We start from the raw sequence: 57,671 nt of genomic DNA on the forward strand, positions 1-57,671 counted from the left end.
AATGCAAATACCTGGTAACGCGGGGTGGAGCAGCCCGGTAGCTCGTCAGGCTCATAACCTGAAGGCCGCAGGTTCAAATCCTGCCCCCGCAACCACCGAAACTTGAATCTGCTGCCATTCAAGTCGCTTCCTTGAAAGCTCCTCAGCGTAAGCCGCGAGGAGCTTTTGCTTTTTGTCCTCCGTGTCGAGTTCACCGGACAGCTGACGTGCCAGCACATCCTGATCCACCATTGCCTTGAATTTTGCTTCCATCAGCTGTGCCGTCTCCATAGCTGCCAGGATCGACGCAATACGACCATGCACCTCGAGCGCCGGCGGTTGACGGCCCGGCGTGTTGGCAATGACCACTTTCTGAACGAGCTGGCGGATGATGCCGATCAGTGGCTGCTTGGTCTGGGCATCAGCATGATCGCGCATCATGTAGAGGATGGCGTGGATCACCGTGCGAACTGTGTCCTCGTTGATCTCCGCGCGCAGAGCTGCGAGGCGCTCTGCATCGCTGACGGGCTGATCCGCGGATGGAGCGCTTGCCAGCTGCCGCTCCAGCTCTTCTCGTTCTTCGTCGAGCCTGTCGAGCTGGTCGTCGAAGGCCGCGATAGGCCGTCGGCCTTCGGCGGCACGTTGTGACATCTGGGCGATGATGCCCTCTTGCTCGCGTTTATTGCGCTGGAGAGCGGCTTCGATATCCTTGGCCTGATGGGCAGCAGTCTTCTGCTCCGCGAGTTCGCTTTGCAGAACTTTCTCCACTGTCCGCCTGAAGACATCCATGTGCACCAAGGCTGCAGGGATGGATGTCAGGATACGGTCCTCGAGTTCCTTGCGAAGTACCGTCTTGTGATTACTGCAACAGGCTCCGCCAAGAACATCCAGGGGGATCTTCTTTTTATGGTTGGTGCAGCCATACCGACCTTTTGCCATGACGGCATAAGGTCCGCCGCACTCGGCGCATTCAAGCAGACCGCTGAGGAGATAGCTTGGACGGTGAGACCTGTTCAATTGATTAGACGCCGTCCGCGCGAACTCGTTGCGCACGCATGCCTGCTGGCGTTTGACCGATGACCAGAGCTTGTCGGGGATAATGCGCAGTTCCGGGCGTTCGTCCACGACCCAATCGTCGCTATCGTTATGGCGGGCGATCCTGCGTTCCGTGTCCGGATTCTTGCGATACTCGCGCCTATTCCAAACGACTCGACCGACATAAAGTTCGTTGTTGAGAATGCCTGTGCCGCGGTCGACGTGGCCACGGATTGCAGTGTCGCGCCACCTGATACCACGCGGGCCAGGGATGCCTTTCTTATTGAGCCCGACCGCGATGGCACTCGGAGATACACCGTCGGCATATAACCTGAAAATCTCCTGGACGATCTCGGCTTGTACAGGATCGACTTCGCGGAGGCCCGGGATGCGCTCTCCATGCGCATCGTATTCGAGTTTGATCCGGTAGCCATATGCAAGACAAGTTGTGGCCTTGCCTCGGCGGACCGCGGTCTTCATTCCCTCCCTCGTCCGGAAGCGGATCTGCTCGACGAGTTCCTGGCTGAGCGTGACGCGAAGGCTCATCTCGATATCTGTGACCGACGACCCGCCGTGCACCGTCCATAGTTCCGTGGAGTTGTAGCGGAGGCGCTTGAGGAAGCCATTGCCGTGCTCGGCGTCGCGTGAAATACGGTCGACGGTTACACACAGAACGACGTCCACTTTGCCATTCTTGATACGTTCCAACACGCGCTGGATGCCCGGGCGCGTCATATAGTTGGAGCCGCTGACCGCTCTGTCGGAATAGGTGTCGGCCAGCTGCCAGCCACGGTCTGTGATGAAGTTTTGACACAGTTCGACCTGGGTCTCGATGGACACATCTGTCTGTCGATCCGTCGAGTAGCGCGCATAGATTATGGCGGTTTTGGCGTTTTTTGCGGTCATTGCGGCCCCCAGTGATCCTCGCCAGTTAGTGAATGGTACCTATTGCCACAAGGGGCCCGCTTCCCACGGTTATGGTGCAAACGGCGTTTTATGGAGTAATGGGGGGAGAGAAGATTTAGATTGCAGACGCCGTTTGCGATGCGCCAGCTGCCTGCCGCATTGCTTTTTGGCGGCATATGATCCCGTCATTCGTGCGTGTCAGTACCGGTTAAATGCACCTTTCGCCGGAAATCCCATTTGCCGTCAACGTATCTGTCAATCAGGTCGCCGAGTGCCTCGTCGGACTTATTCCGGTCGAAGCCCTGCTCGACCAGAGCCTCCAAAATATCGGTCTCGACCTTGTTCATCCGCGCGGGATTGCCTTCCCGCTCGGCGAGTTTGGCAGTCCCGAGGATGAGCCAGCGAAGCGCGACGCGGGCGATGTCGTCGCGCCCCGGTCGCCGGAGCCGTCGCTGCTCATCCCGGTAGGCCTGCTGGCGCTCGCGTTGGTCTCGCAGGCGCTGAGTGCGTGATCTCGCCATCTTAGCTACCTCCCGCAAACGGCGTTTGTCCGGGAATCGGTGGTGTCGAACATGGAATCGGAGATAGCGCTGGCAGCAACCGTGGTCGACAGGCGGTAGCTCGCGAACGGAAATCGCGGACCCGGCGATCCCACTCGGCGGCCTGACGTTTTGAAGGGATTGTAGATTGTGCGTCGTGCATCTCAGTCACCTAGCCCTTGCATGTAGACGACATTGTCGACCTTACCGCGAATAAGATCGCTGCTGATTGAACAGGCTTCGAGCTCTGAGAATCGTGACGGATCATAGTCCTTGAAAACGGATGGCCGAAAACGGTCGGGTCTAAAGGGCAACCACAGAAAGCCTTGGATACGGACAGGTTCCGCGTCGTCGAGAATGTTCGCCCGGATCATTGCTGAGGTCCAATCCTGGGTCAGTCTGTCCGTCTCCTCGACACATCTGATTGACGTGACCAAGCGTGGGACATGTCCGCAGTCCTCTTCGAAAATCTGCTCTTGATATGGTCGCTCGAAGAGGAGTTGCCCCCGATCAAGGAGCAGGATGCGATGGATGTCGATGAAGCTCGGCAGCTCTGGACTCAGTTGCACCAAACTACCGTCCAGCCTGACGCACTCGCCGCCGTATCGTGTCGTCAGTTTGGTATAGGCTCGATGCAGTTCCGACGCGTAGATATCGCAAATGCGCTCTAACCGTCTCTGATCGCCGATGACGGAATCGGTAGCCCCTTGGATCATTCCCTGACTTAGTTCAATCGCGATTGCTTTGCCGTGAAAGACCGGTTGGCTGACGTAGAGGCTACCGAGTTCGACAGACGGGTTAAACTCGGCGAAGGACGTGTAGATTGCAGGCGTCAGGATGTTGGCCGCTGATTGTCCGACCTCTGTCTTCACGGACGGGGTCTGTGCGCGATTATTGAGGATTTGACGCTTGGCGAGTGGGCGAGAGGGGGGCGCATCCACCTTAGTTTGTGTGGTTGTCGGATTATCTATGGTCATAAATTTTGGTTACTGCGTTGCACCTGAATCTAGGCTCAGGCGGATTTTTGTCGGCGTCAATGACCGAGTGGATCTGATGGCGGTATCTCTGGCACAGCGTTTGCCATAAGCGCCGGACCTCAAGCCCGCGATCGCCAGCCAAAAGAGGATGCGGTCCACGAATGCATAGGGGCATCTAGCCCCCACAATCGTGAAGACGCCGTTCGAATCTGAATCGGCTGAGCCGCAGTCTGAATCGATGGTATCAAACCCTGAATCGGTAATGTGCAATGTATGCTAAGGCAGTTTACCGGCCTTACGATCTGTCCTGGTGGTATACCGATTTGCCAGCATATCGAGATGCACTGATCCGCATCGTTGAGGATGTGAAACGCCGCAAGATGCCGCCCGGACGAGTTTTGACATGCGCCCGGGTGGCCGCTAACGGCGTTTATCCTGATCTGCCCGGATCCAGCGCGAGGATCTCTCGTACCTCGGCACCATCGAGATAGCGCCGGTGGTCCAGCTCCCGGGCCAGGCGGAGCAGTGCGTCTTGATGACGACCGAGGATAGCCGTCGCCATGGCGAGCGCAAGTTCGAGCCTTTTGTTGACACGTGCTGCCAGATCGCGGTCGTACCGCAGATCATGCTGCGGGCGGTCACTCGGGATGTAGAGGAGAGGCAGATCCTGAGAGCATCCGAGCACGGTCTCAAGCCGAACCGCGTTCGTCGTTGCAATCTCAAGATCACTACCTTCGGTGCCACCATGCCCGATCAAGCTCTCACCAAAGATCAAAGTCTCGGCTGCGCGGCCTGCGAGATAGCAGGCGATCACCTGCATCACGCCATTCTCGGTCTGGGGCATCACCTCAGGCCATCGTACCGATGTGGCACCGCCATCGCCACGTCCAGTGGATACCGACTGGACCTCCGCGATGCCCAATGCGGCGAATACAAGTGCGTGACCCGCTTCGTGTACTGAGATTTGCCATCTCACATCCGGTGGCACTGACCCAATCTGCCGGTCCAGCACCTCCAAGATATCGTGATAACGGAGTTTGCGTTTTGCGCGACGGGCGATGCCGCGTGCGTCGCGGATCAGACGAGCGATATCAGCGCCGGTCATGCCTTGTGCGGCAAGAGCAAGATGTTTCAGGGCCGCCTGCCGATCTTTGCGCGGAGAGGAGCGTTTGTTGTTCGCTGGTCGGTCAACGTGTAGCATGGGCTGCTCCTTCGGAATTCTTACTCCGTCCGGAAACAGACTGGTTTGCGCTTGCGAGCACGCTCCTAAAATCTCCCCCAAGGTGATGGCGGATGATGCCTTCCAGGGCATCGATGTCGGGAAGCGGGATCTCGATATGTCGCTCCAGTCGGCCGGACCGTCGGATTGCCGGATCAATGACCCCGGGCCGATTGGTTGCGCCGACGACAATGAGGCCTTCGGATTTTGCTGTCCCGTCGAGAAGTTCGAGGAGCCGATTAACTACGGAGATCCAGTAGTCGTCATATGTCCGTCCGGCTCCACCGTCGCGTCGCCCGATCCCGTCGACCTCGTCAATGAAAAGGATCGCCGGTCCATGCTCTTTGGCCACCTCAAAAACGGCCGTCATACGTTTGAGCACGTCCCCCAGGTATCCCGGCTCCAGCCATTGCCCAACAGACGTCGCGAGCAGCGGGATCTGCAAGGAATTACATAGCGCGCGTGCAAAAGTTGTTTTGCCGGTCCCAGGCGGGCCACTCAGCAGTAGCTTGGTGCTCATGTCTGCCCAGTAGACCTCCTTACTCCCCCAAAGTACTAGATCAGTCTTGAGGTCGAGTGCCCATTGGCGAGCATCGCCATAGCCCGTAAGTTGCTCGACACGGAGATGCTGTGCAGCTCGTTTCCCGTTTGTTATTGCTGGGAGTTGTGCTGGTTGGATTATGTCCATCGACAGCGTTTTGTCGACACGGCGGCTGCGTTCTGAACCGCTCGAGGTACGGCCTCGCTCCCCGTTAGCAACAGTCTGCTTAGTGGACCCGGCTCCTTCGTCGTCGCGTTGGACGTCAGCATCCTCTTGCGCAAAGCTTTCCAGTCGGCTGAGGACGTTGCTAATCGTGCGTCCGGGCTTGATCGCCAGTGCGAAATCACCGAGACCGAGACGCCCCAGCTCGATCGTGTATTCCCGGGACGTCTCTTCAACCTCGGCGCGTGAGTGCCCTGTCGTGATCTCGATTGCTTGGCCGAGCAGCTGCCAATCGATTTTTGGCGCATCAAGGATCAGGTCCGCGCTTGATGTCATGCGATCAGGCCAGGGCTCTTCATCCTCAGCAGCTACGAGGACTGGTCTCCCGGTGGAGAGTGCCTTGGCCAACAGTTGGCGTCGGGTCTCAGTACTCTGATTTGTAATCTCTCCGGCCCGGAACGTAATCAGCGTGTTCTGATCGTGTGGTTCCTGACCAGAATGTATTCGTCTACTGAGTGAGTATCCGCCTCCGCCGTCCCGCAGGCGCATGGCACGTCCGATGATGCCGTGCTCGATCATCAACCCAACAGTTTGTTCAAATCCTCGGATGGGTAACCGCAGAAGCACCACGGGAGCAGGTCTGGAAAGGACCTCAAGGACCTGGGCGGCTGTCAGATGTGACCGCCTAATTGCCTCAACAATGCTGAGGACAATGACCGTCTCTGTGATGGGTGGCGGATGAGCGACTGCTTGCAGGAGCTTGGCGAGCTTCACTAGGTATTGGCTATGATCTCCACTACCCTCGCGAAGCTGCGGCCGTTCTACTGCTTCGGCCGGCGTCGCCTCGGTCTCAGCGCCTGTCCCAGACGCGTCGATGTCACCGACGGTATCTTCAATGACCAGGTCGATATCATGTCTGCGGACTGTCACCGGTGGCAAGACAGGCAGCAATGCATCCCTTGAAATAGACCGCAATAGAGTGCGTCGGTCTGCGGTGGTAGCTCCGGTCAATGTCACAGCCCTTGCCCCAGGCGTATATATGGTCACCGGATGCATCCCGATGGTCCGCTGGTGCGCGCGCAAGATATCGGCCGCGACTGCCGCCCGATATGCGATCCGCAGCGATCGGCGGTTGAGGCGGCCAAGCAAGTAGCGCTCTAGACGATCAACGGTCATGGCGGATCTCCTCTTCCAGCAGCGATTGCAGCTGTGACAGACGACGACGGTCAAGTTCCGCGAGGCGGCTGCTGTGCAGCCTCCAGAATCGGTGATGGCGATAGATGGGGCGCTCGGTTTTTGACCCAAATTGCAGCTGTTTGCGCCATGTATCTGGTTGTCGCGCCGCCTCCATCACTGCCGCGTCGGTGTCCTGCTCGCGATCGACCCAAGCAAAAAGCAGCCGTGCAGTGGGATCGCCTTGGGCGACTTGATCGCAGAGGGCGTCGCGCAATGCGCCCGGTAGTGTGCTGAGCGCGCGCCCGCGCCGCCTCGCTATCCTGAGCACGAGTGCCGTGACGAGCGCGGCGGTGTCGCTAGGTATCGCTGTGTCTTTCTGGGAAACGGTCGAAAGCTGCATGGCATCGGTTGTACTGGTGACGCCAATTCTCATTGCCCCGTATCTGTGGCGCAACCTGTAAATCTGAAAATCAATGATGTGCTGGTTCAAGGCAAAAGCCCTCCGTGGCCGGATCGCGTCCGGCAAATTTGATAGGATGAAAAGTGATGTGCGCCGCTTAGTGCGGTCGCAGTCCGGGCCCAAGGAGGCCGACCTGGATTGACGGTCGAGCCTTGGGGGGACGGCCGCGTCGGCGCGGCGCGATCTCTTTTGTTTGTGGCTGGGAAAGATGCGCCTCAGCGGCAACTGTTTCTGCAGCAGCTCGTTGGCCTTTTACAGCAGCTGCGATTGCCGTTTGCCACTCCTTGCGAATCCCGTCGCGAAAGGCCTCCATGCTCTCGATAGCCAGCCGCGCAGCACCCTCGATTTGCAAAAGCTCATCCAGACGAGACAGCGGCCACACCCCATCGGAAACATCAGTCGATGTCTTGGATCCGTCGATTATGGCTGTGCCGACGGTTTCGACAGCCAGTCTTTGATGGTCGCGCCACAGCAGGTCTGGCAGTATAAGTCCAGATGCCGTCATCCGTTGTTGAAGCTCAAGGAGCTTGCTACCGCCCAAATACCCGGAAAGGCTTCGTTTTACATCTATGATAAGCGCGTAACGACCGCGGGGGTCGGCGATGACGAGATCAGGGTGATAAGTCGCTCCAGTCTGCGGAGGGGCCTCTAAGCTGATGCCCTGATACAAAGTTCTGCGGTTGCGCTTGATAACCTCAATCGCGGCCGGGAGTACTGCGAGGCGAAGATCGGTCAGTGCCAACCTTGCCGGATGCGTCGAGGCAAGGGCGATGATGACAGCCTCCAAGAGATGTCCTTCCTGGACAGCGATTGCTCGCCCGAACGATGCCAAAGCTCCAGCATCACCTTCGACCGCAGAACGCGCTATCTCGGGTGTAACTGTTGCAGCAATGGCCTGCTTGATCAGCTTAGCGACTGCTTCGGGCGCTATCTTCAGGACATGCGAAGGCGTGTCGGCCGATGGGCCGAAATTAATGTTTTCCATAATGTATGTCCTGTCTGATCAGCGGTGACAGAAAACGACAAGGCCGCCTTCAGGCGGAGAGGCGGTCATGCCAAGGCTTAATCGATCAGCAGGAGATTTTGGACGAGGCTTGCCCGTCAACACAATTTGGATATTACACATGTTAGCCCAAGGCCTTTCACGAGAAGGTTGAGGGTTAGGCTCTCACCGGTGTTACCAGCACTGGTGAGAGCTGCTTTTGCGGGGCGTCTGCGTCACGCCGGGTACCTATAGATCAGGAGGAGTAACGATGGCAATCGCTAGCCGATCTGCTTTTGAAAACATGGTTAACTGAAGGTTCAGCTGCCTGACTTTATCCAGTTCAGGCTTCTTTTTGAGATGATCGGACCGATGAAGGTCCGATCGGTTCAGCCCTTAGTTGCTATTCAGCTGTCAGCAAAGCGGTCATAGCAGCGAGAGCTGTTGTCCCTCCGATGGAAGCGCTTGATGGGTGCTAAACGTATTCATCGCATCCAGCAGAAAACGAATGCACCGCTCGTCCGTAAGGTCATCCGATGTCGTGCCGCCTACTGTCCTCGGCGTCTCGGAGTAGACCCGTGGCGGGCAGTCCGCACTGGGTAGCAAGATGACAGTCAGCAGCCCGCTGTTGTGCAGCAGGCTCCACTGCTGTCCCTTGAGGCGTCCTGATCCAAGATGGTGCTCAGCCCCTGAATCAAGATCGGTAATGTCGAAATCCTGGATCTGCTCCAGGAGGTCGAGGCATTCCAAGCTCAGATCATAGTCGGCGAAGTCGTTGCACTTCGGCAGGCCGACTTGCTCGTTGTACACCCACAACCATGAGAGCACATAGGCACCGTTGCGAGTTCGCTCTACGGGAGCGCCGTCATGCACATGCAGGTAGTCGCTCCACCCGACAGCAAACTTCTGGAACAGCGTTGCGTCCCGGTGCGGGGCCGCTTGAAGCTTCTTCAAGACCGAGGCCGGTACAGTGTCATGTGATAAGTGAGCTACTTCCGTTTCGTCTAAATCAATCCACATCGTGGTAGTCCGCGTTAATCCTGCTCTTAGGCTCAATGCAAAATCCGTCGGCGGCAATAGCTTCGACCGGCCTGCGATCGCAAAAAACTCAAGACTTCAGCGATTGCTTCCGGCGGTGAGTGTCCGGACATGGCCTTGCTCGTGCAAATTGAGAACAACCGGATCCATCGATATCTCCTCGTCATACTATCGCTCGCTGTCGGCTATTGACGCCGATCAAAATCTCCACGGACAATTGAAAGAAGGTCAATCAAACAGCGGCATCGCGCCGTAAAGGAATGAAAAGCATGCAAGAAACAAATTCGAAATCGGGGCTAGCCTCAGATGCAATCAAGTTCGTATCGCAGGTCGCAAATCTTTTGACGACAGAGGAGTACGCACAGGTACTGATCGACGAAGAAGAGGTAGATGAAATCGATGCCATCAATCTCGCGTATCGCAACTATGATGGCATGGAGACTGTAGAGCACCTAATCCGTGTTGCGCGGCATATTTGGGACAAGCATGATTCAACGAATTCCTGAAAGGCAGGATCCTGGATCGTTAATCTGACATCGTTGGCAAGTGAGCGGCAGCGCTAACCATCAATGGAGCTGCGGGTGTAAGTGCCGAGCGGAGGCTGTTTCCTCAGCTCGGTTGCCTCTTCCAATTCTGTCCCCCAATAGGTGCATCACCTATTGGGGGCGGAAACATCTTGTATTCTGGGGCTACGGATCCACAACGGATCTGAGACGCATGCCGAGCACGGATTGGCTTGCAGTGGGCATGTGCCCGTTATCAAGACAACTGCTACGAGACACTCCCTTCTGGCGCTCAGACAGGCTTCAACTCATCGAACGTCCATTCCTTCCCTTCCGCGCAAACGTACAGCAATTTCCCGTCGCGCTCAGCCGTCTCTTGGCTATTCCAATGGATATCGGTGCCACCATCGTATTCTGGCTCGCCCGTATCCGGATCAATCCACGAGATCCGGGCCGTTGCGAGCAGGATCTCGGCGGTCCCGATGATGTGGCTACCATTCGGCGAGACGAAGCCTATATCGTATGTGCTGTCAGAGTAATATTATTCTTCCATTTTCGTATGCTCTATATGTCGCAATTCGACGATGAATATATTATACCTCAGTATTTTTGTCGGCGGAAATAAAAAAAGTGAATTTTTATATGTGGCGGCTGATAAGAGGTACTTGTCGGAGGTTAGACACCAAACCCGCAAGCATGCGAAGTGAAGAACTCTAACTTTCATATAGAGTTCGTTTAATAAATCGTTTACCATGATTTCAATGGCTTACGATCTCACGAAAATCAGCATGACAGCCCTGATGCGGCCGGCTTTCGACGCTGGCATCGCGTTGACGCGTCTCGACGAGCGCATCGCCCGTTCACCGGTCGGGCACGGCTGGATCGAGCGGTCCCACTTCGCCGACGCCTGCGCCTCGCTGTGGATCGACGGCGAACTCGTGCATCTCGAAGACCTCGTCCTCCATGACGCCACTCGCGATATCCGCACACCCACCCATGAGCTGACAATCGCCCGCGACGTGCTGCGCACCCGTCGGCGCCTCGCCGGCCAATCCCCGGACTGGGCGCTCTCTGCCGACGGCATCCGCTCGCTGCGGAAAACGTCAGAGATCGGGTCGGGCGGCGCCAACGAGGCTACGACGACCGGAGTTATTCGGCCGGCGATCGCGATCGACGCGGAAGGGGAGGGGGATGACGCCGACGACACCCAAGATCTCCCCGGCGTCGACTATGCGGCTATCGATGCGCTGCTCGCGCGATCTGACGCTGCAATCGAACGAGTCAAAAAGCCTGGCCGCGCTCCGGCCGATCCGCTGATCTATGATCTCGACTGGGACGAGGATGCCCGGCTTGATGAATGGCGTAGCGTCTTGCGCCAGGCCGAAAATCTGCCGGCGGTGCTGCAGGCCATCGTCGCCCTCGATGCCTGGAACGAGCTTGCCGTCCTGCAGCATGCACCCTGGCTCGGCCGGCTATTTGCCGCCTCGATCCTGCGTCAGGCCGGTGTCACCACCGGCGCGCACCTGGCCGCCATCAATCTTGGCCTCAAGACCATTCCGGTCGACCGGCGCCGGCATCGCGATCGCGAAACCCGGTTGCTCGCCATTGCTCACGGATTCTTGGCGGCCGCCGAGATCGGCTTGAAAGAGCATGACCGGCTGACTCTGGCGAAAACGATGATGGACCGAAAACTGGAGGGACGGCGGACGTCGTCGAAACTGCCGGAGCTGGTTGAGCTGGTGATGGCAAAGCCATTGGTGTCGGCCGGCATGGTCGCAAAGACGCTTGAGGTGACGCCGCAGGCGGCGCGGCGGATCGTGCAGGAACTCGGATTGAGGGAGATGACGGGGAGGGGGAGGTTTCGGGCCTGGGGTGTTGTATGAAGACGACTCAGTTTGAGCAGTGAGGCGCTATGACTGACAAAAACATTGCCAACGTATCGGCAGCATCGGCGCGGCTTTTCCGTGCATACTATGGCCACTGCACGGCTCCTGATCTTGATACCCTGTTTCAACTTCTTGGATCGATACACAGCCTTAATGATAGGGTTACGAAAGGGCTGCACTTTAATTTTCTCAACGTACCCGAGGTTCTTGCGCTGAAATGGTTAAGGAATTTTTTCCACCACCACGACGAACTGAAGCATACCGTTCGATTGATTCCGATCACTAACCTGCCAATCGTATCGGATCTGGTTTACATGTGTTTGACCCCAGGCGAATTGGTGGAAGAGGCTATTAAGCAAACTGCGCCGCGCCATGAGGTACAGACACGGGCAGCCTGCCAACAAACTTTTCATTGGTACGGGACGGCCGTGAACATCAATCCGTGTCTGTTCAACTTCGTCGTCCGCGCGTACGAGCGTTTGGCCGCGGCCGGAATACAGATCACGGGTGGCGAGGCCGAAGAATTTAGACGAAGTTACGAATTCGAGAGCGAGATGGGGCATTCCCATTACGTAGACGGTCGCCTTTCCACCCCCGTTGGCAACGTCAATGATCTTCTTTCCGAAATTATGGACTGTTCAGGGTAGGCATTCAGACGTTGCTGCAATCGAGATAGCGTCGCCGATGGCGCTCAGAAGGATCGAAGCATTCAGGCCGCGAACTGATGGACAACGGAAGCTCTCCGGTGGCTATAATTCAGTTTAGACCTTTATCTTTGGTCTGCTTCTTTGCTCCTCTGCGTAGTAGAGTCCTAGCGCGAATCAACTGTTGAATAGACTACTGCTTGAATTCGCATTTACCCCTGTCTTCGTGCCTTGCTCCCATTCATTTATTTTTGGGCAAATAGCCAGAGGTTTTTTTGCGATCCCCCCGATGAAGGTGGAGCAGGTCCGCAGTCCGTGGCTAAGGTGTGAGTATGCAGCAGGTTCTTTATCATCCGCCACATGTGACGGCGGCTCTCGATCAACTTGACGGCTTGTCCGATGCAGAGCTTCGCAAGTTTATAGCGGCAGGTTGCACGCCTGATGGCTTGAAAATGTCAGGTGAGGTTCTCGTCCGTTTAATCCGCCGCGCACGGATAGACGGAGAACGATTGACCGAGCATGCTGCCTGGAAGCGCCTCTTGGCTGATCTCAAGGTCTGGGCGCGGAAGGCCTACTCGACGCTGGCCGAGGAGGATCGTGAGCAGATCGTGGGCGCCTTGCTTGAGAAGATTGCAAGCGATGTGCAAAAGTCAAGGACGATAGACTTCTGGGAGATTACCTTTGCCAGAAAACGTGACCGTGCAGCGGCTGACCAATACCAAGAGTATTACGCTGATCGCTACCGGAATGGCCACGTCGAATACGACACTGATGTTCACGGACGAAGCGATGACGGGTCAGAGGTGCGGGACCTGATGGAAACTACCCTGATCGAGGGTTTCGCTTCATCCGTGCTTTCGCAGGAAGAGATGCGATATTTTCAACCGCTGATGCTTTCGGACATTCCGCTATGCAGCCCGGAGGCAAGCATCGATCTTGTCCGTGCACTCGGAAAGCCGGAAGGGACACTGCGTGAAATCAAAACGAAAATTAAGGCAAAGCTCAAGAGAGCGCTGGAGCGAACGACATGAGTAACGACCTCAGACAGAGGGCGATTGCAGCTGCAGATGAAGTCTTCGAAAACGGATCTCGCACGGACGATATTCGCGCTGCGCTCGCTCAAATTGGAGATGGAAGGAAAACATTCTTTGATCGGCTTGCCGTCCGAGCCATGCTGGAGGCAAGCGTCGACACCGACGCAAGCGACGGCGAGCAACCGGACGTGAGCGACGCTGACGTGGAGGGTCTTCTCGCGAAGACCGGTTCTTCTACATCCGCTCCAAGCTTACGCGATCCAAAGACCTGGATGGGTGCAAAATCCTTCTTTGGCAATGATACGCCGTTCATAATGAAACTCTTCGCGGCAAAGGTGTCCACACCCACACCTCGATTCCTACGTGACGCCGCCGACGCGATGGGAGTGGCACTCAGCAGCCTTAAAGTCCACTTTACTGCCGGTGGGACTCCAATGGCCGCCGGTATCGAAAGAAAAGCTTCCGGCAAACAGACTGGACCCGAGGTGGAGTCCTTCTCGGACGCAGTGTCGGCTTCGAATTTACCTGACGCGCTGAAAAAGCGCTGGCTATCGGAGTAGCCCTGTGGACGCGTTCGCGCTGGCGAAGTCTAAAGCGCGAACACTTCGCGCAACCATTAGCAAGGGGCTGGTCTCCAGCTTCGACGTGGTCCGGCAGGCGCTTGGAAACAACGGCTACGAAATCAACGCGGTTGACAAGAACGGGGTCCTGCTTCGCGGCGACGATGCCCAGCTCAATCGAGACTTCTCGCAAGTCCTGGTGAGAGATGACGTCTCGGATGAGCAAAAGGCCCTACTGGCGGCTCATGAGCTTGGTCATCTTATCTTGCACAGGCCGCATGATAAATGCGATCTTGGAGACGGGGACCAAGGTGATAAGTCACGGGTGGTTTCTCGAGTGGAAACATATGGTCCACGTGAGAGGCGAGAGCTTCAAGCGAACGTCTTCGCGCGGGAGTTTCTCCTGCCTCGCGACATCGCAAGGCAGCTGTTCCTAGTGGAAAATCTCACGGCCTCGGAGATATCGAAGCGCATCGGAATGCCGCTTCCCCAGGTCCGGCGACAACTTCTCGATGCCATTCTCATCCCTGATATTTCCGTGGGGCATGACGATAGTGGCGCCGGCGTAATCAAGCTCGACTCAAGCCAACAAAAAGCTGTCGACTTCAACGGGCGTGCTTTGCTCGTCGAGGCCGGGCCAGGGTCCGGCAAAACGCGCACCCTCGTCGCGCGCATCGAGCGTCGGCTTAATGACGGTGTCCACCCATCGCGGATTCTTGCCTTGACCTTCTCTAATAAGGCTGCGGGTGAATTGTCGGACCGGATTTCTGCGCGAAGACCGGATGACGCGGTTGAGGTCTGGACGGGGACTTTCCACGCCTTCGGCCTGGAAGTGATGCGACTTCACTATGAAAAGCTCGGACTAGGCGCAAACATCCGCCTTTTATCGCCTTCTCAGGCTGTTGAGATGCTCGAGGAAAGACTTCCTCTCTTGGGCTTGCGGCACTTTCACGACCTTCGAAATCCAGGCAGCAAGTTGAAAGAGATCCTCAAGCCTATCGGGCGAGCGAAGGATGAGCTCGTCAGCCCTACCGGGTTCCGAAAACTTGCCGAAGATGCGCTTGTTTCCGCACAACGCAGCCTTTCCGGTGCTGTTGGGAAGGCTCGAACCAGTGCAGAAAAGGCTGTCTTGACCGCGGAAAAGACGCTGGAGGCGGCGACCGTTTATGAAGTATATGAAGCGCTCCTACGGGAGAACAAGTGCATAGATTTTGCCGATCTGGTTATGCGCGCCACACTGCTCATTGAAAGCGACGAGGATGTCAGGCGATCATTTTTGGAACGGTATGACGAGATTCTGGTCGATGAGTACCAGGACGTTAATAGAGCGTGCGCGCGCCTGCTGAAGGCTCTTCACGGGCCAAACGTGACGTTGTGGGTCGTAGGGGACTCGCGACAATCCATCTACCGATTCCGAGGTGCCTCGGCCGTCAATATGGCTCGCTTCACATCCGAATTCGAAGATGCTGAGAGCACGCCTCTGGAATGGAACTACAGATCGAGCGAGCATATCACACAGCTTTCGCAAAGACTTGCGGACGCGATGGATAGGCGCCAAGCGCACGGGGGTATGCCGTACACACCAAGGTCAGCCTATCGGGCGGCTGCCAAGAGGGGCAATGTCGGTTCCAAGACAAGAGTCCTGGTCGGCTTGAATGATGAGATCGAGGCCGACCTCATCGCGGCCGAAATCAATGCATTGCGGAAAGAAGGGGTCCCATTTTCCCAGCAAACTATTCTGGCGCGAGCCAATGGCCGGCTCGATGAGCTCGCTGAGCAGCTGGCGACAAGGGGAATTCCTACTCTTCATCTCGGCAGTTTCTTCGAGCGAGAGGAAGTACGAGATCTGCTGTCGCTTCTGGCGATGATCGCGGAACCGAACGGCGCAGCGCTTGTGCGACTGGCAACCATAGAGGAGTTCAGAGCGCTGGGCTCCGATGCCTCGACTGTAATATCCCACGCCCGAGAAAAAGACATTGCGCTTGCCGAAGTGTTGGTCGGTGCGACCACTCTTGCAGGAGTAAGTAAAGTTGGGGCCGCGAATATGGCGCGTCTTGGGCGCTCGATTGCCGGCATGAGTTTGAACATGGCCGCTTTCGACCTCGTCACGGAATGGTTGTTCGAACGCTGCGACTATCTGCGCAGGGTGGCGGAGACGCCCGGCATCGAAGGCGATTTGTCCCGCGCAGCTATCTACCAACTGCTGGAATTCCTGGACCAAACGGATCTGGATGGAAAGCCATTGAATGCAAGAGAAATCCTGAAACGCGTGCGCACGGTCATCTTGATGTCGGATGATAGGGACTTGCGTGATCCCGGGCTCGGCGTCGGTGCGGACGCGGTGAGGCTTATGACAGTGCATGCTGCGAAGGGGCTCGAATTCAAGGCGACGCACATCGTCGGTCTACATGAGAACGGATTTCCGTTGCAGTTTCGCAGTCCCATCTGTCAGGTACCGCCCGGCATCGAAGACGGGCGCGATCCTCGCGCGGCTCACGCAGAAGAAGAAGACTGCGCAATGTTTGTCGCGGTAAGTAGGGCAGAAGATCATCTGCGTCTTTATCATACTGAGAAAGCGGTTGTACAAGCCAGAAGCCCGTCGCGCTTCCTATCGGATCTAGCCTTAAACTCAGAAAAAGGCCTGACTCTCAGCCAGGACGCCATTGCTCCCGTGAACGACGGAAGCCGTCCAATCGCGATCGACACGCTGACGCTTTTCGATATTTCGGACTTCGAAAGCTGTCCGCTGAAGATCGCCTATCGTCACCGGCTGTCGATCCGAAGTCGGCGCCATGAGGGACCCTACCTGCAAGCCTCCGGTGTGCTTTACGAGGTTTTGGATAAGGTCGGCACGCTTGCGGACATGCCGGATGCTGACCGCGACACTCTCGTTGAACAGATTTGGTCAGATCGTGGTCCCACCAAGCACAGCCTTGGGTCCGAGTATCGCAAGTTGGTTGACAATAGTCTGTCTAATCTCGATCGGATGCTGCACGGCTTCCGGCGTGCGGCAGACAGCATGGTCGAGATCCCTATCAGTGGGGGACATGTCGTGCTGCCAGCGCCCCTCGTTTCCGCTGACGGGTCGGTTGCTCGATATGTCGATTTACGCACCGTGGACCCGAAGAAAATGCGGGCCGGGATGCTACACGCTGCAGCAAGGATGGCGGTCGGTGAGGATGTAGCGGTCGAAGTTGCGCAGCTGTCGAGCGGAGACATTGTGAAGATTCGCAGAACGCCGCAAGAGGCGCTTGCGGATAGAGATCAAGCGTCAAACATACTTAAGGCCGTGCGATCTGGCGCACTCAAGCCCCGCCGCGAGATGCGTACTTGCATGCGATGCGCGCACTTCTTCTCTTGCCCGGCCGAGGGTGCAGAGAGAGACTGATAGAAAAATTTAGATTGGCGATGAAGGCGCCAGAGGTTTTTTCGACAGTCGGCCGATGAACTCCTTGAACGGGCCAATCAAGGCCAGAAAGGAGTTCAAAAAATGAGCAAGATCATCGAAATTTTCGTCCGTCAGGAAGGTCAGCGCGATCCGATCCTTCGCGAGACTCACGACGGTGCCACGATCGCGGCGCTCAAGGCGCAGCTTGGGAATGAGGACACATCTTTCTTCCTTTTTGAGGAAGATGCTGATGAGCCGCTTCTCGATGACTACCTTATCCGCCACAATGAAGATGGTTTAAAAGTCATTCACCGTCACCGTTGCAAGTCGGTTGACGTCAGCGTTCGTTATGCAGGGAGGCAGGTCTCCCGTGAGTTCGGTCCGGGCTCCACTCTTGACCGCATCAAGCGCTGGGCCGAGCGCAAGCTCAAGATCGATGACGTCGATGCCGCGGAAATGTCCTTGCAGATCAGCGGTTCGGTCGATCGCCCCGACGGTTCCACTCACGTCGGTTCGCTCGTCAGTTGCCCTGGCTGCAAGATCGATTTTGACCTCGTTCCGACCGATCGCGTCAACGGGGGCCAGTAATGACTCCGGACCGCGTGGCACTCGAGCGCGACTTAAGCGCGGCTCCCTTCAAAGAGGGGGTCGCTCGGGGGCGGTGGCGTCTCGTCGACGTTGACTGGCCTTATTTGTTGGTCGCAATCATGGCGAGGGATGCACGAGAGTTTGTCCTTCGACTCGACTGTTGCGGCTTTCCGGCGCAACCCCCGACGGGCGGCTTCTGGGATATCAGTGATAAGCGTTATCTGCTCGAGAACGAGTGGCCAAAAGGCGATGACGTCTTTCAAAGCGTAATACGTTGGGACTGGCGCCAGGGCGCGGCACTCTATTTCCCGCTCGATCGCGTCTCCCGAACGGGCCACCCCGACTGGATCAGCACTCATCCGCACCTCATATGGGATCCAGCGATGGGGTTGGTTCAACATATCTCGGAGGTTCATCGTCTCCTCAACTCAAGAGGCTATCGTGGCTAACTCAGACCCAGAACTCATCATCACCTTCTGGCTCTGGTGGGGCCTTTTCAGCCAGCTTCGCCGGCGTGGCCGTGGTTGCGGGGAATCCGGTGCCTTTATCCTGGGGCGTCGGGACGGCGCCAAGCTGCGTGCATCGCGGATCCTCTATTACGACGATATCGACCCCAATGCTCTGAAGACCGGCATTGTTCGCCTTTCGGGATCCGCGATGTCGGCGGTTTGGGAAGTCTGTGAAAGCGAGCAACTCGAGGTTCTTGCAGATGTCCATACTCATTCTGGCAGTTCTGAGCAGAGCAGGTCTGACCAGCAGTATCCGATGATCGCGACCAGCGGGCATATTGCAATGATCATCCCGCGGTTTGCGCGAAGTATGTTCGACCTGTCGGGCGTCGGTCACTTTCGCTACCGCGGCGCCAAGAAGTGGGATGCGATGTCTCCGCCGTCGGTTGGATTTTTCACGCTAAAATTTGGAGGTCACTCGTGAACTACAACGATCCCGTCGAACTGAAGGAATCCCTCAATCGAACCGCGAAACTTGATGTTGACGGCGGTTCAGTTGCAGATTTTGAACAAGCCGTCAGGCGGTTGCAGACGCATCGTGTTCAGGTGCGGGTAGGTTTCGAAGTCGCCAGGAGCGCTTCGCATCAGGCTGCCTTGCTGACCGTTGTAAACATTGCGCATCGTTTTGCCCTCGGAGGCGTTTTCGTCGACGGCGATCTCGGTGCTGCAAGTCTCATCGGCCCAGATATGGGCCTACCGTTAGGAGAGGCCGTGCGGAAGCTTGGAGGTACTGACGGCAAGTTCGAGCCCGGGTTACCCACGATCGTCATCGGAACGGTGTCCGAACAGTCAGAGCCCGCGATCATCGTGACCTTCGAAGGCTGGAGGGGCGGGATCGTCCGCCGCAGCTCTGCGCGGTTGAGCGAAATGACGAGCGTGATGCCAGCAGCGGTTCTTGCTGGAGCTATGGCAACCGCCGAGGCCTTTTCTATGTTGCGAGGCAATGTTGAGGCAGGCAAGCGTGCCGTTGGCCTATCTCTTTGGCGCCCCGATGCTTCAGGTGATTGGCTAGGATCGGACAGCGATGGCCCCGAGCTCGTGGCGCTTCCCGATCATCTATGGGTGCTCGGGCTTGGCCATCTTGGCCAAGCGTTTCTCTGGACTTTGATGCTCTGTGAATTCCCCGAGCCGCAGAAGGTTCGCCTCACGCTTCAGGATATGGATCGCGTTAGCAATTCAACGCAAAGCACCTCGATCCTGTCGTGGCCGGGCAGGGTCGGAGAGCGAAAAACACGCGACGTGGGCTCTATTCTCGAAGCCCGGGGGTTTCGGACGACGCTCATAGAGCGCCCTTTCGATGGTAATTTCAAGCATGATGGCACAATGGACCCAGCCGTATTAGTCTGCGGCGTAGACAATGCTCTGGCGAGATCTCGACTCGAGACCCCAGGCTTCCCGTTCATTGTTGAAGCCGGGATTGGGCACACGTCGATGGACTTTAGCGCACTTCGCGTTCACACCTTTCCGTCATCCGGCAAGAGACCCGCTGAACTTTGGGGCGAGCGGAAAACTCAGAGCACCATTGATCTGGATAGACCCGCCTATAGACGTTTGTCGGAAGGAAAGCGCAACGTCTGCGGACTGGAACAGCTCGCGGAAACGGCCGTGGGCGTGCCGTTCGTCGGGACGATCGGCGGCTGCATTATGCTCGCCGAAGTCCTACGTCTGCTTAGCGGAGATCGACCTGACATGCTTGTAGACCTTGATCTACGATCCATGAAAAGTCGGCGTGCCTTTGCAAATTCGTTCGATTTTAGCGTGGTGCCCAGTTTCCAGGCTCTGCCCGAGTTTCGATCGATAGATAGGAGTGCTTCTTGAAGGTCGAACGAGGAGCCGCATGAAATCGAAAGATTGGGTTGAGCGGCCCCGTCGTTTCGCAGATCTTCTAAGGTTGAATCAAAAAGCTTGATTTTCTGAGGCTGGCGCACTAGTAATATACGTAATCACGTATAAAGATGGATGCTAGCATGACCAAACTCAGCTACGACAACATATTCGACGCAATCACCGAAGACTCGAGCGAAGCGGCAGATTTGCAGTTCCGAGCTGACTTGATGATCACACTCCGGAGGATCTTCGAAGACCGCGGTTGGAAACAAGCCGACATAGCGTCGGCGCTCGGTGTTTCGCAGCCGCGGGTCAGCGAACTCATAAGAGGCAAAATCGACCTTTTCTCAGCTGATAAACTGATTGGCTTCCTAGCGAAGATGAATGTTCGCCTCAAGCCCTCCGTCGATGCAAATCACAAGGTGATCTGCGAGGTACTGGAAGCAGCTTAACGGCCTCTCTTCTTTCGCTCTCTGATGATCTCTTGCATTTCCTTGTACCGCTCTTTGGCGGTGTTCATTGCTTTGCGGTCTACCCCGTTCGTCGTTTTTTCAAAGGCGTGGAGGACCCAAACCGTGTCCTCGTACTTTGCGCAATACACGGCCCGGTACGCGGGGCTCCCGTTTTCGATCAACTCGACCGCTCCAGGCCCAACGCTTTCCTTGATGTTCTTGTGTTCGGAGAATGGCCGCTCGCCATTTTGAACCGCCTGTAGATCCGCGCCAAACTGTCTAATTATCTCTTTTGGCAGATCCAGGAACGTCCTTTTTGCTGCCTCATTCACAAACTCAAATTTCTTCATAAATCTCCCATTCGGTCATAAATTCTTCAATTTGGAAAAACGCGAAACGGGCAAACGCAAATGACGCGCTTGCCCGACAACGTACAATATAGTACGAATTGGGCAGCGCGTCAATAAGGAAGATTAGGAAAACGCCAATGGTAGACCTATATAGGTCAAGAAAAGAGCTGTCAAGCCCGTTTTTATTTTTATTCAGCCAGCATTTGCCGGGTCCGCGCCATGATCCGGGAGAAGCGGGCCGACCCGTTCGCTTGCGAAGGCGAATAGTCGAGCGTTAAGCGAGCCGATGAGCTTGACTATCCAAGCATTGTCGCTTCAGTTCTCGAATTCGGACATAGCCCCCGAAAGGAAGAGAAATCTAAAAGCGCAGACGTTTCCGAGCAGAAATGACGGGTCCACGGCTCCGCTCCCGTCAAGGCGAATGCTTCTGAGAGAGCGGGGCATCCGGTCGTCTCCTTTTATGGGGATGGTTTTGGCGCATTGTTATTCGTTTGCTACACGAACGCGCACCAAAGGCGTTAGTGAGTAGAACCCAGGTGCCGCAATGGCGGGCAGAACCTTCAAAAAGTTACTCTGTTTCTAATATTAGTCTTCTTAAAGTTGAAAAACGCCGCTAATCTCCCGCCGGGGGGATACGGCGATGCAGTTTTCAGAAATGAGTGGGACGGAGAACCAAGGGACCACTAAATCCGACAATCCTGCTATTGTTGCCGATATTGCCGCCTGCTTCACCTATGCGTCCTACCAGAATGCGATTCCAGTTGTCCGGTCGATCCTGGTCGAGAACAATACGGACAGACACTTCGAGAACTGCCGCATAGAGCTGACGGCGTCTCCACCTTTTCTGCGGCCGAAGTCATGGATCGTTGATCGCCTGGTGCCTGGGGATCGGCTTGTGCTCGCAGATCGAAAAGTGGAATTCGACCCAGGGTACCTCTCGGGGCTGAACGAAGCAGAGCGCGGCGAGATCACACTTCGCATTGCCTCCGGCGGACAAACTCTGGACGAGCGGCGCCTTCCCGTCAGACTGCTTGCACGCGACGAATGGGGAGGGGTTGCCGACATGGTGCAGTTGCTCCCGGCCTTTGTCATGCCCAATGATCCTGGTGTGGCCACCGTTTTGCGAATGGCTGCGGAAAGGCTCAATGCTCATGGCCACTCAGGTGGACTGGATGGGTACCAGTCAAACAATCCCCAGCGCGCCTATATGCTGGCAGCGGCAGTCTACTCAGCGATTGCAGGGATCGGGTTGCACTATGCCGAGCCGCCTGCAAGCTTCGAGAATCGCGGCCAGAAGATCCGGCGTCCGAGCACGGTCGCTGAGGAGCGGCTCGCCACCTGCCTCGATACCACGCTTCTTTTCGCCGCCGGGTTGGAAGCCGCTGGGTTGAACCCCGTGATCTTGATGTTCAAGGGGCATGCTGCCGTTGGTGTGTGGCTTGCGAAGAGAACTTTCGCTCATGCCGTAGAACCGGACCAGATGGAGGTTCGCAAGGCCTTGGCGTCGCGCGAGTTGATCGTATTTGAAACGACCGGCGTGACACATCGGCCTGCCATGACGTTTGAAAGCGCGCTTCGGGCACTGGACGGCCGCCTTGGAGTGGACGAGGCCCATGCTTTTGTGGCCGCCATTGATGTCAGGCGATCGCGTAGCGGCGGTATCATGCCCCTTGCCTCACATGAGCCTATCCGCCGCAATGTTCAGGAGGATGACTCGGCCGTTGTGGTCGACTTGCCGCTTCCCTCCGCCCCCAGTTTTGCTGAGATGCCTGCTGAAACCGTTGAGGTAAAACCAACCAACGCTGCCGGTCGCATCGACAGATGGCAGAAAAAACTGCTCGATCTGACACTTCGCAATCGACTTCTCAACTTCCCGGATTCCAAGAAAACGATCCCATTTCTCTGCACGGACGTGGCCTATCTCGAAGATCGGCTGGCGAACGGCGCAGCAATACGCATCATATCCTTGCCTGAGCAGAACCCGCTCGGTGAACGGGATGCAGCACTTTATCGGGATGTCCATGGCCGGGATCTCCAACGTGGCTTCGCGGCGGAAGCATTGCTTCGGGACGAGTTGCCCTCGCCCCTCGACGTGCGCCAGCTCGAAGCTCGGTTGATCGATCTCTATCGGCAGGTTCGCAACGATTTTGCCGAGGGTGGCGCCAACACTCTTTTTCTGGCTGTCGGATTCCTCAGGTGGAAGAAGAAGCCGGAAGACGAGCGCAGCTATCGTGCGCCGCTTCTACTTGTCCCAGTCAAACTTGAGCGCCGCAGTGCCAGTTCACGCTTCACCATCCGCTTCCATGAAGATGAGCCGCGTTTCAATGCGACTCTTCTACAGTTTCTGGAACGGGATTTTGACCTGTCCCTCCCACAATTCCACGGCGACCTGCCGCTCGACGACAATGGGATAGACGTGCCGCGCGTCCTCGCATTGATGCGCCAGGCAATCCGCGATGTTCCGGGGATGGAGGTTGTGGACGAAACGGCCCTGTCGACCTTCTCCTTCGCGAAATTTCTCATGTGGAAGGATCTCGTTGAACGCACCGACGCCTTGCGCGAGAACAGGGTCGTTCGACACTTGATCGACACGCCTGAGCAGGCCTTTCATGAAGGAAGCGGCGAAACGACGTTCCGCGACGAGCGTGAGCTCGATCAGGTTTATGCGCCAGCGGACATCATCTGTCTTCTTCCATCAGACTCGTCGCAGACAGCAGCAAGCTTGGCCGCAGCCGAAGGGCGGGATTTTGTCATCGTTGGCCCGCCCGGCACAGGTAAGAGCCAGACGATCGCCAACATGATCGCCAACTGTCTTGCCGTTGGAAAGACGGTGCTGTTCGTCGCTGAAAAGACGGCCGCGCTCGACGTGGTTTATCGCCGCTTGCGGACACATGGTCTTGGAGATCATTGCGTCGAACTGCACTCGAACAAGGCTGATCGCCGGCATTTCCTGGGGCAACTGAAAGCGGCTTGGGAGCATGGTGGACGGAATGATGCGTCCGAATGGATCGCGATCAACGAGCGCCTTCGGTTGCGTCGCGACGAGCTGAATGCCTATGTCGGGGCACTGCACAGACGCTACTCAAACGGATGGACTCCGTATCTCGCGTTGGGCATCGCGCTCAAAGCTGCGGAGGCGCCAGCACCAGGCTTGTCCTGGTTGGAACGCGACGCACATGACTCACAGACGTTACGCGAGCTCGAAGAGCTCGCCAGCGAACTCGGTCTCGTCTTCGGTTCAGTTGAACGTCAGCCGGTACTCGACCTCATCAATGTCAACGAATGGAGTTCCGACTGGCAGGATGGCGTGATAGCGGCAGCACAGTCGCTGTTGAATGCGATAGAATTGCTGGTTGACTCGGCGAATGAATTTGTCGCCCGCCTTGGCCTCAAACCGCAGGAGCGGCTGTCACGAATTGAGCTGCAGGCACTGTTAAGCTTGGCATGGGTGCTGCGGAAATCGCGCGGCCATGACGTATCCATCGTCTTTGATCGGGATTTTCCCCGATGCGCGGAAGCGCTGGAAAGTCTCGCCACCTCCATAAATGCCTATCGAGAAGCAGAGCGCGGTGCTGCTGCTTCCTACAGTGCCGCCGCCGTCCGCGACCTCGAAGCAGACGTCCTGGATCGCCAGTGGCGTGAGGCCAGTGCTTCATTCTGGCCGAATGCGATGCTGGGCAAACGCAAGGTTCAGAAGCTCCTCCAGAGCTATGTCGAGCAGGGTTCCGTGGATCCGGAGCGGGATCTTCCCCTTTTGCGGCGCATGAAGGATTGCCTTTTGGCAATTGATCAGAATTTCTTGAACGGTAAGCCTCTGCCGGTCAGTGGTCTGGCCACAGATGTTGGAGCCGTTGCGGCAGTGCTGGACATTGCGCGGGAGCTTCGTGCGATAATCCCGTTACCGGGCCGCGATCAGGAAGAGACCCGGATGACGCTCCGCGCTCTTGCGCCATGTCTTCGCGCGGTCGTCCAAGACGATGTGGTCCGACCTGCAGGCGACAGGTTGCTGGCGGCGGTCGACGGCATGAAGGAGGCGCAACGGCGCTTCAGCACGATCGCCGGGCGCGACAGTCTTTTTGGGAAGGATGGTGCCGACCTCGCGACAGTGAGGGACAAACTCGACGCCCTCATCGGCGCAAGGCATCTGCTTCGTGATTGGTCAGCCTGGTGCCGGATCAGAAATCAGGCGGTGCAGGCGAATCTGTCATCGCTGGTCGAACAGCTCGAAACAGGCGCAATCCGACCGGATGAAACACGGGCTTCGTTTCGCCTGGGCTATGCCAGGTGGTGGCTTCCGAAGGTCCTCGACGCCGACCCGGTTTTGCGAAACTTTAGGCGCTTCCAGCACGAGAACGCGATCACTGAATTCCGCGACATTGACGATCTCGTGCGCTCACACGCGACATCGCGCGTCATCAGCGCTATCGCCCACGGATTACCGCCCGTGCAGAGCGTTCCCCGCAATTCGGAGCTCGGGCTGCTGCGCTATCAGATGGAGTTGCAGCGACCCAGCCAGTCCATACGGGATATGATCAGCAAGATGCCGCAGAGCTTTTCGAAGCTCGCCCCCTGCATGCTGATGTCACCCTTGTCGATCGCTCAGTATCTGCCACCGAACCAGGCGCTGTTCGATGTTGTGATCTTCGATGAGGCGTCGCAGATTACGACTTGGGACGCTGTGGGTGCCATCGCGCGGGCCCGCCAGACGATCATCGTCGGCGATCCCAAGCAGTTGCCGCCGACGAACTTCTTCGGACGCAACGAGGAAGAGGAAGACGTCGCTGATCATGAGAAAGACCTTGAGAGCATTCTCGACGAGGCGAAGGCCGCTGGCATCCCAACGCGCGATCTGCGATGGCACTATCGCAGCCGAAGCGAGTCTCTGATCGCCTTCTCCAATCATCATTACTATCAGAACCGGCTGGTGACTTTTCCGTCGCCGGTCGTCGAAGACCGTGCCGTGCATCTGCGGAAAGTCCCAACGGGTGTCTATGACCGCGGCAAGAGCCGAACCAACCGACCAGAAGCGGATGCTGTCGCAAGAGAAGCCGTTTCCCGAATGAAGGCATGGCTGAAGATGCCTGAAACCGATCGCCCGACGTTGGGAGTGATCACCTTCAATGCGCAGCAGCAATCTCTGATTCTCGATCTTCTGGATGCCGCGCGCCGCGATGAGCCGGAGCTCGAGTGGTTTTTTGCCGAAGAGCGGGTCGAGCCCACCATCGTCAAGAACCTGGAGAATGTTCAAGGCGATGAGCGTGACGTCATTCTTTTCTCGATCACCTTCTGGAAGGATACCGCAGGCAAGCTGACGATGGACTTCGGTGCGCTGAACCGCGATGGAGGCGAACGTCGTCTGAACGTCGCAGTCACACGTGCCCGGCAGGAACTTGTCGTGTTCTCGGGTTTCACGGCCGACCAGATCGACCCGACACGCACCAAGGCACTGGCCGTGCATCACCTCAAGACTTTCCTCGACTATGCCAAGCGCGGTCCGGTCGCCCTGCCGGCTGCGGATATCGGCTCTGTCGGCGGTTTCGAGTCTCCTTTCGAAGAGGCCGTGGCAGCGCAACTGGAACGGCGTGGCTGGCGTATTGTGCCGCAGGTCGGCATCTCCGGATTCCGGATCGATTTTGGTATCCGTCACCCAGATCTGGCTGGCACTTTCCTCGCCGGCATCGAATGCGACGGGGCGACGTATCACCGATCCGCCACCGCTAGAGACCGCGATAAGGTCCGTGAACAGGTGTTGAGAGGTCTCGGCTGGAACATCCTCCGCATCTGGTCGACCGATTGGTGGTTCGATGCCACAGGCTGCGCCGAGCGGCTTCATGGCAGCCTGGAGGCCCTATTGGAGGAGAGCCGGGTACTTCGTGCTGCAGAAACAGAAAGCGCTGTGACCCGTTGGGATATGGGACACGAGGTTGAAGGGACCGAAGAAAATCGTATCGACGAGACTACAACCTCCGTTGAGCCGATAGAGCTCCCGCCGGTCGCCTTCGAGGCTGAACGCGTTTCTGCGGAGGAGCGGCCACTGTCCAGCGAGCCGCAAACTCTGGAAATGCCACCCACGCCCACCTTGGCCAGCAACAAAACTTCGAACGAGCGGGGATACAAGGTCACCGATCTTTCCAGTTTCCGAGCCGAGCCAGATCAGTTTTTTGAATTTGGCTATCGCGATACCCTGCGCAGGATGATCGAGGCAGTCATCGAAACTGAAAGCCCGTTACGCGCAGACATTCTTGCCCAGCGTATATCCCGGGCGCATGGCTGGTTGCGCACGGGCGGGCGGATCAGGGAGCGGATAGATCTCCACCTCCGCGGTTATGACACGACCAAGGAGTCGAGCGGCGAATTCATCTGGAAGGTGGGCACCGTTTCAAAGATCATGCCGTATCGGCAGCCGACCAGCGAGGACGCGCGCAGGTCGATCGCAGATATACCGCTTGCGGAACTTGCCTCTGTCGTATCCGACAACCCAGATCTGCTGGATCAGCCAGACCCGGCGCGTGATCTGGCTCGACTGCTCGGTGTCGAACGCCTTGCCGCCGTTTCCCGCGCACGGCTGGACGAAGCAATTGCAGTGGCGCGGTCGCATGCGTCAACCATCCAAACACCTGAGTAGTCATGTTTCGATTTATCCATTCCAGCGATCTTCATCTCGGAAAGCGTTTTGGCAACTTCGAGGGTGACTTGCCCAGCCGCTTGCGCGAAGCAAGACACACGGTGATCACCCGGCTGGCTGCACACGCTCGCGAGCAAAACGCCACGACGGTGCTGCTCGCAGGAGATACCTTCGATACCGAGACGCCCGCACCGCATGTGCGACGCCAGGCTTTTGCCGAAATGGCGCATGATCCCGCCATCAGGTGGGTCATCCTGCCAGGAAATCACGATTCTCTGCAGGCTTCGCAACTCTGGACGACGCTAAAGGCAGAAGCACCAGAAAACGCCGTACTCGCGGTCGAGCCCCAGCCGATCGAATTAGCGAGCGGTGTGGTCTTGTTGCCGGCACCTTGCACCACCCGTCGCCCCGGCCGAGACCTGACGGAATGGATGGATGGTCATGCCTCACCCGATGGGACGCTGCGGATTGGACTGGCTCATGGAGCCATTCGCAGCTTTTCAGAAGAGGGAGGCGCGTCCGAGGTTATCGCGCCGGACCGGGCAAGACGCGCAGGGCTCGACTATCTAGCGCTCGGCGATTGGCACGGCGTGGTCAGTGTGGACCAGCGAACCCATTATTGCGGGACACCGGAACCTGACCGTTTCAAGCACGACGCGCCGGGTACGGCTCTTCTGGTCACGATTGCCGGCTCGTCCGGTACCCCAGATGTTCAGGCATTGCCTACCGCGACGTTTGCCTGGCGTAACCTCGATCTTCATTTGCTTGACGGTGACGCCCCAGAGGCTGCTCTCAATACCTTGCTCCCGGCTCTACGAGAACGGAGGAACTCGCTGCTCCGGGTAGTGGCATCAGGGCACACTCGTATTGCTGCGCGTGCTGAGCTCGTCGCCGCCGTTGGAAAGGCAGCTCCGGATTTCGCTTTTCTGGAGCTGGATCAGAATGGACTAGCCACAGAATGCGAGCTGGAAGACCTGGATCAGATCGATCGTGGCGGTGCCCTGCGTGAAGCTGCCAATGCGCTGCTTGCCGAGTCTACAGATGAACGTCGACCTATATCCGAGCGCGAGATCGCGCGGGCGGCCTTGATGCGCCTATATTCCTATACGCAGGCAATCACGCCATGAAGATCTCAGCCTTGCGTCTCTTCAACGTCAAACGGTTTGCCGGCCGCGGCGTTGCCATTGAAGGTATCGGCGATGGCGTCAACGTGCTCTGCGCGGCGAATGAGTTCGGCAAATCGACGAGTTTTGAAGCCCTGCATGCACTCTTCTTCCAACCTCATTCCGGCACCCCGGGTGATGTTCAGAGATTGCGCCCCTATAGTGGTGGGAACCCGTTGGTCGAAGCCGATATCACGACCGGCGAGGGCAGCTTCCGAATTACCAAGCAGTATTATGGTGGGAGGTCAGCCCGTGTGGTGGATCTTGGATCCGGCCGTCTTGTCGCCCAGGCAGATGAGGCAGAAAACTTCATCACCAGCCTGATCAGGGGAGGGACCTCCGGACCTGCTCGGCTTGAAGTCGCGGGAATTGGGACAATCAGCTTGCGTTCGAACCGCCCCGGTCGGAGGGACAACCAACTGGTGCAGGCAGAAGCGGCAAGAACCGCCCTTCTTGCGTCAATGGGCGTCGATAGCCTTTCTGCAGCGCGAGACAGGCAGGCAAGGGCACAGCAGGCCAATGCTGACCTGCGGGGGTTGAAAGACCGGCTGTCCTTCATTGCTCCAGAGGGACTGGCGAAACTCAGAGAGGAAGTCGAAGTAGGTAGTACGATCAGCCTTGAGGGTCTCGACCTGGATGAGGATCCGGCGCTGCTTCGCAACGCGCTGGCACAAGCCGAAGAACGCCGCAAGCAGGCGCGTCTCGCCCTCCGTGAGGTAGAGCCAGACCAGTCTCGTGCCGATGACGCCTTCGTCGCCGCGGAGACGAGATTGGCGTCTCTGATTTCCGATCAGACGCAGTTGGCTGTGGTCCTCGGGCCGGAAGAAGCGCGTGCCGAGCGCGAGCGTTCGTTGTCTGCCACTCTAGCTGATCTGGACCAATCGCTTTCTGAGGCGGAGGCGCATGTCCTGAAGCTTGGTACAGATGCCGGTGATCTCGCGTCGATCGAGGCGGCGCTGACGCGTGCTCGCTCGATCGAAGCAGCAGTCGAAAAGGAGATCAATGCGCTGCGGGAGACCATGGCCGGACTGAACGCAGAGATCCGCGCACAATCGGAAGAGGCGGTGGAAGAGAAGTGGCGGGAGACTTCGGAGGCACTCGATGCGGCGACTGCGCGGGTGGCTGCATATGAGAAGGAAGTGGCTGTCCTCCAGCGCGTGACCACCGCCCTCGACGATGCCAGGTCTGAGGCGCGCGAGCTCTACCTCAAACCTGTTATGGCTGAGCTCAGACCGCTGCTGAGACTGCTCTTCGACGATGTTGCGATCACCTTCGACGACAAGACGCTTCTACCCCAGACCATCCTGCGGAATGGGCAGGAAGAGGATGTCGATCGCCTGAGCGGCGGAATGCGGGAGCAGTTGTCAGTGCTGACGCGGCTGGCGTTTGCGCGGCTTCTCGCACGCGACGGCCGGCCGGCCCCTGTTATCCTCGATGATGCGCTGGTCTATTCGGATGACGACCGCATCGAAAAGATGTTCGACGCACTCCACAGGCAGTCTCGGGACCAGCAGATCATCGTGTTCTCCTGTCGCCAGCGGGCGTTTCAGAAGCTCGGAGGAAACGTGCTGCAGATGATAGATTGGCAGCCGTAGAGCTGCGTCGACAGCATCTGTTTGTGGAACCGATTCAGCTGGTTATTACCGATGAATTGGCCAAGCATCTGAAAAAACACATTACTACTACCTCTCGCAAGTGGTGGATTCTAGGTTCGAATCCGTTCAAGGCGGCAACCTGCGTGAATCTATTCTCGCGCTCGGCATCAAGCGCGGCCTCGGTCTGGCGATGTTCAAGTCTTCAATCTTCCTGACGTGCGCCCCCACGGATACCGGCGCGCCAATAGGCTACCACCTGAGCGTCAGTCCTATAGTCGAAGTCAACCGATTTCAGGTGGTTCCTGACAACCTCTGCCGCACTATGTTCGGCGCCGAACCAGACTAAACCTTGCCATCCAGCGGCGGCCAGTTCGAGCATTTTTGATGGTGCTTCACGGTTGAAGCGCCCCAAGCCAAATCTGTGAAGTTCAAGGCTGCTCGCAGGTAGGTAGGTCGCAGCATCAACTTCCTCAGGCATCTCGACCAGCAGGTGCCCCTCCAGCGGGCAATCCGGCTCCTCAAGCATCCTCGCGATCGCGGGGAGTGCCGTCATATCTCCTCCGATGATGGCAGGTCGCCCATTATGCTTTAGAGGCAGGCCTCCTCCAGGTCCCATCACGCCAATCACATCTCCTTCGGCCGCCGACACAGTCCAGTCTGAGATGTTTCCACCGGTGTGATGCATGAAGTCTATAGCAACCCTGCTCGCTTCCGGGTTCACATGCCGCAGCGTGAAATACCGTACATGCAGCCGGTCCTCACCCTTGGGCCAACGCGTTGCTCCGTTTGGATGAACGCCCGGCCATGTCGGAGGGCGCCCAAGCTGAGCGGGAAGCATCAATTTTACATGCATGCCATCTTGAGTAAGCGGCTGAAGATCCTCGCCCTCAAGCCACAATCGCGTCATGCCCGGGATAGGCCGAAGTCGCTCCACGACTCGAAGCTCGCGAAAGTTTGGCGGGAACATCTGTCGGTCTTGATCAGGCCATCGCAGCTTTGCTGCGACCTCCGGGTCGCATTCTTCGAGATGGTGGGCAACCGCCTCTTTCAAGAAGAAAAGGGCATTTGCACTCACCGCTTCTATGTCCACGACTAGCGCCTCAGGCTCAAGTTCTATCGACAGCATGTTCCCCTGATGTTCTATGGTCAGTCGGCGCGTATCTGTATGCGACGGAGAAAAGCCGTGTTCAACGATGTGATCCTGCAACGCCAGAAAGATGCTATCGGCCGAGGTTGCCGCAACGGACGTTGAAACCTTGATCATGCCGCCTCCTTTAGAAGTCTTTGATTTCGCGCTATCCAGGCTCCAAGCGCAGCACCAGCCAGCGAAACAGTGCCCCCGACTAGCAATACGGAAGGCAAGCCAAGTCGATCCAACGCTGCGGATCCCACTGCATTGATCAGGACTGCGGCGACGCCGCCATGGGCGCCGAAGACCGCAATCTCCGTTGACGCAGTGCGATGATCAACCAGGCGCATCAGCAATGACTGAGACACCACGGCTCCCGCGAACACCAGTGCGACCGCACCGACGATGAAAGCGATCGCCGGGCGGGCTTCGTCATCCACTGTCTGCACAGTGGCGAACGTGAGAGTCCAGACACCCGATAGGGCGCCGAGCACCAACAAGACCTTCAGTTCGTCGACGCGCGTGATGACGCTGCGGGCTGCGAAAGCCGCCAGCATTCCAGCGAGATTAGCGACAACGATGCCCCAAAGGCCTGCCTGTTGTACTCCAAGGCCCGCGTCTGACACGATCAGCCACTTCATGCCATAACCGATATCGATCCCCACCGTTGTCACAGTGATAACTTTGAATAAGGCAGCCAAGTTCTTCCGTCGAAAGAGGGAGAAGATGGCTGCGAAAGTATGGGCGACGGAGGTTGTCGTGCTCTTGATTGTCTTCTGGTCCAGCTTGTGGAGCAGCATCAGAAGAAGGCTCAGCGCTGACTGAAGGAAAACTGCACCTACAACTGCGCGCCAGCCCAAACTGCCCAAAAGATAGAGGCCTACGGCCCCGAGAAGGAGCCCGGCGAGGCCCGCAGCCGCGCTTTGCAAAGAGGCTGCGCGGCCGTAGTCTTCAGAGTGCAGCAACGTGGTTGTCATCTCAGCCAGCGCCACAAGCGGTGTCCCGAGCGCGATGGGCAGCGGAGGCAACATGAGAATAGTGCGCATTCCGTCATCGGCAGGATCGCCCCAGAGCAACATCATTAGATCTGCTCTGTCTCTTCATTCTGACCTCAATTGCAAGGCCGGGCTCAGCCTTAACCGTCGCCTCAAACGGGTGCTGTCCATAGAGCTTTCCAGCCAGCACTCGAACGTAACCGAGGGCAATGACACTGATCTCACCGGTTGCGAGCGCGCCGGCCCGCTTCGAGCGAACCTCGACATCGCGATCTCCAGTCTGAGATGTCGCGGCGTTTAAATTGTCTGTGGTGAAGGTCTGACGAGGCTTCATATGGCAACAAACGTGAAGGAAGCTGGTCGGGTCGATGCCGTTTTCTTAATAAGAGGGCAGCCTTGTTCGGTCAACTGATGACAGAAGGTTGAGCAGGACAGGGAGGGCAACGATAGACAGCCAGTTAAATTCGCCTGGCTCGCTTTCTACTCGCTGATCATGGAGGAATAGCAAGTCGCGGGATTAAATCCCTTCAAGGCGAAGCATGATCAGACGGAGGACTCATAGCTACGGTGTTTCACGCTCAATATGGCATCCATCTGGCTGTCATGAAGAAATAACTTGTATTTACAAATCAAGTTATCTGTTGCGTGGTCCCGTGCCCCGATTTAGGAAGGGAACACTGACGGCGACCAACGGATGTTTTGAGTGCCAAATGCCCCTGGTGCGTATCAAATGGCGAACGGTGCTTCATCGAGGAGATGATTTTGCTCTCCCGGATGTGGTGCGAAAAGCATGCGGAGGGCAGATTGCGTGCCTGCCATATTGAACGCGATTTTTGCCGCCCACCGGCGCTCCCTGCTCTGGACCGTCATGCGTATTGTGCGCGACCCGCAGACGGCGGAAGACTTGGCGCAGGAGACCTATCTGCGCGCTCACAAGGCGGTTGAGAGCGGACGGGTCGAGCATATCGAGGGCTTTCTCCACCAGACGGCCCGCAATCTGGCGCTGGACCATCTGCGGCGTCGCAGGACACGGGCGGGCGCCGAAGTGCAGGGTCTGGACGAGCATTCGCTTGCTGGGATCTCGGCTGACATCCCCTCTATCGAACAGGCTTTGATCCAGAAGCAGGCGTTCGACGTGTTTCAGCAGGCGCTTGCTGCCTTACCGAAGCGCGCGCAGACGGTTCTGGTCCTCAGCCGCATCGAAGAGTGGTCGAATGTCCGCATCGCAGACCATCTCGGCATTTCCGAACGGACCGTCTTCAATGATCTAAAACTCGCCATGGCCCATTGCCGGGACGCCATGGCGCGTCTGGACGGAAAGTGAGGACAACAGGATGGCGTTTTCTTTAACGGTCTCGCCCGCAGTGATTACTGTGAATACGGGCCGACTGTTCGTCTCTATGAAGAATTTTGCGGGATTGGAGGTGCTCATGCGTCAAGGTATCAGGAACCCGCAAACACGCTTTGAGTGGATCGGCTAAGTGGGACATCAGGACGCGCAGGACAAGGACCGGACGGTCAGCGACTTCACCCATGCCGATCCTGTGGTGGATCAGGCCCTGGGCTGGCACTTGCGGCTGCGCGACGGCAAGCAGGATGCGGCGACACGCGCTGATTTTCGTGCATGGCTGGCGAAGGATCCGCGACATGAGGAGGAGTTTCGAGGCCTTGAGATCGTGTGGAACTCGGAACCTTTTCTTGGAGCCGTGAAAGCCCTGTCTGTCACCCGGTCCGTACTGATGCGGCCGAACGGCTCCCGCTGGCCACTGAGGGCTACTGCTTTGGCCGCCTCGGTTCTGATTGCTGCGGGAATCTGGCAATTCCCGGCGCTGACGATTGCGCTCCAGGCGGATTACGTTACAGCGACGGGGGCACAGAGGCGTGTTCCGCTGCCGGACGGCTCAACGATGTTGCTCAATACCGATACGGCGGTGGCGTTGGACTTCGCTGCCGGCCGGCGTCACATCCGCCTGCTGCGCGGCGAAGCCTTTTTCGATGTCCTACACGATGCCGCCCATCCTTTTACCGTCAGCGGCCAATATGGCGAGGTCGAAGTGCTGGGCACGGCTTTTTCGATCAGAACCGGCGCTAACGAAGATGCGGTCATGCTTGAGCGGGGCCGTGTCCAGGTTCTCTGTCTGTGCGATGGCAAGGATAGCGCGGTGCTGCAGCCGGGCGAGACGGTCAGCATAACGGCAGCGTCCGTGTCGCCGGTTCATGCCGCCGATCCATCCGCGACGCTTGCCTGGCGCGAGGGCCGGATCGTCTTCGAAAACGCGCCTCTTGGTGATGTTCTCGACGAACTGCGTCGCTATCACGGTGGAGCGATTCTGGTCGCAGATGAGCGGGTGAACCGGATGAAGGTCACCGGCAATTATCGCCTCGATGATGTCGAGGGCGCGGTTCGGACTCTCGCCGACGCGGCAGGGGCCGGATTCTACCGCGTTCCCGGCGGCCTGATAATCCTTCAATAAAATTTCAACTTTTTTTGCCGGTTTTGAAACCCTGCTGCGTCCTTGCTGACAGAGGGGTCGCAACGCCTGTTGTGCGGCCGATTCATATGTGTTGAGCGAGGGTAGGACGAGTATGGCAAGGGGCAAAAAAAAACGCGTTGAGACCACAACTGAAGAGCGTCGTCGGCACCAGACAACGGTGCTTCTCGCATCCACCATGCTCGCCTGCATGGTCGGTTTTGCTCCGAGTATTGCGTCTGCCCAGGCGCAGTCTGTCGCGGGTGCCACGGAAACAATCAGCTTCCAGATCCCGGCCCAGCCGTTGTCGGCAGCCATCAATGCTTTCATCCGCCAGAGTGGCTGGCAAATCAGCTATTCGTCGGCGCTGGCCGCCGGCAAGACCTCGACGGCCGTTTCCGGCAGCATGAAGCCGTCTGCGGCTTTGCAGCAGATTGTCAAGGGCACCGGCATCACGGTCAGGATCAGCGGCGCAGGCTCGGCGGCTCTGGTCGGCCCCCAAGCGGCAGATGCAGGTGTAGCGGCCGCCGAGGGTTCCACCGTCCTCGATCCGATCACGGTTGTCGGCGACAACGACGGGGCCAACAGTTTTGTCTCGTCCAGTTCCACGGGGGCACTCAAGACAAATACGCCTCTCATAGAAACCCCGCAATCGGTGTCGGTGATCGGCCGCAAGCAGATTCAAGCGCAGAACGCACAAAGCGTGTCGGAGGTACTGCGTTATGTTCCAGGTGTTGCGATCGAAACTTACGGACCGGATCCGAAGGGTTATGACTGGATCATGATGCGGGGCTTCAACGCTCAAGCCACAAGTTCCTATCTCGATGGACTGAGACAGGTTTCCAGCAGCTACAGTTTCTTCCGTACTGATCCGTACGCCCTGGACAGTGTCGAGGTTCTGCGTGGCCCATCATCTTCGCTCTACGGCCAAAGTGACGCTGGCGGCATTGTCAACAAGACATCGCGGAAGCCGACAGCAGACAGGGTTCGGCAGGTTGAACTGCAATACGGAAGTCACGACCGGAAACAGGTGGCATTCGATTTGGGTGGTGCGGTCAACCAGGAAGAGAGCGTTCTTTACCGGATCATTGGCGTCGCTCGGAATGCGAACACTCAGTTTGAGTATTCCAACGGCGCAGATATTGGGGACGACCGGCTGATGATTCAGCCGGCGGTGACCTGGAAGCCCGATGAGGATACCACGCTAACGGTGACCGGTCAGGCGCTGAAGGATAAGAGCGGTGGCACGATCATGCTCTTCACGCCGACGAACATTCTCCTAGGTGACCCCAATTTCAATCAGAGTACCCAGGAGCAACAGAGCATCGGCTATGAGTTCGAGCATCGGTTCGACGAGACCTGGACATTTCGCCAGAACGCGCGCTACGGCCACGTCGACTTCACACTCGACAACCTTTTTCTATCTGGGCTCGCCCCATCTGGCCTCACCCGTATTGCCCGGCATTTTGATGAGAGCTTTGATACCTTTTCAATCGACAACCAGGCACAAGCCGAGTTCGAAACGGGTGCCCTCTCCCATCAAGCGCTTTTCGGTCTTGATTACAGCTGGTCTGATGCCGATGTCAGGCGTTTCCAGGGGGCGGCGCCGTCTCTGAATCCTTACGCACCTGTCTACGGCGTCACTGTCCCGACGCCCAAAACGCCCATGATTAGTTATGCGGAACGCTACAGTCAGACGGGCATCTACGCCCAGGACCAGATCAAGTTCGGCAATGGCTTTATCGCAACGCTGGGGGGGCGCTATGACTGGCTCAACCTGGACACGCATAATCGTCTGACGGATGCTGATACCAATACCAACATCGGTAACTTTTCCGGTCGCGCCGGCCTGAGCTACGTCACGTCCTTCGGTCTTGCTCCCTATGTCAGCTACTCGCAGTCCTTCGTCCCGAACGGCGGTGTGGATCAAGGCGGCAACACCTTCGATCCCTCGAAGGGCCGCCAGTGGGAAGTGGGCGTGAAGTATCAACCTGATGGCTTCGATGGGCTGTTCACGATCTCCTATTTTGACATCGAAAAAACCAATGTCTTGAACTACCTTTCCAACGGATTTGCCGTGGCAACGGGCGAGATCGCTTCGCGCGGTCTGGAGCTGGAGGGCAAGATCAGCCTGGGCGGCGGCTGGGATATTGTCGGTTCCTACACATACACCGATGCGGAGATCACACGCGATGCCACCGGCAATGTGGGAAAACGCCCGATGCTCGTGCCGGAACAGCAGGCCTCGGCCTGGCTGAACTACACGTTTGAGACGGGCCCTCTGGAAGGGGCATCGATCGGGGCCGGCGTTCGTTATGTCGGCAAGGTCTACGGCAACAATGCCAATACGTTCTCAGTGCCCAGCCGGACGCTGGTTGACCTTGGGGCAAGCTACCGGATCAACGAGCATGCGAAGGTCTCATTGAATGCGACCAACCTGTTCGACAAGAAGTACTTTTCGACCTGCGAGGCGAGCTACTCCTGCTATCAGGGCGATCGACGTACTGTCATCGGCAAGCTGACCGTCGATTTTTGAGATTGGGGAAGGCGCGGCCGCAAGGTCGCGCCTCCACGAAGGTCATGTTGAACAGACGCTTTTTCATCACCGGTAGCCTTGCCGCTCTTCTGCCTTCGATGCCAGTTCTGGCCGAGGACGCAACGCGCATTGCCGCCGTGGATTGGGCTGCCGCCGAGTCGCTTCTTGCCTTGGGGGTCACGCCGCTCGCCGTTGCCGATACTGGCTACTACAACCAACGCATGCCGCAACTCCTGCCCGTCGCGACCCACGACATCGGGCCCTTCTGGGAAGTCAACCTGGAACTGCTGGACAGGCTCCGCCCGGACCTCATTTTCATTGGCGCTGCTAGCCTGTTCATGACGCCGCGTCTCAGCGAGATCGCGCCTGTCGAGGTGGTCGAGGATATGACCGGCGATAAGGCTTACGGGCGGGCGGCAGCCATTCTGCGTCAATGCGGACGTGCTGCGGGCCTTCCGTCCAGTCAAGTCGAGGCCGTCCTGTCAAACATAGAACAGCGAATGCAGGGCCTTGCCGCCAGCGTTTCACCTGCGCGGCCGGTTTGCATTTTGCTGCCGGATCAAAGCGGCAGCCGCGCCATGGTTTACGGCAATGGCAGTATGCCCGGCTCGGTGGTCACCCGTCTTCGTCTAAAAAATGCGTGGCAGGGACCAACCAACGCCAATGGTTTCATTCAGGTCGGGTTCGATCAGCTGATGACGCTGGACGATGCCGTTTTTATGCAGATCGAGATCCCGTCACTTGCTCCGCAGACGAACAGGGCCCTGGCCGACAGTCAGCTTTGGCATCGGCTTCCCGCGGTTCGAGAAGGACGCGTGGTGCGCATGCAGCAGTTCTATCCGTTCGGGGGATGTATTTCGACGCTTCATCTTGCCGAGGCTTTGGCGCGCGCGCTTCAAAATCCCTTCGGAGCTGGTATACCATGAGCTTCACCCTTGCCCGACGCGGTCTACCGCGTGGCCTCGTCCTGATCTCCCTGCTGGCTTTGCCGGCTCTTGCTCTTGCCGCGCTGGCCATCGTCCAGGTCAAAGAACCGGCCGTCCTCTTCTACGCGACTTTGCCGCGCATTGTTGCCGCGCTGGTTTCCGGCTGCCTTCTGGGGTTGGCGGGCGGTGTGTTTCAGAGAACCTTCGACAATCCGCTTGCCGAACCGTCCCTCCTCGGCATCTCCGGAGGAGCGGCACTCTGTCTCGCCGCATCGCTGGTCTTTGCCCCGGTCTTATGGTCACACGGATATCAAATCGTAGCACTTGCCGGCGCGCTCATAGCACTTGCAACGGCTTTCGCCGTTGCCTGGGGGCCTAACCTTTCGTCCCAGACACTGGTGCTGGCCGGTGTGATGATCAATCTCTTCTGCAACGCTGCCTATGCAGGCCTTGTCCTTTTCAATCATGATTTTCTCAGCAATCTCCTGACTTGGCAGGCCGGTTCGCTGCAGCAGAGTGGCTGGGTTCCGTCGCTTCGCCTGGCGGCGCTAGCCGCTCTCTCTCTCAGTCCGATTCTTCTCCTGGAACGACCGCTACGGCTGCTCTCTCTTGGGGATGGTGCGGCCGCGAGCCTCGGTCTTTCGGTGCGCACGGTAAAGCTGATCCTGCTTCTCATCGCCTCGCTGCTGGCCGCGTCCGTCACAGCAGAGTTTGGCCAGATCGGTCTCGTGGGGCTGGCGGCCCCGGCGCTTGCACGCGCGATCTGGCGCGAGACGCAGGCGGGGTTGATCCGCTGCGGTGTGACGGGCGCTCTGCTTCTGCTTCTGACGGACCAGGTCATGCGTTTGCTCTCCAGCGTGGTGGGCGATCTGCCGGTCGGCGCGGCTGCAGGGCTCCTGGCGGGGCCGTTGCTGGTTTTTCTTGCGCGAAAGGCCACGCTCAACGCGTCTAGGCCGTTCACGCTCGCCTTCGCGGTACGCGGGCATGGGAATGTTAAGCAGCTCATGATTCTGGCATTGCTTCTGTTGGCTGCATTCGGGATCGCCGCATTCGTGGGACGAGGACCGGAAGGATGGTCACTGGCGGGGTGGGACGATCTGGCTCTGGTCTGGCGATGGCGCCTTCCGCCGCTCCTGGCAGCAAGCGGTGCTGGCCTCTGCCTCGCGGTCGCGGGCTTCATTTTGCAGCGCTTGCTGCGCAACCCCCTTGCCAGCCCCGATCTTCTTGGCATCAGCCACGGTGCCGGCCTCGCTCTTGCGGTCGCTATCGTCATCCTGCCGACGCTCGGGGTTGCAACAAAACTGGCAGTCACCTCTCTAGGCGCCATTGCCGCCCTGTTGGTCGTGACATTGCTCGGGCTTCGAGCGCGGTTTGAGCCCACGCGCATGCTGCTGCTCGGCGTCGGCCTCGCAAGCATGGCGAATGCCATGCTCGTCATCGCGCTTGCCGGTGGCGGACAAAGAGGCGCCGCACTCCTCGGATGGTTTTCAGGCATGACCGCAGGCGTGAATCTTGCAACGTCGGTCGCTGCATGCCTGGTGGGTTGTGCCGGTCTCCTAGCCTGCCTTTTGCTCCATCGGCAGATGGACCTGATAACGCTGGGCGATGCGGCCTCCACGGGGTTCGGTCTGCGGGTGGCCGTCGTGCGCGGGGCCGGAATTGCTCTCGCCGCGATCCTGACGGCCGCCGGTACCATGGTTGTCGGTCCAATCAGTTTCCTCGGCCTGATGGTGCCCCATGCCGCCGCAATCCTGGGTTTTCGCAAGGCAGCAGAGGCATGCGTTGCAAGCGGTCTCATCGGCGCATTGCTGATGACGCTCGCGGAGTGGCTAAGCCGTAATCTTGTCTGGCCCTGGGCGCTTTCGCCGAGCCTGTTGGCCGCGCTCGTCGCCGGACCCTGGTTCCTCTGGCAACTGCGCCGTCAGCAGAGACAGTGAGCAGATAGCCCTTGTCATTGCAAACCATTCTATTCCAGCGATAGCAGGAGACATATTCCCATGCCGCTTCCAACACCGGTCCCCGCACAGATGGCGCCGAAGTTCTCCTTGCAGGGAGTTTCCTTCAGCGTTACCGGCCGCACGATCCTGCAGCCGCTGGATCTGGACCTTGCGGCGGGCAAAACAATCGGTCTCATCGGACACAACGGCTCAGGCAAATCCACTCTGGTCCGGCTGCTGGCCCTGCAGATCAGGCCCAGCACCGGACAAATTCTGTTGGATGAACGCCGGTTGGAAACTTGGTCGAACCGCGAATTCGCCAGGCACCTTGCTTACCTCCCACAACAGACGCCGGTGCCCGCAGGAACCAGCGTCCGCGAGCTCGTCAAGTTCGGACGTTATCCCTGGCATGGTCCTCTTGGCGCTTTTGGCAGGCTGGATGAAGAAAAGGTGGAGGAAGCACTCGACCTCACGCAAACCACGACGCTTGCGGAGCGTTCCGTCGAAACGCTGTCCGGGGGCGAACAGCAGCGCGCCTGGATCGCCGCGCTCATCGCACAGGATACGAAATGTCTCCTGCTCGACGAACCCATTTCGGCACTCGACATTGCACATCAGATCGCGGTGCTCGATCTCGTCCATACACTCACCAAGGTGAGGGGGCTCTCCCTCGTCATGGTTCTCCACGATATCAACATGGCGAGCCGCTACTGTGATGAGATCATTGCGCTCCGGGACGGTAGCCTCATCGCCAGAGGATCGCCAAGTGACATCATGACGCCCGATCACCTCAAGCGCATCTACGGGGTGGATTTCAACATCCATCATCCAGATGATGGTGGACGGCCGTCGGCACTGCTTCGCTGATCAGCTGTTGGGCGCATGCGTAATCGGCCATCGATTGCAAAAAGCTGGCGCTGAAGCAGGACTCAGGCGGGGCGCCTGTTCGAATCCGTTCAAGGCGGAGGCTTCGCAGATCTACGTCTATTGCCGATGCTGATCCTAGCGAACGACTTGCATCAAGACACAGCTCGCACGTCTAATTGGCGCGTTTCATGCGGAACGCCAAGCCTGTGTGAAGTCGGTCCCGCCTGACCCTTTCGGGTCGCTCCGCTAAGGCTCCTGCGGCTTCCTTTGTTCCGACCCTGGCGTGACGAGAATTCCCGCTTTCGCGAGCTGCGGTCGCCGCGATGCTGAAAGCTCCGATGTTCTTCATTGTACACCCGGATCTCGCACAAGCGCGGCTTTGATCCGGGGGACGAAGAATGATCGGTTGTCGAACTCGGAAGAATGCAGAGATCGGATCCAATGTTAGACTTTAGAGGCCCGAACACTCCCTACACACCGGCATCGTTCATTCATTGCGAGCCAGCAACTGAAGCCTTTCGGCGCATACTTGCCTGACCAGATCGAGCAATACGACCGTTCGCTCGTGGAGCCAGACCAAAGCCTCTTCGCTGATCTCGAAATGCTTAGAATACCGTGCCTTCACATAGGCCTCGTTCAACGTGTTGAACCATGCGCGCTCGCGGTGCTGGTCGCGTGGAAAAGCCTCGGTCAAACGTCGATCCTGACCTTCCGCCAACGATCGGAGAAACTTGATATTGTGAGAGGGCGGACCATAGTTGGTGCTCTGGGATCAAGGCGGCTCGGAGCGCGAGCAGCCGGTTGAAACTTCAATCAATTGCTGAAAGTTTGTGCTTTCGATCGATCGGAATCATTCAATTGCAGTTCTTACGTTCATTTGGGCCGGCAGTGACTGGCACTGCTCCGTTGGAGGCTCTGCGCGCGGGCCTTGGAGCTTTCATGGGGCTTTGGTTGACCGGCTATTTCTTGCTGTCTCCCGGCGTCGATCTCGAAAGTGGCCTCTACCTTGTCGCACCGCTCGGCGCGAGTGCCGTTCTCCTGTTTGCCGTTCCCAACAGTCCACTTGCTCAGCCATGGTCTGCAGTCATCGGCAATACTGTCGCAGCTCTTGCCGGCGTGGCAATCTCGATGTTTATCCACGAGCCAGCGTTACGGATCGCCGTTGCTGTCGCTCTTGCGATCATCGTGACGTTCATGCTGCGAGCGGTACATCCGCCGGCAGGAGCCGTTGCCATGACTGCTGCCATGAGCCCGGAAGCTGTGGAGCATCTTGGATTCTGGTTCGCGCTTGCGCCAATTGCCACGGGCACGGCCAGCCTCGTCCTGATTGCGATCGCCTATGCCCGGCTGACAGGGCGCCGCTATCCATTTCGTCAATTCGACCAGCAGAACAGGCATGGGACATCTGACAGGATCGCTGTTGAACGGCTGGGCCTTTCCGAAGCTGAGCTAAGCGATATCCTTCAACGGTATCGACAGTCATTCAATCTCGGCGTTGAAGATCTGGCACGTCTTATCGGTGCAGCGGAGCTCCAGGCGGCAGCACACCAGACCGGCACTCCAACTGCGGCCGCCATCATGTCCTCGAACCTGATTACGGTGAAGGCAAACACAGATTTGGGCACAGTCGCTGATCTCTTCCGGCGTCATCGTTTTACATCGCTACCCGTGGTCGACGAGAAGCAGCGATTCATAGGCATCATCTTCCAGGTGCATCTCATCAGCCGAGCAAGGGAAGATGCACTTCGCCTTGATCGAGGTCTCATCCCCGCTCTGCGAAGGCTGATCGACCCGGAAAGGGACAGGCCAATACGAGCAATCGACATCATGAGCGTCACGGTCCCTCGCGCTATTGCAACAACGCCACTCGGGGCGTTGTTGCCTTTGTTGGGCGATACAGATGTCGATGCGGTTCCCATCCTGGATTATGGGAAGCTCATCGGTATTGTCACGCGAACCGACTTAATCGCCGCGATGGCCCGAGGAATAGCTCGAGCAGACGTTTGATGGCGTCAGTTAGCAGGGCTCAACGCTCCGAACTGCGAACGGCATGAGCACCGGCTCCGGACCGCTCTGTCGTCCGTCGTGCTTGAGGATATCTGATCTAAGTCGATTCAGACCCTCATCCTTTCTGGGACCATGTTGCCATCGGCAGGTGAGGTCAAGCGGAAGCCAAGAAGCAGGCTCTGAAGGGTGGCGCTTTCGCTGGCCAAGGCTGCGCCGGCAGCGTTCATCTCTTCCACCATGGCCGCGTTCTGTTGTGTCGATTGATCCAGATGGTTCACCGCGACATTGACCTGCGAAAGGCCGACTGCCTGTTCCTGCGCTGCGATCGCGATGGCGTCCACATGGCTTGCGGCTTCCTGCACGAGCTCACCAATTTCGGCCAGTCCGGTGCCGGTCTCGGAGACTAGGTCGACGCCTTGGCGAACAGCCAACTCAGAATTGTCGATGAGCCCCGAGATTTCTTGGGCTGCCTGCGCCGAACGCTGGGCCAGCTCCCGGACTTCCTGGGCAACCACAGCAAACCCCTTGCCGGCCTCGCCGGCGCGGGCTGCCTCGACGCCCGCATTGAGAGCGAGCAGGTTTGTCTGGAAGGCAATCTGGTCGATCACACCGATTATTTGACTGATCTGGCTCGATGCCTGCTCGATCTTGTCCATCGCCGCCACGGCGTTTCGTACCACTTCACCGGATCGACTTGCTCTTTCGCGTGCGCTCTTCGTTACGCTTCGGGCCAAATCCGAGCGTTTTGAAGTGGCCGTGACATTGGCTGTGATCTGTTCCAGTGCAGCGGCCGTCTCTTCAAGCGAGGCGGCCTGCTGCTCGGTGCGCCTCGACAGGTCATCCGATGCCGAAGAGACCTCGGATGCTCCGCCGGTGACAGTCGCCACCGATTGGCCAACGCCGACCAGTGCTTGCCGCAACTGCACCACCGAGCGATTGAAGTCATGGCGAAGTTCTTCGAACTGCGGTGCAAAGGCCTCGGTCACCTCGCAAAGAAGGTCGCCGGAAGCAAGCTTTCTCAAGGCCTGGGCCAGTGTGCCGGTTGCCTTGTTCATGCGTGCTTCGGCCTCAGCCTCCGCTGCGATTTGCATGTTAACTCGGTCGCGTTCGGCCTCGTCGCGCGCACGCTCTGCCTCCAGTTCCAGTTCGCGATTTCGGATCGCAGAAAGGCGGAAGACTTCTACCGCTTTGATCATGTCTCCGACTTCGTCCTTACGGTGGGCAGATTGCCCGGTGGGTTCGAGGTAACCCTCCGCCAATCTGCGCATCGAATTGACGAGTGCCTTCAGCGGACGGCTGATGGTTCCTGCCAGAAACACCGACAAGGCGATGACCAGAATGGCCCCGACGATGCAAAGGATCAGAACCGTTCCGAGCCGAGTGAATGCGGCTGCGGCGATAGCGCGTGCCTCGTTGCCGAGACGTTCGAGGCTTGCGCTTTCCAGAGCCTTCATTGCGTCAATGCGCTGACTGGCGGCTGCAAACCAGCGATCGGCAGTCAAGTCGCTGGCGGCTGTTGAACCAGCCCCAATCAAGGTCGATCGCGTGGTTTCGATTTCTTTCAATGCGGGTATGGATAGCTGGGAAGCGTAGGCGGACTGCCGTTCCTTCTGTTGCAGGGCGAGGAAATTGTCGATCAGAATGTTCTGCGCACCAGCCATGCGGGCAAAGGGAGCGATGCGCTCGGGGTCAATGTCGCCTGACGTGATGAAGGTGTTGCCGGTAGCGCGTTCCTGGCCCGCAATCTCCTTTGCCTGCATGAGCAGGTTATAGGCAATCATTTCGGCGGCGATCCTCGAGCCGACACCCTGGAGGGACAGTTCCGAGGCGATGCCCGAAAGCTCGCCAATCAGGCCGCTGTAGAAGTCGAAGGACTGTTTTCCGGTGAAGGAAAGGTTGTCGATGGATCGCCTGGTGCCGGCGAGGCTTTTCAATGTGTCCTGTGCGGAGCTCCAGCGACGGTTAAGCTCCGCGTTGTCGACGTCCGCCAAGGCATCTGCGAGATCTGGCAATTTTGCCAGAGCTTCATCCGTCAACTGGCGCGCTGTGACTAGCGGTTGCTTGTCCGTGCTGCCCTTTGATCCGATATATCCAGCGCTCTGCCCCCGCTCTCCCTGAAGCACGTGGATCATCTCGCCCATCGCCGAAATGTTCTCGCTCACTTTGACGACGATTTGCATCTGCTGGTAGGAGCGCCACGAGTTCAGAAACTCCATCGAGGCAAGGGTGAGTGCTGCAACCAGGGGGATCATGATCGCAAGCCAGAGGCGTTTGCTGATCGAAAAGTCGGTGATGCGCATCTTTCAGTATGTCCTGAGTTGAGGCATCATGCCGAGTATCGTAACATCATGATACGATGTGAGTTTTAGTGAGGATTGATGTGTCCGGGTAAAGACTTGCCTAACGTGTCCGACGCCGGTTTGACGATTGCCAAGGTTGCCTCGAATAAACTCTAACGTGCGTCAATCCGACGCGTATGTGGCCAGTACGATAGTCAAGAATTGCGCGTTTTGCGCGCAAGTTCCTGATACAAGGACTTTGGTAAATATGGATGGGCGGGTCATCGCCTGTCGCCTGTGTGTCGAGGTTCAAGCGACAGCATCCGGTCCATAAAATAGCCGACAGTATCGGTTCCCACACTGCCGCTGATAACGCACTCATGCATATCGCAGATGGTGTCACAGGCCTGTTCGCGGCGCGATCTCGAAACGACTGGAGGAGCGAGCCTCTCAGGTTTACTGCCTTGGCGCAACTTCAGATACTTCATCATATTTTTCGTATGCCTTGATGGCGACGCCCTAGGCGGTCTCGCCGGTGAAGCGTGAAAAGAGCACTTCATTTTCCAGATGCATGTGCTGAACCAGATCGTCGGCGAACTTCTTTGCGCCCGTGTAAAGTGCACGCCACGAATTGCAGGCACCTTCCGGAAGATGAAATCCCCCCGTGACGTGCTCGAGTTCCGCCAGATGCTGTGCCTCCACATCATGCTCGTAGCGCATCTGTTCGATCGATCTGCTCAGAGCTTGATGATCCCCGCGTTCCATGAGCGGGAAGAGCATGAGCTCCTCGCGATGCATATGGCTGTGCAGGTCGCTCTGGATGCGCTCAAGGAGATTGACCAGTCCGATGGGTGCATCGGGATGATCGCCATGGACGCGCTCGATCTTGGCTGCGAGCGGGATCAGTGAGATAAGTTCCGCACGGTGGGTGTCGTGGTAGCGTGTCCTGAGGTGATGGATCAGATCGATAGTTCCATCCGGTGCTTCTGCCGAGGCAGCGGCGACAAGGCCCTGCAATTCGCCGACCAGGACTTCCGATGAAAGCCCTGCAGCTTCGGCCGCAGACGCGATGCTGTCGGATCCACCGCAGCAGAAGCTGATGCCGTGACGGCGGAAAAGAGCGGCTGCACCGGGCAGCGTTGTGGCGATCGTTGCGACCGTCTGATTTGCGTCGACTTCCATTGGGTTCACCATGCTTGCACTGCAATGCGTTACTGCTGTGGTGCCGACTATGGTGGCGAATGCCGATACGGTCGTTGCGCTTTCGCAAACAAGTTTGGCTCTCTTGTCCCCAAAGCATCAGGCCGCGTGCGGATTGTTTTTCGCTCGTGATACCCAGGCCGCTCCCTCTCGCGCGTGATGAAAGCCATTGGAAAACTTGGCTGTGGGATAAGCATCCCCGATCAACGCTGTAGCTTCGTCGGCCCCCACGCTGCCGCTCAGCATTGCCCTGAAGATGGAAGCAATACGTGTCATGTCGCAGTCCTGTGGCGAGAGGCGGAAGGCGTTGATACCGGCTTCTTGCAGTTCTTTCAGTTCGCTGAGCAGGAGTTGACAGGTGTGAGACATGGTCTGCACGCCGTTCAGCACGAGGAAGGACTGGCGGTCGAGCGTCTTGATTGGCAGACCATCCGGCTCGTCGCCGCAGACGAACTGGCAATTGTCCTTGATCCTGCCTTTCGAACGGGCATGGGCGCAGCGCGCCGAAATGGCAAGCGGCAAGCGGCCGAACACCAGGACTTCCAGAGCCACGTCAGGCACGTCGGCGGCGATCTCTGCGATGGAGCGAAACGGAAGCTCCGGCGGAAGACAGATGCGGTCTGCCCCGCGTCGCGCCAGCAAGCGTGCCGTTGGGCCGTTATAGACATTGACCAAGGGACCGACGAGGTGGCGCCGATCCTGGATCAGGCCGATAGCGGAGAGGTCGTTGACCTCAATCGGATGGTCGGAGGTTTCGATCAGGTCTTTCACGATACGGCTTTCGCGCTCCAGCGTAACCAGCGCGAGCGACGAAATGACCACTGATTTTCCTGCCCGTTCCAGGCGTTCCACCACATCCGCCACGTAGGGCTCGATGAAATGCTGCCGCTTGGAGCAGACGGTCTCGCCGAGGATGACGCGATCGACCGGTGCCTCATCTGCCATCCGAAAATAGAAATCGCGCCATTTCGGGCCGTCCCAGAGATAGTAGACGGGCCCCAGAGTCAGTTCGCTCATGTTCATCTCCAGCGCTTTTCATAGGCACCGACCGTGGTCTTCTGCCCTTCGCTCAGCGCTCTCAACCGGGTCAGCAACGGACCCCGTCCCGAGGGGGCGGTTGCGAGCACCTGGCGTAACGTGGATACGACCTCGGCGACATAGGCCTTGCCGCGCTGGCGTCCCTCGATTTTCAAGGCGGAGACACCGGCATCCTTCAGGGCTTCGATTTCGCCCATGACATCCAGGGATACGGGGTCCTCGAAGGCGTAGCCACGGGCATCGCCGATGTCGAAGCGCCCCTTGCAAAGCGTCGGATAACCGGCGGCCTCGCCCTGGCTGAACCGGTTGATCGTATAGGTTCCGAGCTCCGAGACCATGTCGGCGCCGTCTTGCCGATACCGTACATGGCTCGCCGGGGAGCAGACGCCGTGCATGTTCGGTGATTTGCCGGTGGCGTAGGACGAGAGCGAGCAGCGTCCTTCGGCCATGACGCAAAGGCCGCCGAAAACGAAGACCTCGATCTCGCATCTGACCTTGCGGCCGATGCGAGCGATGTCGCTGATCGTCAGCGTTCGCGGCAAGACGACCCGCTTTGCGTCGAAGGCCTCGACGAGAAAGTTGATCGCCTCGGGATTGGAGGCAGACGCCTGGACCGACACATGCAACCGCTGCTCCGGATAGCGTTCCCTGACATGCGCCATCAGACCGAAATCCGCCAGGATCAGTGCATCGGCACCCAGCCTGACTGCGTCAGCCGCCGCCCGATACCAAATTTCCTCGTCGCCGGCCCGTATGAAGGTATTGAGGGCAACGAATGTCATGCAGCCCTTTTGGCGGGCATAGGCAATGGCGTCGCGCAGTTCCTCGCGGCTGAAATTGAGGCCTGGAAAATTGCGGGCATTGGTCTCGTCGCGGAAACCGCAATAGACCGCATCGGCACCCGCATCGACGGCTTCGCGGAAAGCCGCTGGTGTTCCCGCCGGACAGATCAGTTCCATTACGGCATCTCCTTCAGCGACTGTCTGCGGATCTCCTCGGCCATTTTTCGAACCAAACCGCTTGCCGGTCCGCCGATACGGGCCAGGTCGCGTGGCAGGTCTATGTCGCAGTCGTCGAGTGCGTTTCGCATGGCAAGGATGGCCTCTATGTCTCCGGTCACGCGCAGATCGCGGGAGAAGAACAGAGCATCGGCATCGCAGCGTCCTTCAAGCAGCGCCAGCAGCATCACCAGAGGGGCCTCGACACCTGCATTGGCGGCGAAAGCGTCGCCCTTGCGCACCACCGTCAAGCGAGGAATGTCAGGCTCGATCAGGAAGACAAGCGGCAGGTCAGTTGGCGCAAACGAGAAGCGGCAGCCTTTATAGTCACCCAGACGATCGAACATGTCGCCATGGGCCGAGAGCAGGAGCTGGAAGAGACGGCGCGCCACGCGTTCGACGGGCATGAGTGGCACGGCTTTGAGCGGGAGAGCCAGAAGGGAGGAAATCTGCATTGCGCCAATTTTGATGGTTTGAACCGGCGCAAACCTAGGGGAGCGCCCCACAATCGAGATTGCGCCAGCGCAAAGACGCAAGCGAATCCGCGAGCCATAGCGGTCCGCATGACACAGATCACACCGCCGCGTCGCTACGACGGCCTGCAAGCTTTCATCACGGAACTGGAAAAGCGGGGACGGCTCAAGCGTATCTCTGAGCCGGTCAGCCTCGTCCATGAGGTTACCGAAATCCACCGAAGGGTTCTGGCCGAAGGAGGCCCAGCCTTGCTCTTCGAGCGTCCGGTCCGGCCGGATGGCTCAATGTCGGATATACCTCTGCTCGCCAATCTGTTCGGCACGCGCGAGCGCATAGAGCTCGGCTACGGGATCGGCGACGGCAAGATCGGCGATCTTGCGGAAGTGCTCGCCGAACTGCGCGAGCCGAGACCGCCTTCCTCGCTCCGGGATGCCGTGAACAAACTGCCCCTGCTTCGGTCGGCCATGGCACTGGGATGCCGGCGGGTGTCACAGGCGGAATGCCAGGATGTCGTCTTCGAAGGCGAGGCCGTCGATCTCAATCGGCTGCCGATCCAGTGGTGCTGGCCAGGCGAACCTGCACCGCTGATCACCTGGGGAAAGGTCGTCACGGCGTCGCCTTCCGATCCGAAAGATGTCAATGTCGGCGTCTACCGGCTACAAGCGCTCGATCGCAGGCGCCTGATCACGCGGTGGCTCGCCCACCGCGGCGCGGCGAAACATTTCAGGCAGTGGCAGGCCACTGGTAACGACATGCCCATTGCGGTCGTGATCGGTGCTGATCCTCAGACGATCCTCTCTGCTGTCATGCCGCTGCCGGAGGCCATCAGCGAGCTTTCATTCGCCGGCGTGCTCAGAGGAAAGCGCAGCCGTGTGGTGCGGGCGCTCACCCAGCCACTCGATATTCCAGCCACGGCGGAAATTGTGCTAGAAGGGACCGTATCAGTGGTGGAGACGGCACCCGAGGGGCCTTACGGCGATCACACCGGTTACTACAATTCCGTCGAGCCGTTTCCCGTCATGACCTTGAGCGCGATGACGATGCGCCAGGATCCGGTGTACCTCTCGACCTTCACGGGCCGTCCACCTGACGAGCCTTCGGTGCTCGGCGAGGCGATGAATGCCTTGTTCCTGCCGCTCGTGAAGCGGCAGTTTCCGGAAATCGTCGATCTTCATTTGCCGCCCGAGGCCTGCTCCTACCGGGCAATCGTCGTTTCTATCGACAAGCGGTATCCGGGGCAGGCGCGCCGGATCATGCTCGGGCTTTGGTCAATGCTGCCGCAGTTCAGCTATACCAAGCTCATCGTCGTGGTCGATCCCGACGTTGATGTCAGAAACTGGAGCGATGTGATCTGGGCGCTTTCCACCCGGTTCGATGCTTCGCGCGACATGGTGGTGGTGGACGGCACACCCATCGACTATCTCGATTTTGCCTCTCCCAAGCCGGGGCTCGGCGGGAAGCTCGGTCTCGATGCCACCAACAAGCTTGGCGCAGAGACCGATCGGGAATGGGGTCGGGTTCTCCGGATGACGCCCGAGGTCTCTGCGCGCGTCGATACGATCTGGGACGAACTCGGACTTGGATCGGGCAGCGCGAGAGCGAACCAACCACGATGAGGCGTGTCGTACTCGGGATATCAGGTGCTTCGGGGGCCGCGATCGGTCTAGAAATCGGCCGGCTGCTGGCCGCTATGGATGATGTGGAACTGCATCTCGTCGTGACGTCAGCAGCGCGCCGGACGATTGCACATGAGGCGGGCGACGAGGCGCTTGGGCGGCTCATCGCCCTTGCCGATCATTTCCATCCGGAAGGCGATATCGGAGCCTCGATCGCCAGCGGTTCGTTCCGCACGGCCGGCATGATCGTCGCCCCATGTTCGATGCGGTCTCTTGCCGCGATCGCGACGGGGATGACCGACAATCTCCTCATTCGCGCCGCCGATGTGCAGCTCAAGGAGCGCCGCAGGCTGGTGCTTCTTGCCCGCGAAACGCCGCTTCACCTCGGCCATCTGCGCAATATGGTCACCGTGACCGAGATGGGTGCGATGGTGATGCCGCCGGTTCCCGCCTTCTACCGCAATCCCGCGACCGTCGAGGATATCGTCGCCCATATCGCGGCACGCGCCGTGGATCTTCTCGGCTTGACCGATACACTATCGATACCGGAGTGGAGAGGGTAAGGTCGGAAAGGCACCTCCTATCTATCCCTTCCGAGATATCAGCGGCATGTAAAAGACGACATAGCCCAGGAACGCAATGATCCACGCCATGCCGGCGATCGGCAATAGCAGCATGGTGTGCTGAGTCGAGAGCGCGACAAGGATCCTCAGCAAAGCCGAGAGAATGATTGGTGCATAGATGAGCCAGGTTGTCGTGGGCGGCGACGCCAGCGCCTGGCCTGTATGGCCTCTGGTGGCGCGGGTCATCACCGCGAGCGTCACGACGCCGATGCCGCCCGTCGTCCAAGCATGGATGCCTGCAGAGACAAGCCCTGAGTGGTCTACGAGCATCGACAGGCCGGTCAGCAGGAAGCCGACGGGGATGAAGAGATAGCCGATATGCAGGATGGTCACGAGCGGCTCGCGCAGCGTGCGGTCGGAGCACCACCTGGCCTGTCTGACGAGATGTGCGATGCCCGTCAGGACCATCAGGCCCCCGGCGGCAGAGCCGAGGTTCTCCAGACCGGCGGCTACCGCGATCCACATCGCAAGGGCCAGACCTGAAAGGATCATGACTGCAAGATCGAAACGGGCGAAGTTTTCGGGCATCCGTCCTGGATTGTGCGCCTTCAGCCAGTTGCCGGTGAATGCCGGGATGATGCGTCCTGCGACGAGTGAGACAAGGATGAGAATGGCGGAAAGAGCCAGTCGGTCGGAAATCTCGACCCGCCCGTAGCGCTCGATTTCATAATGGAACAGGACCTGCGCGGCGCTGAGGAGAGCGAGGACGGCGACGATCTTATAGTTTCGTCGGTTCGATGCCGCGACGAGTTCCCTCAGAACGAAGATGGCCAATACCGGCAGGAAGGAAAGCGCAACGAGCGTCGCACCGAGCATGCCCGTCCATTCCGAAAAACTGATCGCCAGCCGTCCGGCGATCCAGAGGAGAAAGAGCGCCAAAAGAGGCAGGCCCTTCAGGCCAGGCCTGCCGGTCCAATTGGGAACGGCTGTCAGAAGAAAGCCTGATATCACGGCCGGGACGAAGCCGAACAGAAGTTCGTGCTGGTGCCAGGCAACCGGGGGCAACAGGGTCGGGACATGCAGGAAGCCGAGAAACCAGGGAACCCAGATTGCAATGGAGAGGGCGGCGAGCAGCGCGCTGCCCGGAAAGAACAGGCGGAATCCACCGGAGAGGAGACGCCTGATGATAGAGGGGCCGGGGATTGTGGTCATGTCAGCACCTTTCCTGATCCACCGTTTCCGGCGACCAGAGCAGAGGAATATAGGCCTTGGCCCGAAGCAGGAATGAAAGCGAATACAGCGTCGCCGCGAGACCGTGCGGGCCGAAGGGCAGGGTAAGAGTAGGTGTGAATTCCGGGAGGACGCGCAGAAGCACCGAGAATACGAAGAGCAGGATCGACAGCCGGGTCGTCCAGGAGAAACGCAACAGTTGACCGGTATGGATGAGACCCGCGAGCGACAGAACCTGAAGGACACCGAGGCCCAGCCCACCCATCAGTGCAAGATGCAGCCCGCCTAGCCAGGGCAATGGCAAACCAATCAGGGAAAGTCCGCAGACGAGAAGACCGGTGCCGGCGAGCGCGCTCGACAGCCAAAGGCCGCCAAGCTCGAAGGAGAACCCTTCGCGCCCGACAAATCCCTCAGCCACCCGGTCCATGAAGGCCGCGCCGGCGGCCAGCATCAGATAGCCGCGCACGGCGTTCGAGAGCGTGGCGGCCTCTGCCAGGATCAGCAGCATGGTCAACCCCGCCGAGAGGTGGACCCGGCCCGGATGCGGTCTGTAGGGCGAGGTCCTTTCCGTCGGATCAAGGATCAGATTGGTGACGGGTACGGTGATGCGGGCCAGCGCGAGACCGAGGAGGCCGAGAAGTGAGAGCCCGAGAATTCTGATCGCGCTTTCGGAGAGATCATAGGCTTCCACGGCCATCGCGATCCGCAAGAGGGCTGCGGCGACGGCAAAGGCAGTGACGAACAGGACGAAGCCGAGGAGATCAGTGCTTTTCTTGATCCAGGATAGACGCAGCGCATAGGCAAGCAGGAACAGGATCCAGGCTTGATCGAACACGAGGGCGAGAAGCCAGCCCTTTTCGACGGCGAGGAAGCCAAGCATACGCGCGCTGGCCCAGAGGCCCGCGAGAAGGAACAACGGGCGTCCACTGATGCGCTGCGTATCCGTCCATTCCGGCAAGGCAGAGGTCAGGAAGCCCAAAAGCGCGCCGCCGAACGACCCCACCAGCATTTCCTCGGCGTGCCATTGTCCGGGCAGGGACGAGACGGCAAAGGGCAGATCGAGGGACCAGACCACCACCCATAGAAACGGCCAGATCGCCGCATGAAAAGCGGCAAGCGGAAACATCAGTCGCAGGCCCTCCGCAGACATGGCCTTGATCAGATCGGTCGAGGGAAGGATGCGTATGGCTGGCAGCACGCTCATGCGAGCCTCCGCTCGTCATGTTCGTCCACGACGGCAAACAGCGGATGATCCGAAATCAGCCGTCGCGCCGTCTCGAAGATCATCTTGTCACTGCGGTTTCCGGGCGTCTCCGGAACGGTCACGCAGTCGAGAATTCCATGGCCGTGGCGATCGAGAACCGCGATCCGATGGCAGATCCGCAGCGCTTCATGGATGTCGTGAGTGATGAAGAGCCCGCCCTTGCCGTTATCTAAGACCGTTGCGACGACGAGATCCTGCATCCGTCGGCGCAAGGCGGCATCAAGCGCGGTGAATGGCTCATCGAAATAGAGGAAATCGGGGTTGCCGACGAGCGCGCGGGCGAGTGCGGTGCGCTGGCGCATGCCACCTGACAACTGCGATGGAAACTTTTGCCAGTCGTTTTCTTCCAGCGACACGCGATTACAGGCGGCAGCAACTCTCGCTTTTTGCTCGGCTCGCGCAACAGTGACACCCGACAGCCCCAAAGCCACATTTGCCTCGACCGTCGCCCAAGGGAGGAGGCGCGGTTCCTGAAAGACGAAAGCGCAGCGCGCGTAGCCTCGTATGACCTGGCCGTGACGTGGGATGATCAGCCCGGCGGCAATCTGAGCAAGCGTGCTCTTGCCGCAACCGGACGGCCCGACCAGCGCGACCATCTCTCCGCGTGCGACATGAAGGCTGACGTTTTCGAGAACGGCGCGGCCGAGAAAGACGTGGCCTACGGCCTTGAGCTGGAGGAGGGTCATCGGCGCACGCCCCAGGGTCGGGCGGCTTCTCGCCATACCTCGGCTTCGGCGCGCAAAGGCTGAACAATTCCATATTCGACGCTGATCAGTGCGATGACCGACAGGAGGATCCAGGCAAGGGCCGCTTCCACATCGAGAGCGGCGCGGGCATTGGCGAGTGCGCCTCCTATACCGCCGGCATTGGCCAGAAGCTCGGCCATGACGGCTGCCTTGAAGGCCGTGCCGAGTGCCATGACCAGCGAGGGAAACAGGGCGTGCAGCATTTGCCGCAGCGATATCTTGAACAGCCGGATGAGCGGCGACAGGCCGGCCATGCGTGCCATGTCCTCCAACGCCCGGTCCCGGGTCTGGATGCCCTCGGCTGCACCGACGAACACGAGCGGCAAGGCGGCGATGGCGGCTGTCGCAATGACCGTTCCGGCGCCCATGCCGAACCAGATCATCAAAAGCACGATCCAGGCGATTGGCGGGATGCCGAGCAGCAAGCTCACCTGGGGACGCGCCAGACGCATGACCGCCGGATGATATCCGGCCAACACGCCCACCATCGTCCCCACCACGGCGGCAAGGGAAAAACCGGCGACCGCTCTGAGGCTCGTCGAGAGCACCAGAAGCCGGTTGTCCGGATTTGCGATCAGGCCGAACAGGGTCCGGATCGTGGCTGCCGGAGTGGGCAACACGAAACTGCCATAGGTTTCCGCTCCGAGCTGCCAGACGGCAGCAAAGACCGCGAGGCCGCTGAGACCCGCCCAGCCGGACCAGAGAAAGCGGCATATCCTGCCTACACGATCCGTGAAGCCCTTCATGATCCGGCCTCAGAGATAGAATGAGGCGTCAGGCATGCGACCGCCTATCATTTCAGGGTGTGTCGCTGCCACGGTTTTGAGCAAGGTCTCTATCGACGCGCGTGCATCACGCGCGGCGACCGCGACGAGGTTCGAATAGGGGATCGACGCCTCCAGAACCGGCCAGGGCAGTTCGAGGGCCGATGCAGCCTGATTTGCGGCTGCCGCCGGATCGGCGTTCACCGCGGCTGCTGCCTGCGCAAGTCTGGCCAGAAGCGCTTTCGCCTGATCCGGATGATCGTCCAGGAAGCTCTGCGTCAGGGCGAGCCCTGCCTGCGGCATGACCGGCGATGTTGCAGAAACAAGGCCCCATTCCTGTTGCATGTCGATCACCCGATGGAGCGCCTGATTACCGGTACTGGCCTTGAATATGGCGGCTGAGACAGCTGGCTCAGGCAGGAGCGCCGTGTCTATTCGGCCGGCAAGCAGCATTTGCACGGCTTCAATGGGCGTGCCAGCCCGCTCCAGCTTGACCTTGCCCTCCATCCCATGATGGGCGAGCGCCGCGTTGAAAACGAGTTCCGGTGTGTCATTGGGGAATGGTACGGTCACGCTTTGCCCTTCGAGATCGGTGAAAGAAGTGATCGTGTCATGGCGTGAAACGACGTAGAGAAGGCCATTGGTCATGACATTGGCCAGCTTCAGCCCAAGCCCGCGCGTGTGCAGGTTCGCCGCTGCCGTCGTCGGCATGACCACTGCGTGCATCGAACCGGAAGACAGGCCTGCCCGCATTTCATCGGGCGTCCGCCATGTCTTGAATTCCACCTTGTTGGCGACCTCGCGCAGCAGGCCCTTGCCGACCGCATAGGCCAGCGTGATCGACGGCCCGGCGGGAGGCCCGAAGAGGATAAGATGGTCGAGCGTTGTCGCGTGCGCCCGCTTGTTTAGGAACGGAAGGGCGAGTGTGGCGACCAGTCCTTTGCACAGTGTGCGACGGGTCGGCACATAGCCGGCCTGATCGACTTCAGTCCTGTTCGTCTTGCTTGTCGGCTTCATGGTGTGGGGCAGCCCGCTCGCCAAAAAATATTGAATGTCAGTCCTGTTATCCTCTGCGTCGCATGGGAAGTTTGACGCAGAGCAAGGAATGCGTGGAATTGCCGGTGCCCTCAGATGTCCAGGGCGAGGATGGGGTCTGCGCCGAACAGTGCGGCATGCCCGCCCATGAGCAGCCAAAGAGTCAGCAGCAGCGTCCCGGCGAGTGCCGCGACCAGATGTGCATCCAGACGCAGCTTGGAACGCCCGGAGGCCAAGGCAATCAGCGGAAACATCGATGTCAATTCCGCAATCGATGGCCATGCGGCTCCCATCCTGCGCCGCGCGCGTTTTTCGGCGACGAAGATGCAGACAGTCGAGAACAGACCGAGGCCGCCGAAAACGAGGAGGGATCTGGTGTCACCGTTTGCCAAGACATGGCCGAAAGACCAGAGGACGAATCCCCACAACACGGGATGGCGCGTGATGGCCGTGACCGCGCCGGGTGCGGCGCCTGACCTGAAGCTGACAGATGCTGGATTGGGGCTGATGAGGCCGGCGGTGACCAGAAAAAGCCCGACAGGGGACAGAACCAGATTGGCAAGGGCGCTCCAGCGGTCCGGCTGCCAGATCTCGATGTATTCCGTGCTCCCGGCTGCCTGCAGAACCCATATCAGGAGTGCCACGGAGGTTGCCGAATAGACGAGGAGATAGAAACGCAATCCGAGCGCTGCGGTCAGCTTTCCCCGAATGGTCGGTATGGCTGGCACCGAATGCAGCAACAGGAATGCCGCAAGGGCAAGGAAGACTTGGCTCATCGTGGCAACGCCCGTCTCTCGGGTTCCACGCTGAGAAGCTGCTGCAGCAGCATCTGCTCCGCCGTGATGTGGCGGCGTACGGCTTCCTGGAAACCGCGCACCATGTGAGCCACGGTCTCCAGGCTCAGTCTGCATCGTTTGCGAGCGACGGCGGCCAAGGTGAGGGACAACTCGTGCGCCGCGCGTCGGTCGACGCGATGTTCGGACTTCACCTGATCGAGAAGAAGGGACCCGAAGCACGAACCTGCGTGAACCTGGAGGTCGGGATAGAGCTTCTGCTCTTCCAGAGTGTGTGCGGCCGCCATCAGCGGCTCAATATGTTTTGCGACCTTGCCGATGCCGCGCGGGACCTCGCCGGCGTCGAAATCAATCGCGAATTCCTCCAGTCGCAGGCACAGCACGAGAAGATCGCGATGTTTGTCTTCCAGCGCCCTGACCTCGGCAACAGTGAGGTTGGTTCCGTTCGTTTCCATCTGTCTCTCCCTATTGGCCGAGGAACAGGAAGACGCCGATGACAAAGGACGCGAGGACCGCGGCAAGCGTGCCCCCGCCCTGCAATACGCCCATGCGCTTGAGCATGAGTGCAAACCCCATGATCACAGGTGCCGCAACCACAAGGCCGATCTGTGCATCCGTCATGTCAGTCATTCCCTTCTGTTGTGGAGGCAGTCTGCCTTGTCTT

The 57,671-nt window shown here is 58.6% G+C and carries 46 protein-coding genes, 1 tRNA gene and 2 pseudogenes; 24 read left to right on the forward strand and 25 right to left on the reverse strand.

Annotated features, from left to right (window positions below; translation table 11 throughout):
- Positions 1–18: 18 nt before the first annotated feature.
- A tRNA-Met gene (locus DFO46_RS00025) sits at positions 19–95 on the forward strand.
- A 202-nt stretch (positions 96–297) separates the two neighbouring features.
- Entirely contained in the window at positions 298–627 is a 330-nt protein-coding gene (locus DFO46_RS24065; RefSeq protein ID WP_245422479.1) for a hypothetical protein, read from the forward strand.
- 222 nt (positions 628–849) lie between these two features.
- Here the strand turns inward: DFO46_RS24065 and DFO46_RS24070 are convergent.
- From DFO46_RS24070 to DFO46_RS00065, 8 genes and pseudogenes are all read right to left on the reverse strand, one after another.
- A pseudogene (locus DFO46_RS24070) lies at positions 850–1,920 on the reverse strand (recombinase family protein); the annotation flags it as partial.
- Positions 1,921–2,105: 185 nt separating this feature from the next.
- On the reverse strand, positions 2,106–2,441 hold the full coding sequence (locus DFO46_RS23715) for a hypothetical protein (RefSeq protein WP_147412721.1): 336 nt from the start codon (positions 2,439–2,441) through the stop codon (positions 2,106–2,108).
- A gap of 182 nt (positions 2,442–2,623) precedes the next feature.
- A complete protein-coding gene (locus tag DFO46_RS00040; RefSeq protein WP_147412722.1) occupies positions 2,624–3,331 on the reverse strand; it encodes a hypothetical protein in 708 nt (235 codons plus the stop codon).
- A gap of 535 nt (positions 3,332–3,866) precedes the next feature.
- Positions 3,867–4,637: an ATP-dependent Zn protease gene (locus tag DFO46_RS00045; protein WP_183041810.1), complete on the reverse strand. Its 771-nt coding sequence runs from the start codon at positions 4,635–4,637 to the stop codon at positions 3,867–3,869.
- Entirely contained in the window at positions 4,624–6,534 is a 1,911-nt protein-coding gene (locus DFO46_RS00050) for an ATP-binding protein (protein WP_120275879.1), read from the reverse strand. The genes DFO46_RS00045 and DFO46_RS00050 overlap by 14 nt, the downstream gene beginning before the upstream one ends.
- A complete protein-coding gene (locus DFO46_RS00055; protein WP_120275880.1) occupies positions 6,524–7,024 on the reverse strand; it encodes a hypothetical protein in 501 nt (166 codons plus the stop codon). Before DFO46_RS00055 ends, DFO46_RS00050 begins: the two co-directional genes overlap by 11 nt.
- 67 nt (positions 7,025–7,091) lie before the next feature.
- Complete coding sequence (locus DFO46_RS00060) at positions 7,092–7,979, reverse strand: hypothetical protein (RefSeq protein ID WP_120275881.1); 888 nt, start codon at positions 7,977–7,979, stop codon at positions 7,092–7,094.
- Positions 7,980–8,402: 423 nt separating this feature from the next.
- Positions 8,403–8,930, reverse strand: a complete 528-nt coding sequence (locus tag DFO46_RS00065; protein ID WP_147412723.1) for a hypothetical protein — start codon at positions 8,928–8,930, stop codon at positions 8,403–8,405.
- A gap of 353 nt (positions 8,931–9,283) precedes the next feature.
- Between DFO46_RS00065 and DFO46_RS00070 the strand changes: the two genes are divergently transcribed.
- From DFO46_RS00070 to DFO46_RS00125, 10 genes are all read left to right on the forward strand, one after another.
- Positions 9,284–9,520, forward strand: a complete 237-nt coding sequence (locus tag DFO46_RS00070) for a hypothetical protein (RefSeq protein WP_120275883.1) — start codon at positions 9,284–9,286, stop codon at positions 9,518–9,520.
- A 749-nt stretch (positions 9,521–10,269) separates the two neighbouring features.
- Positions 10,270–11,400 (forward strand): RHE_PE00001 family protein, encoded by a 1,131-nt coding sequence (locus tag DFO46_RS00080; protein ID WP_183041811.1) that lies wholly within the window; start codon positions 10,270–10,272, stop codon positions 11,398–11,400.
- A gap of 29 nt (positions 11,401–11,429) precedes the next feature.
- Entirely contained in the window at positions 11,430–12,050 is a 621-nt protein-coding gene (locus DFO46_RS00085; protein WP_120275886.1) for a hypothetical protein, read from the forward strand.
- Between the two features lie 329 nt (positions 12,051–12,379).
- Complete coding sequence (locus DFO46_RS00090; RefSeq protein ID WP_120275887.1) at positions 12,380–13,078, forward strand: hypothetical protein; 699 nt, start codon at positions 12,380–12,382, stop codon at positions 13,076–13,078.
- Entirely contained in the window at positions 13,075–13,641 is a 567-nt protein-coding gene (locus tag DFO46_RS00095; protein ID WP_120275888.1) for a hypothetical protein, read from the forward strand. The genes DFO46_RS00090 and DFO46_RS00095 overlap by 4 nt, the downstream gene beginning before the upstream one ends.
- Positions 13,642–13,645: 4 nt before the next feature.
- Positions 13,646–17,029 carry a UvrD-helicase domain-containing protein gene (locus DFO46_RS00100; RefSeq protein WP_120275889.1) on the forward strand — a complete coding sequence of 1,128 codons (3,384 nt, stop codon included), beginning with the start codon at positions 13,646–13,648 and terminating at the stop codon, positions 17,027–17,029.
- Between the two features lie 102 nt (positions 17,030–17,131).
- Positions 17,132–17,617 (forward strand): hypothetical protein, encoded by a 486-nt coding sequence (locus tag DFO46_RS00105; RefSeq protein WP_120275890.1) that lies wholly within the window; start codon positions 17,132–17,134, stop codon positions 17,615–17,617.
- Positions 17,618–18,058: 441 nt separating this feature from the next.
- Positions 18,059–18,550: a hypothetical protein gene (locus DFO46_RS00115; protein WP_120275892.1), complete on the forward strand. Its 492-nt coding sequence runs from the start codon at positions 18,059–18,061 to the stop codon at positions 18,548–18,550.
- Complete coding sequence (locus DFO46_RS00120) at positions 18,547–19,944, forward strand: thiamine biosynthesis protein ThiF (RefSeq protein WP_120275893.1); 1,398 nt, start codon at positions 18,547–18,549, stop codon at positions 19,942–19,944. The genes DFO46_RS00115 and DFO46_RS00120 overlap by 4 nt, the downstream gene beginning before the upstream one ends.
- A 149-nt stretch (positions 19,945–20,093) precedes the next feature.
- Positions 20,094–20,405, forward strand: coding sequence for an XRE family transcriptional regulator (locus tag DFO46_RS00125; protein WP_120275894.1), 312 nt, complete (start codon positions 20,094–20,096; stop codon positions 20,403–20,405).
- On the opposite strand, the gene DFO46_RS00130 is transcribed toward DFO46_RS00125, so the two are convergent.
- Positions 20,402–20,755, reverse strand: coding sequence for a type II toxin-antitoxin system RelE/ParE family toxin (locus DFO46_RS00130; protein ID WP_120275895.1), 354 nt, complete (start codon positions 20,753–20,755; stop codon positions 20,402–20,404). The genes DFO46_RS00125 and DFO46_RS00130 overlap by 4 nt on opposite strands.
- A 640-nt stretch (positions 20,756–21,395) precedes the next feature.
- Between DFO46_RS00130 and DFO46_RS00135 the strand changes: the two genes are divergently transcribed.
- The 3 genes from DFO46_RS00135 to DFO46_RS00145 are packed head-to-tail and all read left to right on the forward strand — an operon-like array spanning position 21,396 to position 30,138.
- Positions 21,396–27,380: a DUF3320 domain-containing protein gene (locus DFO46_RS00135; protein WP_120275896.1), complete on the forward strand. Its 5,985-nt coding sequence runs from the start codon at positions 21,396–21,398 to the stop codon at positions 27,378–27,380.
- A 2-nt stretch (positions 27,381–27,382) separates the two neighbouring features.
- The gene (locus DFO46_RS00140) at positions 27,383–28,507 is read left to right on the forward strand and encodes a DNA repair exonuclease (protein WP_120275897.1); all 1,125 of its coding nucleotides are present in this window, start codon (positions 27,383–27,385) and stop codon (positions 28,505–28,507) included.
- On the forward strand, positions 28,504–30,138 hold the full coding sequence (locus DFO46_RS00145) for an AAA family ATPase (protein WP_120275898.1): 1,635 nt from the start codon (positions 28,504–28,506) through the stop codon (positions 30,136–30,138). Before DFO46_RS00140 ends, DFO46_RS00145 begins: the two co-directional genes overlap by 4 nt.
- 202 nt (positions 30,139–30,340) lie before the next feature.
- Here the strand turns inward: DFO46_RS00145 and DFO46_RS00150 are convergent, their stop codons facing one another.
- Both DFO46_RS00150 and DFO46_RS00155 read right to left on the reverse strand, forming a co-directional pair.
- Positions 30,341–31,402 (reverse strand): siderophore-interacting protein, encoded by a 1,062-nt coding sequence (locus tag DFO46_RS00150; RefSeq protein WP_120275899.1) that lies wholly within the window; start codon positions 31,400–31,402, stop codon positions 30,341–30,343.
- Entirely contained in the window at positions 31,399–32,349 is a 951-nt protein-coding gene (locus tag DFO46_RS00155) for an MFS transporter (protein WP_120275900.1), read from the reverse strand. The genes DFO46_RS00150 and DFO46_RS00155 overlap by 4 nt, the downstream gene beginning before the upstream one ends.
- Positions 32,350–33,070: 721 nt before the next feature.
- Between DFO46_RS00155 and DFO46_RS00160 the strand changes: the two genes are divergently transcribed.
- The 6 genes from DFO46_RS00160 to DFO46_RS00185 all read left to right on the forward strand — a co-directional run bounded on the left by DFO46_RS00160 (position 33,071) and on the right by DFO46_RS00185 (position 40,999).
- Positions 33,071–33,586 carry an RNA polymerase sigma factor gene (locus DFO46_RS00160; RefSeq protein ID WP_245422480.1) on the forward strand — a complete coding sequence of 172 codons (516 nt, stop codon included), beginning with the start codon at positions 33,071–33,073 and terminating at the stop codon, positions 33,584–33,586.
- Positions 33,587–33,743: 157 nt separating this feature from the next.
- Entirely contained in the window at positions 33,744–34,736 is a 993-nt protein-coding gene (locus DFO46_RS00165) for a FecR family protein (protein WP_120275902.1), read from the forward strand.
- Between the two features lie 112 nt (positions 34,737–34,848).
- A complete protein-coding gene (locus DFO46_RS00170; protein ID WP_120275903.1) occupies positions 34,849–37,269 on the forward strand; it encodes a TonB-dependent siderophore receptor in 2,421 nt (806 codons plus the stop codon).
- A gap of 44 nt (positions 37,270–37,313) precedes the next feature.
- On the forward strand, positions 37,314–38,195 hold the full coding sequence (locus DFO46_RS00175) for an ABC transporter substrate-binding protein (RefSeq protein ID WP_120278078.1): 882 nt from the start codon (positions 37,314–37,316) through the stop codon (positions 38,193–38,195).
- Entirely contained in the window at positions 38,192–40,132 is a 1,941-nt protein-coding gene (gene fhuB, locus DFO46_RS00180; RefSeq protein ID WP_120275904.1) for a Fe(3+)-hydroxamate ABC transporter permease FhuB, read from the forward strand. The genes DFO46_RS00175 and fhuB overlap by 4 nt, the downstream gene beginning before the upstream one ends.
- Before the next feature lie 90 nt (positions 40,133–40,222).
- The gene (locus DFO46_RS00185; protein ID WP_245422481.1) at positions 40,223–40,999 is read left to right on the forward strand and encodes an ATP-binding cassette domain-containing protein; all 777 of its coding nucleotides are present in this window, start codon (positions 40,223–40,225) and stop codon (positions 40,997–40,999) included.
- Positions 41,000–41,486: 487 nt separating this feature from the next.
- Here DFO46_RS00185 and DFO46_RS00190 read toward each other — a convergent pair.
- Positions 41,487–41,762, reverse strand: a pseudogene (locus tag DFO46_RS00190) (nucleotidyltransferase); the annotation flags it as partial.
- A 38-nt stretch (positions 41,763–41,800) separates the two neighbouring features.
- Here DFO46_RS00190 and DFO46_RS00195 point away from each other — a divergent pair.
- Positions 41,801–43,006: an HPP family protein gene (locus tag DFO46_RS00195; protein ID WP_245422482.1), complete on the forward strand. Its 1,206-nt coding sequence runs from the start codon at positions 41,801–41,803 to the stop codon at positions 43,004–43,006.
- Between the two features lie 107 nt (positions 43,007–43,113).
- Here the strand turns inward: DFO46_RS00195 and DFO46_RS23815 are convergent, their stop codons facing one another.
- The 5 genes from DFO46_RS23815 to DFO46_RS00220 all read right to left on the reverse strand — a co-directional run bounded on the left by DFO46_RS23815 (position 43,114) and on the right by DFO46_RS00220 (position 48,976).
- Positions 43,114–45,306, reverse strand: coding sequence for a methyl-accepting chemotaxis protein (locus DFO46_RS23815; protein ID WP_245422483.1), 2,193 nt, complete (start codon positions 45,304–45,306; stop codon positions 43,114–43,116).
- 498 nt (positions 45,307–45,804) lie between these two features.
- A complete protein-coding gene (gene ric / locus DFO46_RS00205) occupies positions 45,805–46,467 on the reverse strand; it encodes an iron-sulfur cluster repair di-iron protein (RefSeq protein WP_120275907.1) in 663 nt (220 codons plus the stop codon).
- Positions 46,468–46,584: 117 nt separating this feature from the next.
- Positions 46,585–47,508 carry a U32 family peptidase gene (locus DFO46_RS00210; protein ID WP_120275908.1) on the reverse strand — a complete coding sequence of 308 codons (924 nt, stop codon included), beginning with the start codon at positions 47,506–47,508 and terminating at the stop codon, positions 46,585–46,587.
- Complete coding sequence (locus DFO46_RS00215; RefSeq protein ID WP_120275909.1) at positions 47,505–48,482, reverse strand: peptidase U32 family protein; 978 nt, start codon at positions 48,480–48,482, stop codon at positions 47,505–47,507. The genes DFO46_RS00210 and DFO46_RS00215 overlap by 4 nt, the downstream gene beginning before the upstream one ends.
- Complete coding sequence (locus DFO46_RS00220; protein WP_120275910.1) at positions 48,482–48,976, reverse strand: SCP2 sterol-binding domain-containing protein; 495 nt, start codon at positions 48,974–48,976, stop codon at positions 48,482–48,484. Before DFO46_RS00220 ends, DFO46_RS00215 begins: the two co-directional genes overlap by 1 nt.
- Before the next feature lie 108 nt (positions 48,977–49,084).
- Here DFO46_RS00220 and DFO46_RS00225 point away from each other — a divergent pair, with 108 nt between their 5' ends.
- Positions 49,085–50,611: a UbiD family decarboxylase gene (locus DFO46_RS00225; protein WP_120275911.1), complete on the forward strand. Its 1,527-nt coding sequence runs from the start codon at positions 49,085–49,087 to the stop codon at positions 50,609–50,611.
- Positions 50,608–51,174, forward strand: coding sequence for a UbiX family flavin prenyltransferase (locus DFO46_RS00230; protein ID WP_120275912.1), 567 nt, complete (start codon positions 50,608–50,610; stop codon positions 51,172–51,174). The genes DFO46_RS00225 and DFO46_RS00230 overlap by 4 nt, the downstream gene beginning before the upstream one ends.
- 21 nt (positions 51,175–51,195) lie before the next feature.
- On the opposite strand, the gene DFO46_RS00235 is transcribed toward DFO46_RS00230, so the two are convergent.
- The 8 genes from DFO46_RS00235 to DFO46_RS23820 form a co-directional block, all read right to left on the reverse strand.
- Positions 51,196–52,386: an NnrS family protein gene (locus DFO46_RS00235; RefSeq protein ID WP_120275913.1), complete on the reverse strand. Its 1,191-nt coding sequence runs from the start codon at positions 52,384–52,386 to the stop codon at positions 51,196–51,198.
- Between the two features lies 1 nt (position 52,387).
- Positions 52,388–53,608, reverse strand: coding sequence for an NnrS family protein (locus tag DFO46_RS00240; RefSeq protein WP_120275914.1), 1,221 nt, complete (start codon positions 53,606–53,608; stop codon positions 52,388–52,390).
- Positions 53,605–54,354, reverse strand: a complete 750-nt coding sequence (locus DFO46_RS00245) for an ATP-binding cassette domain-containing protein (RefSeq protein ID WP_120278080.1) — start codon at positions 54,352–54,354, stop codon at positions 53,605–53,607. Before DFO46_RS00245 ends, DFO46_RS00240 begins: the two co-directional genes overlap by 4 nt.
- A complete protein-coding gene (locus tag DFO46_RS00250; RefSeq protein ID WP_120275915.1) occupies positions 54,351–55,160 on the reverse strand; it encodes an ABC transporter permease subunit in 810 nt (269 codons plus the stop codon). Before DFO46_RS00250 ends, DFO46_RS00245 begins: the two co-directional genes overlap by 4 nt.
- A 9-nt stretch (positions 55,161–55,169) precedes the next feature.
- Positions 55,170–56,195, reverse strand: a complete 1,026-nt coding sequence (locus tag DFO46_RS00255; protein ID WP_120275916.1) for an ABC transporter substrate-binding protein — start codon at positions 56,193–56,195, stop codon at positions 55,170–55,172.
- 110 nt (positions 56,196–56,305) lie between these two features.
- Entirely contained in the window at positions 56,306–56,989 is a 684-nt protein-coding gene (locus DFO46_RS00260; protein ID WP_120275917.1) for an NnrU family protein, read from the reverse strand.
- The gene (locus DFO46_RS00265) at positions 56,986–57,462 is read right to left on the reverse strand and encodes a hemerythrin domain-containing protein (protein WP_120275918.1); all 477 of its coding nucleotides are present in this window, start codon (positions 57,460–57,462) and stop codon (positions 56,986–56,988) included. Before DFO46_RS00265 ends, DFO46_RS00260 begins: the two co-directional genes overlap by 4 nt.
- 10 nt (positions 57,463–57,472) lie before the next feature.
- The gene (locus tag DFO46_RS23820; protein WP_183041944.1) at positions 57,473–57,637 is read right to left on the reverse strand and encodes a hypothetical protein; all 165 of its coding nucleotides are present in this window, start codon (positions 57,635–57,637) and stop codon (positions 57,473–57,475) included.
- Positions 57,638–57,671: the final 34 nt, after the last annotated feature.

The sequence above is a fragment of the Rhizobium sp. AG855 genome (assembly GCF_003610655.1).
GTDB classification, from domain to species: domain Bacteria; phylum Pseudomonadota; class Alphaproteobacteria; order Rhizobiales; family Rhizobiaceae; genus Allorhizobium; species Allorhizobium wuzhouense.

Bases quoted from the DNA above. Each gene is read 5' to 3' on its own strand.
- ric (WP_120275907.1), bottom strand. From the start codon at position 46,467: ATGGAAGTCGACGCAAATCAGACGGTCGCAACGATCGCCACAACGCTG.
- DFO46_RS00045 (WP_183041810.1), bottom strand. From the start codon at position 4,637: ATGCTACACGTTGACCGACCAGCGAACAACAAACGCTCCTCTCCGCGC.
- DFO46_RS23715 (WP_147412721.1), bottom strand. From the start codon at position 2,441: ATGGCGAGATCACGCACTCAGCGCCTGCGAGACCAACGCGAGCGCCAG.
- DFO46_RS00155 (WP_120275900.1), bottom strand. From the start codon at position 32,349: ATGATGTTGCTCTGGGGCGATCCTGCCGATGACGGAATGCGCACTATT.
- DFO46_RS00185 (WP_245422481.1), top strand. From the start codon at position 40,223: ATGGCGCCGAAGTTCTCCTTGCAGGGAGTTTCCTTCAGCGTTACCGGC.
- DFO46_RS00245 (WP_120278080.1), bottom strand. From the start codon at position 54,354: ATGACCCTCCTCCAGCTCAAGGCCGTAGGCCACGTCTTTCTCGGCCGC.
- DFO46_RS00260 (WP_120275917.1), bottom strand. From the start codon at position 56,989: ATGAGCCAAGTCTTCCTTGCCCTTGCGGCATTCCTGTTGCTGCATTCG.
- DFO46_RS00240 (WP_120275914.1), bottom strand. From the start codon at position 53,608: ATGAGCGTGCTGCCAGCCATACGCATCCTTCCCTCGACCGATCTGATC.
- DFO46_RS00230 (WP_120275912.1), top strand. From the start codon at position 50,608: ATGAGGCGTGTCGTACTCGGGATATCAGGTGCTTCGGGGGCCGCGATC.
- DFO46_RS00060 (WP_120275881.1), bottom strand. From the start codon at position 7,979: ATGGAAAACATTAATTTCGGCCCATCGGCCGACACGCCTTCGCATGTC.
- DFO46_RS00070 (WP_120275883.1), top strand. From the start codon at position 9,284: ATGCAAGAAACAAATTCGAAATCGGGGCTAGCCTCAGATGCAATCAAG.
- DFO46_RS00250 (WP_120275915.1), bottom strand. From the start codon at position 55,160: ATGAAGGGCTTCACGGATCGTGTAGGCAGGATATGCCGCTTTCTCTGG.
- DFO46_RS00170 (WP_120275903.1), top strand. From the start codon at position 34,849: ATGGCAAGGGGCAAAAAAAAACGCGTTGAGACCACAACTGAAGAGCGT.
- DFO46_RS00175 (WP_120278078.1), top strand. From the start codon at position 37,314: ATGTTGAACAGACGCTTTTTCATCACCGGTAGCCTTGCCGCTCTTCTG.
- DFO46_RS00090 (WP_120275887.1), top strand. From the start codon at position 12,380: ATGCAGCAGGTTCTTTATCATCCGCCACATGTGACGGCGGCTCTCGAT.
- DFO46_RS00255 (WP_120275916.1), bottom strand. From the start codon at position 56,195: ATGAAGCCGACAAGCAAGACGAACAGGACTGAAGTCGATCAGGCCGGC.
- DFO46_RS23815 (WP_245422483.1), bottom strand. From the start codon at position 45,306: ATGCGCATCACCGACTTTTCGATCAGCAAACGCCTCTGGCTTGCGATC.
- DFO46_RS00125 (WP_120275894.1), top strand. From the start codon at position 20,094: ATGACCAAACTCAGCTACGACAACATATTCGACGCAATCACCGAAGAC.
- DFO46_RS24065 (WP_245422479.1), top strand. From the start codon at position 298: ATGCACCTCGAGCGCCGGCGGTTGACGGCCCGGCGTGTTGGCAATGAC.
- DFO46_RS00150 (WP_120275899.1), bottom strand. From the start codon at position 31,402: ATGATCAAGGTTTCAACGTCCGTTGCGGCAACCTCGGCCGATAGCATC.
- DFO46_RS00235 (WP_120275913.1), bottom strand. From the start codon at position 52,386: ATGACCACAATCCCCGGCCCCTCTATCATCAGGCGTCTCCTCTCCGGT.
- DFO46_RS00085 (WP_120275886.1), top strand. From the start codon at position 11,430: ATGACTGACAAAAACATTGCCAACGTATCGGCAGCATCGGCGCGGCTT.
- DFO46_RS00095 (WP_120275888.1), top strand. From the start codon at position 13,075: ATGAGTAACGACCTCAGACAGAGGGCGATTGCAGCTGCAGATGAAGTC.
- DFO46_RS00145 (WP_120275898.1), top strand. From the start codon at position 28,504: ATGAAGATCTCAGCCTTGCGTCTCTTCAACGTCAAACGGTTTGCCGGC.
- DFO46_RS00225 (WP_120275911.1), top strand. From the start codon at position 49,085: ATGACACAGATCACACCGCCGCGTCGCTACGACGGCCTGCAAGCTTTC.
- DFO46_RS00215 (WP_120275909.1), bottom strand. From the start codon at position 48,482: ATGGAACTGATCTGTCCGGCGGGAACACCAGCGGCTTTCCGCGAAGCC.
- DFO46_RS00105 (WP_120275890.1), top strand. From the start codon at position 17,132: ATGAGCAAGATCATCGAAATTTTCGTCCGTCAGGAAGGTCAGCGCGAT.
- DFO46_RS00080 (WP_183041811.1), top strand. From the start codon at position 10,270: ATGATTTCAATGGCTTACGATCTCACGAAAATCAGCATGACAGCCCTG.
- DFO46_RS00265 (WP_120275918.1), bottom strand. From the start codon at position 57,462: ATGGAAACGAACGGAACCAACCTCACTGTTGCCGAGGTCAGGGCGCTG.
- DFO46_RS00050 (WP_120275879.1), bottom strand. From the start codon at position 6,534: ATGACCGTTGATCGTCTAGAGCGCTACTTGCTTGGCCGCCTCAACCGC.
- DFO46_RS00140 (WP_120275897.1), top strand. From the start codon at position 27,383: ATGTTTCGATTTATCCATTCCAGCGATCTTCATCTCGGAAAGCGTTTT.
- DFO46_RS00220 (WP_120275910.1), bottom strand. From the start codon at position 48,976: ATGCAGATTTCCTCCCTTCTGGCTCTCCCGCTCAAAGCCGTGCCACTC.
- DFO46_RS00135 (WP_120275896.1), top strand. From the start codon at position 21,396: ATGCAGTTTTCAGAAATGAGTGGGACGGAGAACCAAGGGACCACTAAA.
- DFO46_RS00130 (WP_120275895.1), bottom strand. From the start codon at position 20,755: ATGAAGAAATTTGAGTTTGTGAATGAGGCAGCAAAAAGGACGTTCCTG.
- DFO46_RS00210 (WP_120275908.1), bottom strand. From the start codon at position 47,508: ATGAACATGAGCGAACTGACTCTGGGGCCCGTCTACTATCTCTGGGAC.
- DFO46_RS23820 (WP_183041944.1), bottom strand. From the start codon at position 57,637: ATGACTGACATGACGGATGCACAGATCGGCCTTGTGGTTGCGGCACCT.
- fhuB (WP_120275904.1), top strand. From the start codon at position 38,192: ATGAGCTTCACCCTTGCCCGACGCGGTCTACCGCGTGGCCTCGTCCTG.